A 56,752-nucleotide genomic window follows, 5' to 3' on the forward strand; every position below is an offset into this window, starting at 1 on the left:
CATTGCACGCCATTGCGCTCTATTTTGGCGTCCGACAGCGTTCGATGCGTGGTGTAGGCGCAACAACCGGATCGCGCTGCCGGCCACGCCCGAGACCGTGGCCGATTATCTCGACGCGCGGGCCGGGAAGGGGAGCCGGCCGGCCTCGCTATCCCGCTACAAGGCGTCGATCGCCAAGATCCACCAGCTGCTCGAGCTCAAGGATCCGACGCCGGCGCCGCTGGTGAAGCTGCGGCTCCAGACGGTGCGCCGCGAGAAGGGGGCTGCGCAGAAGCAGGCGCGGCCGCTGCGGTTCAAGGGCCCGGTGCGCGACGTCGAGCGCGACAAGGCGCGGGGGCTCAACATCCGCGCGCTGCTCGAGAGTTGTGGCGAGGATCTGCCGGGGCTGCGTGATCGGGCGCTGCTATCGGCCGCTTATGACACCGGGCTGCGCGCCTCCGAACTGGTGGCGGTCGCCATTGAGCATATTGAGGAGGCGATCGATCCCGAAGCGCGGCTGCTGCAGATTCTGCGTCATAAGGGCGATCAAGACGGGGAGGGGGCGACCGCCTACCTCAGCCCGCGCACCGTCGCGGCGATCGCGGCGTGGACCGAAGCGGCGGGGATCACGACAGGGCCGCTGTTCCGGCGGGTGCAGGTGCGGCGCTACAAGGCGCGGGCAGCCGTGCGCGGTCGGCCGATCGACAGCATCTCGGGCCGGGAGACGTGGGATCTGCGCAAGACGCTGTCCAAGCCGGCGGTGAAGGCGCGCGTCGAATATGACATCGGCACCGTGGCGCTGCACCCGGGCTCGATCGGACCAATCTTTCGGTCGATCATCGGCCGCGCGTTCGACCGTGGCGCGCTGCCCGATTTGACGGCGGACGATCTGGCGCGGTTGCTGAAGGGGATCAGTGCGCACTCGACGCGGATCGGGCTCAATCAGGACCTGTTCGCCAGCGGGGAGGATTTGGCCGGCATCATGGACGCGCTGCGGTGGAAGTCGCCGCGGATGCCGCTCGCTTATAATCGCAATCTCGCGGCAGAGCAGGGGGCGGCGGGGCGCCTTATGGCGAAGATTGGCTAGTCATGACGGCCTAAATAGGTCTTTGGATGATGCCGTGCGACCACACGACGGCGGCAGGTAGATCGAGGGATTTGCGCAGCGGCAAGAACCGGAGAAGGGAGGCTGAGCCCCCGGGGTCTTGAGCTACAACGTTAAGCCTAAGAAACGGGCAGGGGCCTGGTAGCGCGTAGTGTATGAGCGAAGCCACCATCGCTCAAACTCATCAGCACAGTCCAATTTCGAAGAGGAAACAAGAAAGTGGTTCCGGAAACGGTATGGATCTTATCCTGTGTAAACGCTCGCGCTAAATGGCGGCGTTCTGATCGCGCTATTTGTCAGTTGCCGGGTCCGATGACGAGGCAATCGCGCGCGGCCTGAACGATGTCAGCGGTGACCTCCTCGACGCGGTTGAGGGTCATGATCCGCCGCATCTGCGCGAACAGGCGCTCCATGAGCCGGAAGTTGCCGCGCGTGATGCGGATCACGGCTGCCTGCGCTTCGATCGCGTCGAGTTGGGCCGGGTCGAAGCTGATCCCGAAATCGCCGGCGTGGGTCGCGAGCAGCAGCCGCATTTCGGTCTCGGTAAGCGGTTTGAACTCGTGGACGAAGCCGATCCGCGAGTAGAGCTGGGCATAGCGGGCGAGGCACTTCTCCAAGCCCGGCATACCCATCAGGATCAGCCCGAAGCCGTGGCGATCGGCCATGTCGCGGAGATGTTCGAGCGACTTTATGGTCAGGCGGTCGGCCTCGTCGACGATGACGAGGGGGCAGGCGATGCGGGCGGCGTCATGGGTGATTTCGTCCTGCGAGCCGCCCGCGACCGTCAGCCGGGCATAGCCCAGCTTAATGAGGTTGAGGCCCAACACCGCGTCGATCGTCTTGGGCGTGTTGCTGACCGACACGGTGTAGAAGACGGCGCGGCAGCGAGCGACCTTTTCGCCAAGGAGCGCGGCAATGGGACGGAGCGCGGCATATTCCCCCAGGTCGGGGAAGCTGGAAAACTCGCGCGCCGATCGCGTCTTTCCGACGCCCGGCCGGCCATGACACACGCCGATATAGCGGTAGTGCGCGCAGGCTTCGGCAAACTCGACGAACCGGGCATGTTCGCGGGTCGCCAGGAACGGCTGCTCGACCAGGAACTCAATCGTCAGCGGCGTAGAGCCGGAGCCCTCGGTAGGTGGTGGGCCGGGAAGCCGTATCCTCTTGGTCGCCATCGAAGGTCTCCGTGGGGGCAGGCACCTGCTTGTCGCGCTCCTTCGCGCCGCGCCGGGCGCGCTGGATCGCGCGCAACGACGGGTGCCCAGCGTGCTCGGAGCTGAGCGCACGGCATACGAACCGGCCCTGGTGGTAGACGTGGATCTCGGTCAGGTCGCGGGGGTCATAGACCGCCTCGACCTGCTCGCCGACGAAGGCCGCGAGCGTGGGTTCGACATAGCGCCTGCCCATCAGACGGATGCCGTCGCGCAGCACTTTACGGGGCTTGGGCACGTGCACGAGCAGCATGTCGAGCTGTTCAAGGCTGTCGGGCATTGCGGGCAGGAACCCGCCCTTCTGCCAGCGCGTGATCGGCGGTTCGCCGGTGCTGCCATGCGGGCGACGATGATAGACGCCGCACACGAACGCCTCGAAGCGGGCGCGCAGCTCGTCGAGCGTGAGCACTGGCGCCGACAGCGGCTTGCCCGCGATCAGGTGGCCGGGCAGGTCGGGCAGGAACATGTCGTTGATGGTGCGGAACAGCCGCTCGATCTTGCCGCGCCCGCGAGGACGCCCCGGCAGCGAATGGATGAGGCGGATTTTGAGGGCGATGCACGCCTGCTCGATATGCTCGGAGATGAAATCCGAGCCGTTGTCGACGTAAAGCTGTTCGGGAATGCCGCTGACGATCCATTCGGGATTGGGCTTGCGCCAGATCGCCTGCCGCAAGGCGAGCGCCGTGTTGAGGGCACTGGGGGCATCGAGGCTGAGGAAGTAACCGGCGATGGCTCGGCTGTGATCGTCAACGATGACGGTCAGCCAAGGACGCACCGGGGTTCCGGCATCATCGAGCACGAGAATGTCGAGAACGGTATGATCGGCCTGCCACATCTCGTTCGAGGTCGCGGCTTCGCGCCGATGCACTAGCTCGTGCTGGTCGCGGTAGACGGCCGGATCGGAGGCTGCGGCGATCTGGCTTGCCGGTATCGCCCTGACGACACGCGCGACGGCCGCATAGCTGGGGGTTCGGTGTCCATGCGCGATGGCGAGTTCCTGCACCTTTCGGTGAATGGCGGCGACCGGGGGTCGCGGGCGCTTGGTGGCGAGAGTGCGGGTCAGTTCGACCAGATGTTCCGGCAGGTGCAGCCTGCCCCGATCGTTGCGCGGCAGACGCGCGAGACCGGCAAGTCCTTCGGCACGGTAGCGCCCGAGCCAGCGCTGCAACGTCCGCTCGCTCAGCGTGCCGGTGCGGGCGAGGTCCGCGAGCGGGATGCCATCGGCGAGGTGCGGTTCAAGGACGCGGTAGCGCTCGATCGCCAGCGGCGGGACAAGCGCCGGATGCGTCACCGCCGACGGTCCGTGTCGCAGGTAAGGAAAACGGAGATTTGCCTGCCCATCGCCATGCGAGTCCGCTCGCGTTGCCAAACCGGCCTGTTCGACGTAAATCTACCCGGTAAAGAAAACTAGGGCAACATAGACCTGCCGATGACGACTTTCTTCCCAAACCGCGCCCGATCGGGGCGCCACCGGCCCTACGCATGAAAATCGGTTACGCCCGCGTATCGACCGCCGAGCAGAACCTGGACCTCCAGCGTGATGCGCTGAAGGCTGCCGGCTGCGAGAAGGTCATCACCGACAAGGCCTCCGGGGCGACTGCCGCTCGCCCTGGATTGGAAAAGGTGAAGGAGCTGCTTCGCGCCGGCGACACACTGGTGGTCTGGCGCCTCGACAGGCTCGGCCGCTCGCTCCGTGATCTGATCGGATGGATGACCTACCTCGACGAGGAAAAGGTCGGGCTGCTGAGCCTGCACGAGGCGATCGACACGACCACCACGTCGGGCAAGCTTACCTTCCACCTGTTCGGGGCATTGGCGGAGTTCGAGCGCAACCTGATCCGCGAGCGGACCCAGGCCGGTCTCACCGCAGCCCGCGCTCGCGGCAAGAAGGGTGGCCGGCCGGCCGCACTCGGCAAGGACAAGCGCGACCTGCCCGTCAGGCTCTACCACGAGAACACGATGCCGATCGCCAAGATTTGTTCGATGCTCGGCATCTCCAAGCCAAAACTCTACGCCTATGTGCGATCGGCCGAGACCAAGCCGGTAGCCGCGTAGCGACGCTCGCCGACAAATAGCGCGATCAGAATGCCGCCACTTAGCGCGAGCGTTTACACCGTTCGCGGTCCCGATCGGCCCAGCGTCCCCCGGAACCGTTCGTTATCGGGAAGGCATCTAAGCGGTCTGCACCATCCTTCATCTAAAGTTCTCCAAGCGCTTCTGAGGATTTTCGGGCGCACCAAAAGCACTTGCTCCTCCAGTGGCTGGAGCATGTAACCGCAATTTGCTCTCCTGCGGACGGGGGGCTGGAGGTGGCTTTTTGACGGCCCGTGTTGAAGCAATCGGTATGTCTCGACGCTCATTAGTGGCGCGGCTGGTGGCCTGTGGAACCGGCTTGGTGCTCGGTTCTCCAACGCTCGCGCGACAGACTTCCCGGTCTGCGGGCTCGTGGAACTTCGGTGCGGCTCACCTCGAATGGGAGCCGCTGGAAGTCGGCACGGGTGATACCCTCCTTGTTTCGGCACAAGTGCGCGGAGTGCCGGTGCGGGCGGTGCTCGACAGTGGCAGCGGCGCGTCGATCATGAGCACGGCGCTCGCGGCGAAGCTCGGCTTGAACGATGGTGAGCGGCGCATGATTAGCGGGCTGAGCGCCAAGGCCCCGGTGCTGCTGGTCCGCGACATCGACGTACAGCTCGCCCGCGAAACCCGTCGCTTACCCTTTGCCGTCGTTGGTGATCTGAGTTCAGTGTCGGCGGCCTTCGGACGACCGATCGATATCCTCCTCGGTGCCGATATGTTCACGGGTAGCTGCATCGCGCTCGATTTCGCGAAAAGGCGTATGGCGGTCGTCAAGTCAGGCACGTTTCTCGCCGGTCCCGACTGGCGCGCTGTCGCGCTCGGGCGCGGTGCCAAGCAGGAGCTGTTCATTCGAGCTTCCGTCTCGGGTTTGCCTCCCGTGCCCTTGATGATCGATCTTGGCAGCTCGGCCGCGCTGATGCTCTCGTCGGCCTATGCCCGCGATCAAGGGCTGTTGAACGGGAAGCTCGTCTCGACCGCGGCGATCGGCGGCGTCGATGGTGTGCGTATCAACGATGCTTTCACGATCCAGAACATCAACATCGAAGGGCTTGGCGTCTCGAACGTCCCCACACTCGGGATGAGAGCTTGGCTCTCCACCAGCACGGTTGGCAATGTCGGCCTACCGCTGATCGCTCAATTCGACGTGGTGTTCGACGTGACCGCCGGATTCGTGTGGCTCCGGCCACTCGGTCCTCGTCGTCGCCTGCCGATGCTGAAGGACCGTAGCGGCCTTGGCCTCGCAGCCTCACCAACGGCGCTCACCGTTGTTCATGTGGCGGCGAACAGTCCCGCGGAAAAGGCTGGCTGGGCGGTCGGCGACCGGATCGTGGCGGTGAACGGCCATTCGATCGATGCGAACTATACGCGTGGGGAGCTCTGGCAAGTGCGCTCCCGGCCTGCTGGCACCCTCGTAAAGCTGACGATGGCCTCGGGTGATGTGCGCGAGCTCAGGCTGGCCGATTATTATTGATCGGCTTGAGGGTGGCCTTTGCCGATCGCCTTCATGATCCGACAATCGGCCATGCGCGCCTTGGTGCAGCTCTGGCTGAGCATTGCCAACTCATCCCGCAACACCGCGAGTTGCGCCAGTCTCTCCTCCACATCCTTGAGGTGCTGAGCAGCGATAGCTGAGGCGGCACCACAATCCTGGTCCGGGTTCTGCGCCAGCCCCATCAACGAACGGATCTCGTCGACGGAGAAGCCAAGCCGGCGACCGTTGCGGATGAAGTGCAAACGCTCAATGTCACTGGCATCGTAGGTTCTGCGACCCGACGCCGTGCGAGGGGCGGATCGGAGCAACCCGATCGACTCATAAAAGCGGATCGTCGTCACCTTCGTCGAGGTCTCGCTGGCGAGCTGCCCAATCATCACCGGCTTCATCATGCCATCCTTGCTTATGCGAACGTGTCGCACATTTCGCTTGCTTCTACAGCGACTGGAGGTGGTAAGGAAGGCCGCATGAATGCTTCTACCGAAAGCTGCGGGTGCCACGGGGAGCCCGCGCGCGCGCAAACCGATCCGGCCTATCGCCGTGCGCTGCTGACCGTCGTGGTGCTCAACCTCGGCTTCGGAGTCGCCGAGCTGTTCGGCGGGTTCATCGCCGATAGCCAAGCGCTGAAAGCGGATTCCCTCGATTTTCTCGGGGACGGGTCGATCAGCCTTATCGGTCTTCTCGCGCTTGCCTGGTCCGCACGGGCGAGGGCAAAGGTCGCGCTGACGCAGGGGTTGTTTCTCGGTGCGCTTGGCGTGGGCGTAATCGGTTTCGCGATTTGGCGCGCCCTGAACGCAACCGCGCCCGATGCCGAACTGATGGGCACAATCGGCGTTGTCGCGCTCGCGATCAATGTCGTGTCCGCCTTGGTGCTTGCGCGTTTCCGGGAAGGGGACGCCAATGTTCGCGCGATCTGGCTGTTCAGCCGCAACGACGCGCTCGCCAACGTGGCGGTGATCGCCGCGGCCGGTCTGGTGGCGTGGACAGGAAGCGCCTGGCCGGACCTCGCCGTCGCCGGCCTCATCGCCCTCCTGTTCCTCCACTCCGCTTATGAAATCGTCACTGGCGCTCGGCGCGAATTGGGAGAGCGGTAGTGCGTCTGCTCGCGTTGATCCGGGCAATGCTCTCGTTGCGGCTGCTCTCCGCGCTCGCGGCGCTGCTGATCCCTGCTGCGGCAATCGCCGAACCCGGCGACGTGCAAACCGCATGGCGGCTGCTCGACTATATGGCCGTCGATTATGGCGGCGCGGTCGCCAACGGTCGGATCAAGAGCACGTCGGAATATGCCGAGATGACGGAGTTCGCCGCGTCGGTCTCGACACGGCTTCAGGGCCTGCCGGCGAAGCCGGAGCGTCAAGCCCTCATCCAGCGGGCTGCCAACCTCCAGGCGGTGATCGCGGAAAAGGGACCGACTGAACAGGTGGCAACATTGGCGCACGGGCTCGCGGCCGATCTGTTGCGCGCCTACCCGGTGCCGCTCGCGCCCGATAAGGCTCCGAACCTCGTCTCCAGCGATGCACTGTTCCGACAATCCTGCGCGTCCTGCCACGGGATGACGGGCAACGGCCGTGGCCCTGACGCCGCCAAGCTCGCTACGCCCCCGATTGCTTTCACCGATGCCGAGCGCGCGCGCCAGCGCAGCGTGTTCGCGCTCTATCAGGTGGTGACGCAAGGCATCGACGGGACCGCGATGCAGAGCTTTGCCGATCTGCCCAACGATCAGCGCTGGGCGTTAGCATTCCGAGCCGGGAGCTTCGCCTTCACGGATGCGCAGGCGCGCGAAGGCGAGCGGCTTTGGAAATCCGACCCGACCCTTCGCCGGCGCATTCCGGACCTGAAAACCCTGGTCGCGCTCACCCCGGCCGCGCTCGGCGCGGCGATCGGCGACGCCAAGGCTGACCCAGTGCTCGCGTTCCTGCGTCGTCATCCCGAACAGGTGATACAACAGGCTCCCGGCTCGCTCGCGGTCGCCCGCGCCAAACTCGCCGAAAGCGTGGCGGCTGCGCGGCGCGGCGATGCGCGCATGGCGAAAGAGCTGGCGCTGTCGGCCTATCTCGATGGGTTCGAGCCGATCGAGCCAACACTCACCGCGCGCGACGCGACGCTGATGGGTCGAATCGAGGGCGCGATGGGGGAGTTCCGCGCCTCGATCGACCGGGGCGCGTCGCCCGATGATCTCGCGGAGAAGGTCGCAGTACTGGGCGGCCTTTTCGACGATGCGGAAGCGGCGCTCGCGCCTGATGCCGCCACCGAAGCGTCCACGTTCCTGGGCGCGTTCACGATCCTGCTGCGTGAAGGGCTCGAAGCCCTGCTCATCGTTGTCGCCATGATCGCGTTCCTGCGTAAAGCCGAGCGCGGCGAGGCGCTGCGGTACGTGCATGGCGGCTGGGTCAGCGCGATCATCGCGGGCGGGATCACCTGGGCGGTCGCCACCTATGCGATCGGGATCAGCGGTGCGAGCCGGGAGCTGACGGAAGGGTTTGGCTCGCTGTTCGCCGCGGTCGTGCTGCTCTCGGTCGGGATTTGGATGCACGGCAAGGCGCAGGCCGATCAGTGGCAGCGCTATATTCGCGAGAAGATGTCGCGGGCGCTCTCGGGCGGGTCGGGCTGGTTCCTGTTCGGGCTGGCGTTCGTCGTAGTTTATCGCGAGGTCTTCGAGACGATCCTGTTCTATGCCGCGCTTTCGGCGCAAGGTGACAACGGGATGCTTCTCGCGGGGGCCGGGTCGGCGATTGGACTGCTCAGCCTGATCGCTTGGGCCATGCTTCGCTACAGTCGCAAGCTGCCGATCGCGCAGTTCTTCCGCTATAGCTCCTGGCTCATGGCGGTCCTGACCGTCGTGCTGGCGGGTAAAGGCGTCGCCGCGCTCCAGGAAGCCGGCCTTATCAACATCGCACCGCTCGCGGACGTGCCACGGCTGTCGATGCTCGGCGTGTTTCCCACTTGGCAATCGGTGCTGGCGCAACTCCTGATGGCGGTCGCCATTGCGGTCGGGTTCGCCTGGAACGGGCGCGACCGATCCCGCTCGGGTTCCGGCTCAGTGACCCTTGGTTCGAATTAGTGCAATGACATGAAAACCCTTCCGTGATAGAGGCAAGCTAGTGCGAGCCTTTTTGCCTTTCCTGACATGCCTGATGCTGGTCCTGACCAGCTTCTCCGGCATGGCCCATGCCGCCGATCTGGCGGGGGGAAGCATCGCGGGCGTTGAGTTCACGGTCCATACCGCCGGTGACATCGATCAGGTGCCATCGGACTCGGACAAGAATGTCCCGCATCATCACAATTATTGTCACGGACACGACGTCGGCGCGCCTGCGCGCACGACGATGGAATATACCCCCGTCCTCACAGTGCCCAAGCCGACAATCTCCGCCTCTGCGTCGCTCGACGGCCGCACCGGCATGGTCCATTTGAGGCCCCCCCAAGCCTGACGTCCGATTTGGGCGTGCGTTGGCGCGCCCCTGTCGATCATCGTCAGGAGTCCTATTTTCATGAATCGTATCCTCGCGGCCATGCTGGCCGCAGCGTCTTGCGCCACGATGGCGCAGGCGCAGGTCGGACCGTCCGCGCCTGTTGCGCAGGATGCGCCGGTCTACACGCTTGACCAAGCGGTCAGTGCAGCGGGCGGTTCGGCCCCTGCTGCGGAAGCGGCGACAGCTGGAATCGACGCGGCCCGTGCAGGTCGCACAGTCGCCGGCTTGCGGCCCAATCCGGTGGTTCAAGGCCAAGTCGAGAATGTCATCGGCTCCGGGCCGTATCGGGGGGTCCGCAGCGCGGAAACCACGGTCGGCTTTGCGATCCCGATCGAGCTAGGCGGCAAGCGCGGCGCCCGCGTCGCGGTCGCCAATGCGCAATTGTCCCGGGCCGAGATCCAGGCCGCGATCATCGCGGCGGATGTCCGGCTTCAGGTAACGCAGCTCTATGTCGAAGCGGTCGCGGCCGATCGCCGGGTAATGACAGCCCGCGATCAGGCCCGGATCGCCAGCGATGCGCTGCGGGCCGCGAGCGTTCGCGTGCAGGCAGGGCGGGCATCGCCACTCGAGCAACAGCGCGCGGATGTCGCGCGTATCAATGCCGACGCCAATGTGGAGCGGCAGCTTCGCTTGGCCGAGGCGGCCCGCGCCAATCTGGCGCGTCGGATCGGACGGCCGATCGACGGCCTGCTCGATGACACGCTGCTCGATCGCCTTCCCGATGTGAACGTCTATGGGCCGTTGGCACCGGTCAACACGACCGGCACACTCGCGCTGGCGGCAGCCAACGCGGATTTCTCCATTGCCGAAGCCGGCGTGCGGCTCGCGCGCGCCAATCGCGTGCCTGACCTGAACGTCGGGCCGTCGATCCGCCGCCTGGAAGCGACCAACGACATGGCGGCGGTGTTCAGCGTGTCGATCCCGATCCCGGTGTTCAACAATGGTCGCGCCGCGATTGCGCAGGCGACCGCGCAGCGGACCCAGGCGGATGCGCAGCGCCGCGTGACCGCGCTCGACATCGAACAGGCGATCACGGACGCGCAGGCGCAGGCGGCCAATGCCGCAACGACGGCTCGTGCGGCGTCGGGGCCGGCGCTGGCGGCTGCACAGGAGGCCGCCCGCATCGCGCGGATCGGCTATCGCGAGGGCAAGTTCGGCCAGCTCGAATTGCTCGATGCTGAACGCACGCTCGCCGAAACGCGGGTCGCCGCGATCGACGCGCTTGCCAATTACCAGAATGCCCGCGCGCAAGTGGAGCGACTGACCGCTCGTGCGCCCAATGGGGGGAATCAGTGATGAAGAGCTTTTATCTCGCGGGCGCGGCGTCGCTCGCCCTGCTCTTGGCTGCCTGCGGCGGCAAGGATGGCGGAAACGAGGCAACTGCCGAAGGCGCAGCTGCCAATGAGACGGCAGCGGGCACGGAAAAGGGCGGTGCTGAAGGCGGTCATGCCGGTGAAGGCGTCGTCACATTGGGTGCCGACCAGATCGCCACAGCGGGCGTCCAGGTCGGACGGCCGATCATCGGCGGGGCCGGGACGATCGAGCTGCCCGCGATCATCGAGGGCGACCCACAGGGAACGCAGGTCGTCTCGGCCGCAATTGCGGGACGCGTGGTCGCGCTCACCCGTAACCTCGGCCAATCGGTCGGACGCGGCCAGACCATTGCGGTCATCGAAAGCCGCGAGGCGGCGCAGATCAAGGGCGAGGTCGAGGCGGCGCGGGCGCGGCTTCAGCTCGCTAATTCGAACCTCGCGCGCGAACAGCGGCTGTTCGCGCAGAGAGTCTCCCCTGAACAGGATCTGATCGCCGCCCGCACAGCGGCGACGGAGGCGCGGATCGCCCTGACGCAGGCGCAGAGCATGGTTTCGGCGGCGGGTGTCGGCGGCGGCGGGCTCAACCGGCTCGGCATTGCCGCGCCGATCTCGGGCCAGATCATTGCGCGCCCCGTGACGCTGGGACAAACGGTCGCGGCGGATGCCGAACTCTATCGCATCGCCAACCTGAGCCAGGTGTCGATCGCGCTTAATCTCAAGCCCGAGGATGCGGGCCGGGTGCGTCCCGGCAATACGGTGCTGGTGAAGGCGGCAGGCCGTCAGGCGACCGCCCGCGTGACCTTCGTGTCGCCGGCGCTTGATCCGCAGACGCGGCTCGTGCCTGCGCTCGCCACCCTCGACAATCGCGGTGGCGAATGGCGGGTCGGCGAGCCTGTGACGGCAGCCGTGCAGCTCACGGGCAGCGGCGGGAGCGGGGCGGTCCGCGTGCCGACGACGGCGGTCCAGAGTTTCGAGGGCAAGTCGGTCGTGTTCGTGCGCACGCCCACCGGCTTCAAGGCGACCCCGGTCCAGCTCGGCGATGCGTCGGGCGACACGGTGATCGTCCGGTCGGGCCTGACCGGCAACGAACAGATCGCCACCACCGGAAGTTTCACGCTCAAGGCCGAGATCGGCAAGGGCGAAGCGAGCCACGAGGATTAAGCCATGATCGCCCGTATCGTAACCTGGGCGGTCGAGAAGCGCTGGCTAGTCCTGCTCCTCACCGTCATCGTCGCCGCCATCGGCGCCTTTTCCCTCTACCGGCTACCGATCGACGCGGTGCCGGACATCACCAACAATCAGGTCCAGATCAACGTCCGCGCGCCTGCCCTCTCGCCCGAGCTGGTCGAGAAGCAGGTGTCGTTTCCAATCGAAACCGCGCTCGCCGGCACCCCCGGCCTGGAATATACGCGCTCGTTGAGCCGCAACGGCTTCGCGCAGATCACGGCGGTCTTTTCGGACGCGACGGACATCTATTTCGCCCGCCAGCAGGTGGGCGAGCGTCTGCGGGGCGTGCAAGAGAATCTGCCCGACGGCGTGAACCCTGAAATGGGTCCGATCGCGACAGGCCTGGGCGAGGTGTACATGTACACCGTTCGTCTCGATCATCGCGAGGACGACAAGCACAAGCCCGGTGAACCGGGCCAACAGCCCGATGGCAGCTACATCACGCCAGAGGGCGAGCGACTGACGACCGAAGAGGACAAGGCGACCTACCTGCGCACCGCGCAGGACTGGATCGTGACGCCGCTTCTGAAGACCACACCGGGCCTCGCCGGTGTCGACTCGATTGGCGGTTACGCCAAGCAGTTCCTCGTCGTGCCCGACGTGCAGAAGCTGGCCTCGCTCGGCATCACGCTGACGGACCTGGGAAATGCGCTGGAGCGCAATAACACCAGCGTCGGCGGTGGCTTCGTCAATCGCAATGGCGAAGGTCTGGCTGTTCGCTCGGATGCGCTCGTTCGCAATGCCAGCGAGTTGGCCAGGACCGTGATCGCGACACGTAACGGCGTGCCGATCACGGTCGAACAAGTTGCGACTGTGAAGACGGGTCAGGCGATCCGCATGGGTTCGGCATCGGAGAACGGTACCGAAGTCGTCGTCGGCACGGCGATCATGCGGATCGGCGAGAACAGCCGCATCGTGTCGACCGCGGTCGCTGAGAAACTGAAGACGATCAACGCTTCGCTGCCTCCTGACGTCGTAATTCAGCCGGTGCTGAACCGCACCGAGCTGGTCAATTCGACGATCAAGACGGTCGCGAAAAACCTGTCCGAAGGCGCGGTGCTGGTCATCGTCGTGCTCTTCCTGCTGCTCGGCAACTTCCGTGCGGCCCTGATCGCGGCGTTGGTCATCCCGATCACCATGATGCTGACAGGCTTTGGTATGCTGCGCGCTGGGGTCTCGGCCAATCTGATGAGCCTTGGGGCTTTGGACTTCGGTCTGATCGTCGACGGCGCCGTCATCATTGTCGAAAACGCGCTGCGCCGGCTTGCCGAGCAACAGCATCATGAAGGCCGATTGCTCAGCGTCAAGGAACGGCTCGCGACCGTGGCAGCCGCTGCGCGTGAGATGATCCGTCCCTCTGTGTACGGGCAGGCAATCATCATCCTCGTCTACGTACCGCTGCTCACGCTGACCGGCGTGGAGGGTAAAACGTTCGGACCGATGGCGCTGACCGTCATCATCGCGCTCGCCTTCGCCTTCATCCTCTCTCTCACCTTCGTGCCGGCGATGATTGCGATCTGGCTGTCGAAGAAGGTCGAGGAGAAGGACGGCCGCATCATCACGTGGCTGAAGAAGCGCTACGAACCCGGTCTCGACCGGGCCATGAAGCGCCCGACGCTGACGATCGGTGCGGGTGTGGGAAGCCTTGTGGTGGCGGCGCTTGCTTTCACTACGCTCGGCTCGGTGTTCCTGCCGCAGCTCGACGAAGGCGATTTGCTGATCCAGTCGCTCCGCATTCCGGCAACGTCGGTCCAGCAGAGCCAGGCGATGCAGGTGCCGATCGAGCGGATGATGTCGAAGCAGCCGGAGGTGCAATTCGTCTATTCCAAGACGGGCACCGCCGAGCTGGCGGCCGACCCGATGCCGCCGAACGCGACCGACATGTTCGTCATCCTGAAGCCGCGCAAGGATTGGCCGGATCCTGAGCTTCCCAAGGAGGAGCTGGTCAGCCGGATCGAGGGTAATCTCGCGAAGATTCCGGGAAATGCCTACGAGATCACCCAGCCCATCCAGATGCGCTTCAACGAGCTGATCGCCGGCGTGCGCGGCGACATCGCGGTGAAGGTGTTCGGGGACGACTTCAACCAGATGAACCGGACGGCCGAGCAAATCGCGGCGGTGCTGCGCAGAACGCAAGGCGCAGCGGACGTGAAGGTGGAGCAGACGACCGGTCTTCCCATGCTCGACATTCGCGTCAACCGCGACGCGATGGCGCGGTTGGGCGTTACGGCTCAGGATGTGCAGGACACCGTGACTGCGACGATCGGCGGGCGAACATCGGGCCAGATCTTCGAGGGCGACCGTCGCTTCCCCGTGGTGATCCGCCTGTCGGAGGCGCAGCGTGCCGACATCGGCCTGCTCCAACAGGTGCAGGTGCCGGTGGCAGGCGGCGGCTATGTACCGCTGTCCAGCGTCGCCGAGATCAAGGTGGTCGATGGTCCGAACCAGATCAGCCGCGAGAACGGCAAGCGGCGCGTGGTGGTGCAAGCCAACGTGCGTGGCCGCGACGTCGGATCCGTCGTGGCGGATGCGCAGGCGGCGATCGGCAGCCAACTCCGGCTGCCTGCCGGCACCTATCTCGAATGGGGCGGCCAGTTCGAGAACCTCCAATCGGCAAGCGAACGGCTGAAGCTGGTCATTCCGGCTTGCTTCATTTTGATCCTGCTGCTCCTCTACGGGGCGTTGGGATCGGTCCGCGACGCCGCGATCGTGTTCACCGGCGTGCCTTTCGCGCTGGTGGGCGGCGTCCTGTTGCTGTTCCTGCGGGGCATGGACTTCTCGATCTCGGCGGCAGTGGGCTTCATCGCCCTCTCGGGCATCGCGGTCCTCAACGGCCTCGTCATGGTCAGCTCGATCCAAGATCTGATCCGATCAGGGATGAGCCGCGAGGAAGCCGCGCATGTTGGCGCGATGCAGCGTCTGCGACCCGTCATCATGACCGCGCTAGTCGCCAGCCTCGGCTTCGTGCCGATGGCGCTGGGCGAAGGCGCCGGCGCAGAGGTTCAAAAGCCTTTGGCGACGGTCGTCATCGGCGGTCTGATCTCGGCGACGCTTCTTACGCTGTTCGTGCTGCCGACACTCTATGCCCGGTTCGGGCAGAAAGTGATCGAGAAACCCGAGCACTACAATGAGGAGCATGAAGGGGACGACCACGGTCAGACCTTCGTGAACAACTTGGCCTGATGGATGGGCGGGGCGATCCGCGATCGCCCCGCCCATCTCTGGGAGATGGGGATATGCCTCGCACCATAACCAGCTCGATGCTTCACGGCGGGCCACTGCGCATCTGGTCGGCACTCACCGATCCGGATCATCGCCGGGCGTGGAGTCCGCTCGTATTTCTCGATGATCCGTCCCGGCTCGGCGACACAGAATGCACCTTTGCGATCCAGGGCATCACCCGGCCAATTCGGACGCCAGCACGGATTGATCGATTCGATAAACCGCACGCCTTCGCTTGGTCCTGCGGCATCCCCTATCTGTTCACGCTCGAAGAGCGGTACGAGCTGGCGGGGGACGATGGCGGCACCAGGCTAACGCATAGCTGCACGCTGCGCGGGGCGCTCTCCCTGCCGTTCGCGGCGATGATGTTGCGCCGCCTGCGATCCCTGATGGTCGAATCTGACGATCGCCTCGCAACCTATCTCCGCTGGCGGGTAGGTCAGCCTGCCCGGGCTATCAATCGTCAGCGCGTCCCCTTCCGCTGCAGGAGGAAGGCGCGATGATGATGCACTGTAAGCGGGTGCTGCCCGCCGTCATCCTCGTTGTCGGGCTCGCGGCGTGCTCGGAAAGAAAGCCGCCAGCCCCGCCAACGGAGCAGCAGATCCATTCGTCCGACAGCGCCGTGGCGACCGGGGAAATGGGGCGGCATAGATATCGCTGTTCCGACGGGGAACCGCTGTTCGTCGATTACAAGGACAACGGCCTGCAGATCGATTTGCGGCGCTCCAACGGGGGACCGCCGATGATGCTGACCGCGCCAGCGCAGGGCCTGCAATATGTCGGCGAAACAGCCACCGCGACCTTCAAGGGGTCGCAGCTCACCATCGTGGAAGGCGATGGCCGTACCCGGATCTGCGAGCAGGAAGGCACGCGATGAACTGCCCTGCCTTCGAACGCCACAGGGCGCTTCGTCGGAAGAGACCGATGTCTGACACGTCGATTTCAAATGTGACAACCTTGTGCGGCCTGAATCGGGCCGGTCTGGCGATCGCGCGCCTCGGCGTCGTTCTCGTCTCCGGGGCGGTTATAGGGGCGTGTAATCCAGCGCCGACCCAGCCTACCGAGCCGGCGCATGAAAAGCATCTGACGTCGAAACTAATCGCGCAGCGCATCATGTACTGCGACGACGGCACACGCGCCGATGTCGACTTCATCGATGACGGCTTGAAAATGGCCGTCACCTGGCTGCCGAAGGGCAGGACCGAGATCCTGCGCGCGCAGCGAACCGGTGACGAGTTTCGCGGCGACCATTCGCGGGCTGTCGTGGCGGGCGGATCGATCGCGTTCACGCGACGCGGGAAGATCCGCGTCTGCCACCGAACCCCGGAGGAGTCCTAGGAAATGCAGGCACTGCTCTATACGCTTGCGCCTGTGCTGGCGGTCGTGCTCGGCGCGATTGTCGCGAGCCGCACCAAGTTGAAACCTGGCCTCGTGGCGGGCCTACAGCATCTCGCTGCCGGCGTCGTGTTCGCGGCGGCAGCGACCGAAATCCTGCCGCAGGTCAAGCATGAGGCATCGCCCAGCGCGACGTTGATCGGCGGGGCGGCGGGCGTCGCGACCATGCTGGGGCTCAAGGCTCTTGAGGCCCGCTTCAAGGGGCCGATGGCGCTACTCGCCGCGATCGGCATCGACATTCTGGTCGACGGCCTGGTGCTCGGCCTCGCTTTCGTGGCGGGCGAGAAGGCAGGTCTCCTGCTGACGATCGCGCTCACTCTGGAAGTGTTATTTCTGGGACTGACGCTGACCGACGAGCTGGCGGAAACCTATCGCTCGCGCTTGCGCATCATCGTGATCGTCTCGGCATTGGCCCTGCTGCTGCCGATCGGCGCGCTCGCTGCCGTGCCGGTCGCCGCGCTGTCGCCGGTGATGATCGCCGGCTTCCTCAGCTTCGGGCTGATGGCGCTGCTCTACCTCGTCACGGAGGAGTTGCTGGTCGAGGCGCACGAGAAACCCGACACCCCGCTCATCAGCTCGATGTTTTTCGTCGGCTTCCTGGCCCTGCTGACACTTGAGGAGATGATGGGATGATCCCGGGCAACGACAACAATGGCGGGCAGGAGCGCCGCACACTGTGGATCGTCCTGCTGCTGAACGCGGCGATCGCTGCGGGCTTCTTCGTTTCCGGCTTCTTCGCGGACTCGAGCGCGCTGATCGCCAACGGCGTCGACAACCTGTCCGATACGGCTGTGTATGCGCTGAGCCTTGTGGCGCTCACCCGGGGCCAGACATGGAAGACACGCGCCGCGGTCGCTTCGGGCGTCATGCTGCTGATCTTCGCGGGCGGCATCTTGATCGATGTCGGACGGCGCTACGTGCAGGGCAGCGAGCCCATCGGACCTACCATGATGGTCATGTCCGCGATCGCCGGCGTCGTGAATTACCTCTGCCTGCGGCTGCTCCAGCGCCTCAAGGATCCGGACGTCAATCTCCGGGCCGCAACCACCTTCAGCTTCAACGACTTCATTTCCAACGGCGGCATCCTGATCGCCGGCGTGCTGGTGCTGTGGTTGGGTACCAATTGGCCGGACCTGCTGGTCGGCTTCGCCACCGCCATCATCGCCATCAAGGGCGGTGTCGAAATCCTGCGCGACGCGCGCGCCGAAACCAAGAAAAGCGAAAGGAGGTCGTCATGAACGACAAGCTCGAACTCGACATTCCAGTGTTGTTGCCGGACCTTCCTGACGCGGCCGATGCCTGCCTGGACCGTCTCGTATCAACCCTGTCAAAGCGCGAAGGTGTCGAGCGGGCGCATGTGATCTGTCTCGACGGCAACACGCCAGCGGCGCTGTGCATCCATTTCGATGCCGCCAAGCTGCCGCTGCCACGGTTGCGCGAAATGGTGCGCGCCGCAGGTGCCGAAATCACCGAGCGCTACGGCCATGCGATCTGGCAGGTGACGGGGATCAACCACGAACGTCGGGCGCGCACGGTCAGCGATGCGCTGTGCGCCTTGCCCGGCGTGGTCCAGGCAAGCGCCAGCACCAGCGGGTCTGTCCGGGTCGAATATGATCGCCGCGAAACCACCGAAGAGGAGGTGCGCGCTGCGCTTCGCAAGCTGAAGGTGAGGGTGGGCAAGCGGGTCGCTGCCGATGAACATGCCGGCCACGACCACGGCCCCGGGGGCCACGGCGCGGGCGAAGAGAAGCACGGCCCCGGCGATGGCCACGACCATAGCCACGCCGAATTTCTCGGCCCCAATACCGAGCTGATCTTCGCGCTCGCCTGTGGCGCGCTGCTGGGGATCGGCTACGCGATCGAGAGGCTGGTCGCTGGCGCGCCCGAATGGCTGCCGACCGCCTGCTATATCGCAGCCTATTTCTTCGGCGGATTCTTCACGCTGCGCGAGGCGATCGACAACCTCCGGATGAAGAAGTTCGAGATCGACACGCTGATGTTGGTCGCTGCGGCCGGCGCCGCTGCGCTGGGCGCATGGGCCGAAGGTGCGCTGCTGCTGTTCCTGTTCAGCCTCGGCCATGCGCTTGAGCATTATGCAATGGGCCGCGCCAAGAAGGCGATCGAGGCGCTGGCGAAGCTCGCGCCCGAAACCGCGACCGTGCGACGCGGCGGGCAGACCAGCGAAATCCCGGTCGAGCAGATGGTCGTCGGGGACATTGCCATCGTCCGCCCGAACGAGCGCCTGCCTGCCGACGGCTTCGTCATCAAGGGCACCAGCGCGATCAACCAGGCCCCGGTCACGGGTGAAAGCATCCCGGTCGACAAGGTGCCGGTCGCAGATGCCGCAGCGGCACGCGCCAAGCCCGATGCAGTCGACGCGGAAAGCCGGGTTTTTGCTGGTACGATCAACGGCGGCGGCGCGATCGAGATCGAGGTGACACGCCGTTCCAATGAAAGCGCGCTTGCCAAGGTCGTGAAGATGGTGAGCGAAGCGGAGACGCAGAAGTCGCCGACGCAGCGCTTCACCGACCGGTTCGAACGGATCTTCGTGCCCGCCGTCCTGGTCCTGTCAGTGCTCCTGCTGTTCGCATGGGTGGTCGTCGACGAGCCGTTCCGCGACAGCTTCTATCGCGCGATGGCGGTGCTGGTGGCGGCAAGCCCGTGCGCGCTCGCGATCGCAACGCCGAGCGCGGTCCTGTCGGGCGTTGCCCGTGCAGCGCGGGGCGGCGTGCTCGTGAAGGGCGGTGCACCGCTCGAAAACCTCGGGTCGCTCAAAGCGATCGCTTTCGACAAGACGGGCACGCTGACCGAAGGTCGTCCGCGCATCACTGATGTCGTGCCCGTCGATGGCGCCGATGAAGGCGAGTTGCTGGCGCTGGCTGTCGCCGTCGAAGCGTTGAGCGACCATCCCCTGGCCCAAGCGATCGTCAAGGACGGCCGCGAACGTCTGAACGATCGTGCCGTGCCGACTGCCGGCGACCTCAAGAGCCTGACCGGTCGGGGCGTCACCGCGAGCGTGGATGGCGAGACGGTGTGGATCGGCAAGGCCGAGATGTTCGGAAGTGAGGGCATTCCGGCGCTGGGGCAGGGCGCGCAGGACGCAATCGCGAAGCTGCGCGAGAACGGCCGCACGACAATGGTGGTCCGCAAGGGGGACCGCGACCTGGGCGCGATCGGCCTGATGGACACGCCTCGCGAAGCTGCCAAGACCGCGTTGCGTCGGCTGCACGAGATGGGCGTGTCGCGGATGATAATGATCTCCGGCGATCACCAGAAAGTCGCCGAAGCGATCGCCGACGAAGTCGGGATCGACGAAGCGTGGGGCGACCTCATGCCCGAAGACAAGGTTGCCGCGATCAAGAAGCTCGCCGGCGAAGACAAGGTCGCGATGGTGGGCGACGGCGTGAACGATGCGCCGGCGATGGCAAGCGCCACGGTCGGCATCGCGATGGGCGCGGCGGGGTCGGACGTTGCGCTGGAGACAGCCGACGTGGCGCTGATGGCCGACGATCTGGCGCACCTGCCATTCGCAGTCGGTCTTAGCCGCCATACCCGTGGAATCATCCGGCAGAACGTCTTCGTCAGCCTGGGTGTGGTCGCCTTCCTGGTGCCTGCTACCATCCTCGGCCTCGGCATTGGGCCAGCGGTGGCGGTTCATGAGGGATCGACGCTGCTCGTCGTCATCAATGCGCTCAGGCTGCTCGCCTACCGCGATCCGGCAGGGAAGGCGGCATGAAGTGGCTGATCGCCTTCGACCTCGACGGCACGCTTGCCGAGAGCAAGCGGCCGTTATCGGAGGATATGGCCGCAATCCTCGCCCGATTGCTCGCCATCACGGATGTGGCGGTGATCTCGGGCGGGGACTGGCCGCAGTTCGAAAAGCAGATCGCCTCGCGCCTTCCTGCCGGCGTCGCGCTCGACCGTCTCTGGTTGATGCCGACCACAGGCACGAAACTCTATCGGTTCATCAATGGCGCTTGGCGCGCGGTCTATGCCGAACTGTTCGACGACGCGGAGAAGGCGAAGATCCGCACGGCCTTCGATCAGGCGCTGACCGATGCCGGTCTCGCCGACGAACGTATCTGGGGCGAACGGATCGAGGACCGGGGCAGCCAGATCACCTTTTCGGGCCTGGGGCAGGCAGCGCCGCTGAAGGAAAAGGAAGCGTGGGATCCTGACCGAAAGAAGAGGACCGCGTTGCAGGCCACGTTGCGCGCGAAGCTGCCGGAGCTCTCGATCAATCTCGGTGGCACGACATCGATCGACGTGACCAGAGCAGGGATCGACAAGGGCTATGGCCTGAAGCGCCTGAGTGCCGAGAGCGGTGTCCCGCTCGACGGGATGCTGTTCATTGGGGATGCGATATTCCCCGGTGGGAATGACTATCCCGCTGCTGAAATCGGCCTCGACACAGTGAGGGTGCGCGACGTCGCGGAAACCACCGCCGTCGTGACCGCCATCATCGCGTGTCTGCACCGATAGGATCAAGATACATGGTCGGCTCCATCGCGGAATGCCGCATTGTCAAAGCTCTGGCTTCTGTCGCTTAGGGCAGCGCTTCCTAAAACGAAAAGAAGGCAATGTGCGCGTCTCCGCGAACAAAGCCTCCAGCGATCAATCTAAGAGATTCCGCCGCGCTTCTCAATCGTAGGGGGCGTTTGCGGGAGGGGGCGGAATCCTACGCTAAGGATTTGGGCCAGCGATATTCCCCGGTTAGATTGATGTGTTCCTATCCCAACGGCGAGACGTGGGCGAGTAGATCAGGCGCGATATGGGTACCGCTGGCGGCCCGGGTATTGACGACCTCGCCGAGCTTCATGGTGTTCCAGAATATGATGATGGCGGCGAGCAGGTTCATTCCGGCGATGCGATAGTGCTGGCCTTCGCCGGATCGATCCCGGATTTCACCTCGGCGGTGGAAGCTGATGGCGCGCTTTAGGGCGTGGTGGGCCTCACCCTTGTTGAGGCCGATCTGAGCCTGGCGCTGGAGGCCGGCATCAAGAATCCAGTCGATCATGAACAGGGTTCGCTCGATGCGGCCCACCTCTCGCAATGCGAGGGCCAGCTCATTCTGGCGCGGGTAAGAGGCGAGCTTGCGAAGAATCTGGCTGGGGGCGACGATCCCCGCTGCGATCGTCGCCATGATGCGCAGGATGTCGGGCCAGTTGCGCTCGATGAGCGGTTCATTGATCTTACCTCCGACCAGCGCTCGCACATTGGCCGGCGTCGCGTTGGGCGTGAAGGCATAGAGTCTTTTCTGAGGGAGATCGCGGATACGGGGGGCGAACCTGTAGCCGAGCAAGGCGTCACCTCAAGGTTTGTTCGCCAGACAACGATTTCTCGGACATAAGCGGAACATGGGCTACGCTACACGCTTCAACCGCGCCATTGGCTCGTTGAGTGGGTGGAATTCACCTGCTGGAAGTCGCCTGGCCTGCTCCCAGAGGTAATCGCCGGTCAGACTGATGTGCGCCCAGCCCATCGGAGAAAGGTGCGCAAGCAGTGCCGCATCGAACGTCGTGCCGACAGCGTTGAGGTGCTGGGCGGCCCGGTCGAGATAGACCGTGTTCCAGTAGGAAATCGCCGCAATCAGCAGGTTCAGCCCAGATGCGCGAAATTCCTGATTTTCCAGCGAGCGATCGGTGAACCGACCCTGCCGGTTGGTATAGATGGCGGCGGCAAGCGTGTGCCTCGCCTCGCCTTTGTTGAGACCGGCCTGACAGGCACGTCGCAGTTCCGGTTGTTCAAGCCAATCGAGCGTGAACAAAGTGCGCTCGATACGGCCCAGTTCAGCCAATGCAAAATCCAGCCTGTTCTGGCGTTTGTAGGCGGCAAGTTTTCGCAAGATTACTGACGGCGCCACCGTGCCATCCTTGATTGAGGCGACAATCCTGACGATGTCATCCCAATCGGCCTCGATCGCTGCCGTTTTGATGGTGCGGCCCATCAGATTTTCGATGCCCTTGTATGTCGATGGCGCAGCGATCGAACCCAGCTTGCGGTCGCCAATATCGCGCAGCCGTGGCGCGAAGCGGAACCCGAGTAGGTGGCAGAGTGCGAAAACATGATCGGTGGCGCCGCCAGTATCGGTATAGTGCTCATGCAACGGAAGGTTGCCGGCGCCCAGGACAAGCCCGTCGAGCACGTAAGGCGCTTCACCTGCCGTCGCGGACATGATCCGTGATCCGAATGATGCGAAGTGATCGGAAAGGTGAGAATAGATTTTCACGCCAGGTTCGGCGCCATATTTGGCATTGACGTCCGCCGCCCCTGAACGGCTCCGCCCCGACCGGAAGAACTGGCCATCGGACGACGAACTGGTGCCAGCGCCCCAATGCCGCGCGAAGGGTAATTCGTGATGGGCTGAGATGATCATGGCCAGCGCGGCCTGATAGTTCTCGGGTGAAAGATACCAGTTGTGGGTCCATGCGAGTTGGGCATAGCTGACGCCTTCGCTGGCATTGGCCATCCGCTCCAGCCCGAGGTTGGTGCCATCAGCCAGAATTGCGGCGAGTACCGTGCTGGGGTTGTCGTGCTCCTTGCCTGAGCGCAGGTCACGGAATGCGTTCAAAAAACCAGTGCGTTCGGCGACTTCAAGCAGCAGCTCGGTGATGCGCACGCGGGGAAGCAGGGTATCGAGCTTGCGATCGAGGGCTTCAGCTTCCGGTGGGGTGACAGGCGGCATTTGCTGAAGCTTGAGCCGGTCTCGTTCGAGCGACACTCCCTCAAGCTTGTTTGTTTTCAACTGCTTGGCAAATCGGCGCAGCCGCCAGTCAAGATTTCGTGCCCGGTCAGCGAGGTAGGATGCAGCATTTGAATCGAACGGAAGCACATCCGCCACTTTGGCGGCGTCGCGCCGACCCAGCAAATAGGCATCGAAGCGCTGATAGTTGCGGGTTCCCTCGATCCATACATCACCGGCGCGCAAACGATCACGCAAGGTTGCCATGATCGCAATTTCATAACGTCGGCGGTCGATACGGCCGCTTTCGGTGATGAGACGCTTCCACTGCCGATTGGGGAATGGCAGTGGAACGCCATCGGGAAGGTCGCGCGACTTTCGTGTGTTCGCATCGCGAATGACATCGATGGCTTTGATCAGTGCCGTCCCTGTTCCAGACGCCTTGAAGGTGAAGGCGTCCAGAAATGCCGGGCTGAAACGCCGTAGCGTGGCGTAACGCTCGGTTGCCGTTACCAGTGCGTCCTCGCCGGCAAGATCAGCAAGGGCATCTACTTGGGCCTTTGCCGCAACAAGCCGGTGCCAGCCCACCGCTTCGTCAATCAATTCGAGCGGATCGCCGCCATTCTGGACAGCCTCATCAAGTGCTGTAATCGTGGCGCCAAACAGCCGCATGAGTTGCCCCACCGACTGAATACTATCTTGGTAGCGACGCTCGCGCCCACGCCGCGCGCGCGTGAACATGCCGCCGATAAGTCGGTCAAACATTTGGATCGCGGCATCGGCAAGTCTGGCCTCAAGGTCGATCACTGCGGCCGTCAACGTCGCCCGCCTGCGATTGACGCTGTAATCCGAAAGCAGGAATGCCGGTGCCACGCCGCCCTCGCGGACAAATTGGGCAAAGCGGAATTCCGGAATGGCGCCCCCAACTACCGGGTGGATACCTATGCCGCGAACATAGCGCAGGCGCTCAAGCAAGCCATTGATATTGGCCGCAGTCGGGGCTTCTTCGAAATTACGCAACCACGCCAGCGGTGTCATGCCGAAATCCGGGTTGTTGATTACGAGTTCGTCTAGCCGTGTCAGTTCAGCAGAGCTGAGGCCTTCGACGATTGCGGCTGCGGCAGCTTTGCGTGCGCGTGCCCGGCCAGCAAGACCGGCGCGTTCCAGTGTGTCGCCTGACGGAAGAATGAACCGCTCACCCTTCAGGCCAACCATGAGGGCGCGAACAATCGGTTCACCTCTGTCTGTATACTCGGCGGCTTGCGCGGCAAGATTCAGGGCAAGTGCCAGGTCGCCGCGTCGAAACGGGCGTATGCCAAGATAACGCGCCACGAGATCGGCATGATCGGTACGGGTTTGCGCGCGCTGACCATATGCAGAGAAGGAGGAAGGATCGACGAATAACTGTGCCGCGAGGTACTGAAGAATGACGTCGGGAAGCCCGATCTCGGGTTGCAGACCAAAGCCGGGATGTCGCATCAAAGCGATTTGTGCAGCCAGACCGAGGCGATTTGCTGGACCATAGCGGCGCCCAACCAATTCAACATCTTCCGCAGAAAGGGTATAATGCCCAATGATCGCGGTTTCTTGGACAGGAGGATCGAACAGGCGCCGGCGCTCGTCTCCGGTCAGAAGTCGGCGTCGTGCCATTTTGCTCTCCCGCTGAGGCGAATAACAAAATTGACACCAAAGCGGCTTGCACTGGAGGGAGGCCATTCGTTGCCGGTTGATCCCCGAGCAATCACCCGGCGCAGCAAGACAGTTTGGCGACATCCTTATCAAACGTTTGGGCCGCCAGTTTGAGGCCTTCCACAGTGGTCAGGTAAGGAAATATCGTTGCACCCAATTCCAGGGTGGTCATGCCGTGTTTGATCGCCAGCACCAGTGTCTGGATCGAATCCGCGCCTTCGGGTGCCATGATCTGGCCGCCCAGCAAACGGTCGTTCGCCTTGTCGGCAATCAGTTTGATGAGACCCCGCGTATCGCGTGCTGCCAGTGCCCTTGGCACAGCATCGAGCGGGAGCAGCGAAACCTTGATGTCCAGGCCTTGCGCCCGTGCTGTCGTTTCAGTGAGGCCGGCGCTGGCGACTTGCGGGTCGGTGAAGACGACGGATGGCATGGAGGAATTGTCGTAGCGGTATTGGTTGCCCGTCACCGCGTTGCGCGCGGCCAGTTTTGCGCCATAGGCGGCCATGTAGACGAACTGGTCCCGTCCCGTTACATCGCCCGCCGCGTAAATGCCTGGAACCGACGTTTCGAGGTGGTCATCGACGACGATTCCACCATTACGGGCAAGCACTATGCCGCGCTCCTCCAGCCCAAGCCCGTCGCTATTGGGTCGGCGTCCGGTGGCGATGAGCACCTGTTCCGCCGCGACGGTGTCACAATGCCCCTCGCAGGTCAATTCGACCCCGCTCTGTGTTTGGGCGATACGCTGATAGCCGACACCTGCGCAAACCCGCACGCCCTCGGCTTCCAAATAGTTTTTCAGCGCGGCACTCACTTCCGGGTCCATTTCGGGGAGCAGGCGGCTTCGGCAGCAGATGGTGACATCAACGCCCAGACGCGAAAACATCTGTCCCAGTTCTACCCCGATCACCCCGCCACCGATCACCAGCAGCGATTTGGGCAAGCGATCCAGCGCCAGCGCCGATGTGCTGGTTAGGTAGGGCACGCTGTCCATCCCCGGAATCGGCGGCACGGCGGCGTGCGCACCCATCGCCAATATGACCTTGCCGACCTTCATGGGCGCATCGCCGACAATCAGCGCACCATCGGCAAAGCGTGCCTTGCCCTCGATATAGCTCACACCGTCATAGGCGGGCAGCAGATCGACATATTTTTTTTGGCGCAGCGTCGTGACAAGATCGTCCTTCGACGCCGCCAATACGGACCAGTCATCCATCTGGACAGCGCCCCCAAGGCCGGGAAAGCGCGCGGCGGCAAGCCCACCATGCACCGCTTCGGCGGCGCGGATCAGCGTCTTGGAAGGAACGCAGCCAACATTGACACAGGTGCCGCCAATCGTGCCGTGACCGACGAGCGCCACTTTCGCGCCCAGATCGGCAGCGGCGATCGCGGCGGAGAACCCGGCAGAACCCGCGCCGATGACGGCCACGTCAAATCCTTCCTGCCCGGGGCGGTTGCAACAGTCGTTCATTGCTTATCGCTTTCTTGAGGCGCTGGCGGCGCCCCGCTCAGTTTTGAATAGCGCGCGCCGGATAACCCGCGTTGGTTGATGCAGCGGCAATCGCAGCAGCATTGGTGCGGCGCGGGTTATAGGTTGCGCGCGCGGTCTTGGCTGCGAAATCGACCGTGACCGCCGTTACCCCGGCGACGCCTTCCATCGCCTTCTTCACGGTGATCGGGCAGGTGGCGCAGGTCATGTTCTCTATGGCAAAGGTGGTTTGCTTCTGAGCGGTTGCGGTAGCCGCGGGGCGATCTTGCGCCGTGCCACTAACTGCATAGGCGACCCCGCCGCCAGCCATAGCCAGCACGGCCATAGCGATACATACTGTCTTTTTCATGGGTATTTCCTTTCAATAGAACCAGGGTGCCCACCAGTCGATGGTGAGCGCCAGGATGGCGACGGCAAGGCCCAGCCACAGCACCGCCTTGGTGGTCCAAGCCGATTGTGGACGAGCGCAGTAGGAACCGTCTTCACAGGGCGGTTTCGGCTTGAAATAGACATGCCAGAAGCCGTAGCCGAGCAGCGCGAGCGTTACGCCTGCGACATAGGGCTTGTAAGGTTCGAGCGCCGTCAGGTTGGCGATCCACGCGCCGGAAATTCCGAGCATAACCAACAGTAGCGGGACGACGCAGCAAGCCGAGGCGAGCCCCGCGCCGATCAATGCGCCCGCCGCAACCCAGTTTGCCTGCTTCGGCTCGTGGTTTTCGGTGAGGGCTGGCTGTCCCGCTTCCGGCGTTGAGACCATGGCTTGAATCCCTTGTTCCAACTGAGTGATTCGCAGTGTAGGCTCTGTAGCCACTACAGACTCAAGAGGTATTTTCATGGAGCAACAGGTCGGCATCTTGCGTGCCCAGCTTGCCCGGAAAACAGGCTGCAATCTCGAAACCATCCGCTATTACGAGAAGGTGGGATTGCTGCCGGGGCCGCCTCGCAGTTCCAACGGCTACCGCGTCTATTCGCCGGAACTGGTGCAAAGGTTGCAGTTCATCCTGCGCGCGCGCGACCTTGGCTATGCAATGGATGAGATACGGTCATTGTTGTCGCTCACCGATACCGGTGCACAAACCTGCGCGGAGGTTATGGCGAGAACCGAACTCCACCTTGAAGATGTCCGCCGCCGCATTGCAGATTTGCAGAAGATAGAGGTGACGCTGGCGACCACGTTAGCCAGATGCACTGGAGATGACGTTGCCGAATGTCCCATCCTGGAAGCACTCCAGTTTTTACCCCATCAAGGCAATTGACGCCATCTTTGAGGGATTTGATTTTGTGATGTCAGCTTGGAGTATAGCCTAACCGGACGTCAGGGCGCTACCGCGGTTTCTGTCAGATTAGGGTACTAAACGGAATTTGTTGACGAATGTCGTTGCGTATCATAGATTTCAACCTGACATTTTGATGGAGAGAGTGCGCAGTGAAGGGGCAACGGATCGGCTATGTCCGGGTCAGCACGTTCGATCAGAATGTGGATCGCCAATTGGAAGGTCAGTCGCTCGATCGGACCTTCACCGACAAGGCATCGGGCAAGGACGTCAACCGCCCCCAGCTTGAGGCTCTGCTCACTTTCGCCCGCGAAGGCGATACCGTCGTCGTCCACAGCATGGATCGGTTGGCCCGCAATCTGGATGACCTGCGCAAGCTGGTCCAGGGCCTCACCAAGCGAGGTATCCGGATCGAGTTTGAGAAGGAAAGCCTGTCCTTCTCGGGGGAGGACTCCCCGATGGCCAATCTGATGCTCTCGGTCATGGGTGCGTTTGCTGAGTTCGAGCGCGCCCTGATCCGCGAACGGCAACGCGAAGGCATTGCGATCGCTCGGCAGCGCGGCGCCTATCGGGGGCGGAAACGGTCGCTCTCGGATGAGATGATTGCCGATCTGCACCGCCGCGTTGCCGCCGGTGAACGCAAGGCGACCATCGCGCGCGACATGGGCATCAGCCGCGAAACCCTCTACCAGTACCTTCGCGCCGCTGCCTGACACCAATGTTCACATTATGTCCGGAAAATCGTTGTTCAGCGTACAAAGCTTGAGGTGACGCCATCCATTCGCGCAAATCCCGTGCGCCCCGCCCCGAAAAGGAGCGATAGCCGTAGATTCGGCGAAGGTCCGCCAGATGCTCGTGCCGGGTCTCCTCGCGCGCGGCATAGAGGAGTAGATCGTCGCTGGTCAGGCCGAGCTGGGCCGCGATGAAATCCGATACCTGCGCCGGGATCAACTCGCCAGGAGCGAGCACCCGGCCCGGGTAGCGCAGGACGCACAGTTGCAGCGCGAAGCCAAAACGATTGTGGGCGCGCCGGCGCTGGCGGATATGCCCGAGATCCTCATCGCTGAGGGTATAGTGCCGCAGCAGCTCACCTTGATCGACCGGCAAGTGAAGCAGCGCCTCGCGCTGTCGATCGGTCAGGGTCACGCGACGCGGCATACATGCTCCTTATTCTTTCCGAGCTACGGTTTGAGATAGCTTGATTGAGATGCTGGTTAAGATACACAATAGCCCAATCTTATGTGCTCATGTTCGTCACCGCCTCAAACCTTCGTTTGTGATCCATGCTGATCGGCTACGCCCGCGTGTCCAAAGCCGACGGCTCGCAGTCGCTCGACCTGCAGCACGATGCCCTTCGCGCTGCCGGTGTCGAGCCAGGCAATATCTATGATGATCGTGCATCCGGTAGCCGTGATGATCGCCCCGGTCTTGCCGCCTGCCTGAAATCGTTGCGCGACGGCGATGTCCTCATCGTTTGGAAGCTCGACCGGCTCGGCCGAACGCTCACCCACCTGGTCAGCACGGTGCAGAATCTGTCGGATCGCGGTATCGGTCTGCGGGTGCTCACCGGCAAGGGCGCGCAGATCGACACCACGACGCCATCGGGCCGGATGGTGTTCGGCATTTTTGCCACACTGGCGGAGTTTGAGCGGGATATGATCCGCGAGCGCACCATGGCTGGCCTGGCCGCTGCCCGCGCGCGGGGACGCAAGGGTGGCCGCAAGTTCGCCCTCTCCAAGGCCCAGGTGCGGCTCGCTCAGGCTGCTATGGCCCAACGCGACACGTCCGTTTCCGACCTCTGCAAGGAACTCGGGATCGAGCGCGTCACTCTCTACCGCTATGTCGGTCCCAACGGGGAACTCCGGGATTACGGTCAGCGCGTGCTTGCTGCCAAAACGCGATGATGATGACGGGAGCCCCGATCAAACTTACCCAAGCGGACGCCGCAGACGTTGCAGACCTGTACAACCGTTGCAGCGACTATTTCCTGTTGCAGGACGGGGCCGCGCCCACGCTGGACGATGCTCGCGAGCTTTTCTCCGATGTGCCGCCCGAAAAGAGCGCCCACAATCAAGCTGTCCTGGGATGGAAGGGGCCTGGCGGCCTATATGCAATCGCGGCCATCCTCCGCGATTATCCGCGTGATGGCACATGGTATCTCGGCTTCATGATCGTAGATGCCGCACAGCGTGGTCGTGGCGTCGGACGCTCAATTTACTCGACGGTCGAAAGCTGGGCCGCTGCGAGAGGTGCCACAGAGATTCGGTTGGCCGTGCTGGAAGCGAATGAAGCGGCAGAGCGATTTTGGCGTTCTCTCGGCTTCATTGAGTATCGGCGCGTTGGGCCAGACACCTTCAAAATGCGTAGCCATCGCCGGATAGAACTGAGCCGTCGCCTTTCTGGCGCGACCGTAGAAGGCAGCAACAAGTAAGATCTCGCGCCGGCTATCTGGGCGAGCTTGGCGTAGGATTCCGCCCCCTCCCGCAAACGCCCCCTTTCAGGGAAGGGGGCTTGAGATCGCCTTGATGGCCTTCAATCCCGTTCCAAAACGAGCGATCGCGTCCCTGTTTCTCTCCAGCTCGCCATAGGGCAGATAGGCGAAGTCGAGATCGGCAATACGGCTGAAAGCCGGGCGACGGAGTTGCGCGCGAACGTCCTGCTCGCGCGCATTCGGTGCGACCAGGAATAGCCCGGCGGCAGCGTGCAGATCGCTCCCCGACAGCGCCAGATCGAGCATGCGCACGATCCCCGAGTAGATCGAGGTCGAATGTTCAACCTCGAACGCGGCGGCGACGCCGTCGCCACCCTTCGCCAGCCACAACACGTCGATGAGGCGGATCGAGTCCGCTCCGGGAGAGGTCGCAATGGCGTCTGGAAGGCGCTCGAGGCATCCCTGTCCAAGCGGGCAGCCAGCGTGAAGTCGACCGCGGTCATTGGCGGCGATCCACACATCGTAACCGAGGGCATGGCCGAGGTCGCGCAGCCAGGCCTGGATTTCGGCGTGCGTGCGATCGGTTTCGCCCTGCGCGGCGGCTGTCTTGTCGAGCCGGCTTGCCTCCGCTCTGGCATGTTCCAATCTGCCGAGCCAGTCGTCGGCCGCCGTTGCGTCATCCTCCAGCGGTGGCGCGGGATAGCGGCCCGAGCCAATGTCGAACAACAGTCCGCCGATCGCGCCGAGATCGTTGGAGAGCAACTCGCGGTAACGGTCGTTGAGGTCGAGGATGCCGGCGCGCATGGCGAGAAAATGATCCCATGACCCGAGCTTCACCTTGGCGCCGGTGACGGCATTGTAGCCCTTGACGATCGCGGTATTGAAGGGCGGCACCAGCGTCGGGTGAAGGAAATAGAGCAGGTTGGCCGCCGCCGGCCCCAGCCCCTTGATCTTGAGCGCGTCTATGCTGCGGATGTGGCTGATGATCTCCTCGGCGGTATCGCAGCACGAGCAATTGTCGAGCAGGCGACCGAACGCCCGCTGATTGTCCGGGCTTTCGTAAATGTCGGGAATGCGCAGCTTGGGCTTCCACAGCCAGGCATGGTCGGCGCCCTTGAAGATCTGCCGCTGTTCGGCGATCGAGTGGACAACCGTTTCCAGTGACGAGCCGCGATAGGCGACGCCGAACCGCCCACTTTCGATTTCCACGACCACCTGCTGCAGCCCCCGACGGATGGAGCGGAAGTTTTTCAGGCGTTCGTCCCACAGAAACCAGGAGCGATAGGTGGCGCCCGGATCGTCTCGCCAACGACGGACAAGCTCGCTCAAGAGATCATGATGTGTCGTGGGTAACAAGGTCATACTGGCTCGGTCATCCTGAACTGGCTCCTTGCCGCTCAGGCTATCGCGGGCAAGGGCGGCTTGCACGTTCAATGTGCGATCCGCGAAGCTTGCTCAAACTGCCTGTGATCGCGCAGGGAAACGCGGCTGGCGTTGGGCGTTGCCGATCGCATCCGTAGACCGGGCGCACGGCCAGGCAGACGGCCGGCAGGGGCGTCGCCGCCCCGGAGCGGCGACGCAACCAGCTTCTTTTGGTCGAACTTAGCGGATCATTGCTTTGTGATCGCGGTGACCTCGCCATCGCTGCCCTTGAGCGAGAGGTCGAAATCGACCTTGTCGCCGACCTTGACCGCATCGGTGATCGCGGGCGCCGCCTTGAACGCCATCGTCATCGCCGGCCACTTGGCTTCGGGGATCGGGCCGTGGTTGAGCGTGATCGTGCCCGCCGTCTTGTCGATCGCGGTGACGGTGCCATGGCCCTTGGCCTTGATTGCGGCGTTCGCGTCAGGCGCCATCGACATGTTGCCCATGTCGCCGCTCATGGTCGCGGCAGGCGCCGCCTGGTTGGTTTCGGTTGTAACCGGGGTCTCGCCCTTCTTGCCGCACGCGGCGGTCAGGACGGCAAGGCCGAGGGCGAGGGTCAGTCGTGCATGTCTCATAATCGTCTCCTTCATGATGAAGCGGGTTGATGGATGGGGTCGGTCTTCGGCCGGCGCAGCAGCAGATAGGCGGCGGGCAGGACGAACATCGACAGCAGCGGCGCGCTCAGCATGCCGCCGATCATCGGCGCCGCGATCCGGCTCATCACCTCCGAGCCCGCGCCCGATCCCAGCAGGATCGGCAGCAGGCCGGCGAGGATCACCGCGACCGTCATCGCCTTGGGCCGGACGCGCAGCAGCGCGCCTTCGCGCACCGCGGCCTTCACCTCGGCGGCGTCCGGATTAGCCGTGCGCTCGGCCAGCGCATTCTTGAGATAGATCAGCATCACCACCCCGAACTCGGCGGAGACGCCGGCGAGCGCGATGAACCCGACCCCGGTGGCAACCGACTGGTTGAACCCCAGCAGATAGAGCGTCCAGATGCCGCCGGTCAGCGCGAACGGCAGCGTGCCCATGATCAGCGCCGCCTCGTCGAAGCGGCCGAAGATGAGGTAGAGCAGCACGAAGATGATCAGCAGCGTCGCGGGCACGACCAGCTTCAAGCGGTCGACCGCGCGCTCGAGATATTCGAACTGGCCAGAGTAAGCGATGCTGACCCCAGGCGAGAGCCTGACCTGTTTCGCCACCGCACGCTGCAGATCGCCGACCACCGAGGCAAGATCGCGCCCGCGCACATCGACGTAGACCCAGGTCGAAGGCCGGGCATTCTCGGTCTTGAGCATCGGCGGTCCCTCGGCGATCGAGACGTTTGCCACGGTGCCCAAGGTGATCTGCTGGCCCGCGGGCGTCAGGATCGGTAGCGCCCGCAGCCTTTCGAGGCTGTCGCGCAATTCGCGCGGATAGCGCACGCTGATCGGATAGCGGGCGAGGCCCTCGACCGTCTCGCCGATCGTCTCGCCGCCGATCGCGCCGGAGACGATGGCCTGGACGTCGGCGATGTTGAGCCCGAACCGCGCGGCGGCGGCGCGGTCTATGTCGACATCGACATAGCGTCCGCCGGTCAGCCGCTCGGCGAGCGCCGAGCTGACGCCGGGCACGCTCCTGGCCACGGTCTCGACATCATGCGCGATGCGGTCGAGCTCGGCGAGGTCACTGCCCGACACCTTGACCCCGATCGGGCTCTTGATGCCCGTCGCGAGCATGTCGATGCGGTTGCGGATCGGCGGCACCCAGATATTGGCGAGACCCGGAAGCTTCACCCGGCGATCGAGCTCGTCGACAAGGCGTTCGGGCGTCATGCCCGACCGCCACTGGTCGCGGGGCTTGAATTGGATCGTCGTCTCGAACATTTCGAGCGGCGCGGGATCGGTCGCGGTCTCGGCGCGGCCGGCCTTGCCGAACACGCTTTCGACTTCGGGCACGGTCTTGATCAGGCGGTCGGTCTGCTGGAGCAGCTCACTCGCCTTGGCGGCCGAGAGGCCCGGCAGCGCCGAGGGCATGTAGAGCAGGTCGCCCTCGTCGAGATTGGGCATGAACTCGCCGCCGAGCCGGCTGAGCGGCCAGGCCGTGGTGGCGAACACCAGAGCCGCGATCAGCAGCACGGTCTTGGGCCGCTTCATCGTCCAGTCGATCGCAGGCCGGTAGAGATCGGTCAGCCAGCGATTGACCGGATTGGCCTGCTCGGCCGGAATGCGGCCCCGGATCAGCCAGCCCATCAGGATCGGCACCAGGGTCACCGACAGGATCGCGGCCGCGCCCATCGCATAGGTCTTGGTGAAGGCGAGCGGCGCGAACAGCCGGCCTTCCTGCGCCTCCAGGGTGAAGACCGGAATGAACGACAGCGTGATGATCAGCAGGCTGAAGAACAGCGCCGGCCCGACCTCGGCCGCCGCCTCGGTGACGACGATCCAGCGCATCTCGCCATCGAGATGTCTGTCCGGGTGATCCTGCTCCCAGCGTTCGATCCTCTTGTGGGCGTTCTCGATCATGACGACCGCCGCATCCACCATCGCGCCGATGGCGATGGCGATGCCGCCCAGCGACATGATGTTGGCGTTCACCCCCTGGAACCGCATTACGACGAACGCGGCCAGCACACCGAGCGGCAAGGTCAGGATCGCGACCAGCGCCGAGCGGACGTGCCAGAGGAACAGGGCGCAGACCAATGCGACGACGATGAACTCCTCGACCAGCTTGCGGGTGAGGTTCTCGACCGCGCGATCGATCAGCTGCGAGCGGTCATAGACCGTGACCACCTCGACGCCCGGCGGCAGGCTTTTCCTGAGATCGGCGAGCTTGTCCTTGACCGCCGCGATGGTCTCACGGGCGTTCTTGCCTGACCGAAGAATAACGACGCCGCCGGCGACCTCGCCTTCGCCGTTCAGTTCGGCGATGCCGCGCCGCATCTCGGGGCCGACCTGGATCGTGGCGACATCGCCGAGCCGGACGGGCACGCCGCCCGCCGCAGTCTTGAGCGGGATTGCCCGGAAATCGTCGAGCGTTTTCAGATAGCCCGAGGCGCGGACCATATATTCGGCCTCGGCCATTTCCAGCACCGAGCCGCCGGCTTCCTGATTGGCTTGGCTGATCGCCTGCACTGCCTGGGCGTGGGTTACGCCGTAGGCCGCGAGCTTCACCGGATCGAGCAGCACCTGGTACTGCTTGACCATGCCGCCGATGCTGGCGACTTCGGCCACGCCGGTCACGGTCTTCAGCTCGTAGCGCAGGAACCAGTCCTGCAACCCGCGAAGCTGCGAGAGATCGTGCCGGCCGGTGCGGTCGACCAGCGCATATTCATAGACCCAGCCGACCCCGGTCGCGTCCGGCCCGAGCGCGCTGCGGGCGCTGGCCGGCAACCGACCCTGGACCTGGTTGAGATATTCGAGCACGCGGCTGCGCGCCCAGTAGAGATCGGTGCCGTCCTCGAAGATCACATAGACGAAGCTGTCGCCGAAGAAGCTATAGCCGCGCACCGTCTTGGCGCCGGGCACCGACAGCATGGTGGTGGTGAGCGGATAGGTGATCTGGTTCTCGACGATCTGCGGCGCCTGACCCGGATAGGAAGTGCGGATCACGACCTGCACGTCGGAAAGATCGGGCAGCGCGTCGATCGGGGTCGAGCGCACCGCCCACAGGCCCGCGCCGACCAGCGCGAGCATGCCGAGCACGACGAAGAAGCGGTTCCTCACCGACCAGCGGATGAGATGGGCGATCACTGGCCCGCCACCTTCGCCATATGCCGCAGCGTCGGTCCCGCCGGGGGCCGGTCGAACCCGAACCGGACCCGGTCACCCGCCTTGAAGCCGCGCGCGATGCCCGGATTGGCGAGCGCGAAGGTCATCGTCATCGCCGGCCAGTCGAGCGCGGGAACGGGCTCGTGGCTGAGCGTCACCGAATTGGCCGTGATCCGCTCGATCTTGCCCGTCGTCTCGTACAGCGTGGCTTTCGACGCCGGCGCGGCGATGGTCGCCGATGCCGCACCGCCGCCGATCGGCCGCGCCTCGATTCCCGACAGGCTCGCCTCGGAATCGATCAGGAACTGCCCCGAGACGACGACGTTCTCGCCGGGCGACAGGCCGGCAAGGATCTCGGTCTCGCCGCCTGCCTCGCGGCCGATGCGGACCTCGGCGGGATGATAGCGCCCGTCGCCTGCGGCCAGCATGACGAGCGTGCGCCTGCCCGTGCGGATCACCGCTTCGCTCGGCACCAGCAGCGCCGGCTTGGCATCGCCGCCAAGCGCGACGCTGGCGAACATGCCCGGCCGCAACCGGCCGTCCCGGTTGGGCAGCTCGATCCGCACGGTGAGCGTGCGGCTGTCGGCCTGCGTGGTCGGCAGGATCGCGATCACCCGGCCGGCGAAGCGCTCGCCGGGGAAGCCCGCCAGCGTGGTGCTGGCATTCTGGCCGACCCGGACATCGCCCGCGCGCGCTTCGGGCACCGCGGCATTGAGCCAGACGGTGCCGAGCCCGCTTACCTGGGCGAGCGTCTGGCCCATGGCGAGCGTCACGCCGGCACGGGCGTCGAGCGTCTGGATCGTGCCCGAGATCGGCGTCGTGATCGTCACCACGCCGTTCGGGCGTCCGCTCCGCTCGACGCTGGCGATGAGGCCGTCGGACATGCCCATCAGCCGCAGTCGCTGGCGCGCGGCCGCGGTGAGGTCGGGCTTGCCGAGCCGCCTGACGCTCAGATATTCGGTCTGCGCGCCGCCCCATTCGGGCAGGAGCAGGTCCGCGATCGGCGCGCCGGCGCGGACCACGTCCCCGGGCGCTCGCGCATAGACGCGGCTCACGAACCCGCCCGAACGCGCCTGGATGACGGCGACGTCGCGCTGGTTGAAGTCGATCGTGCCGGTGACCTCGAGGGCCGAGGCAAGGCTGCCCATCTTCGCCGCGACGACCCGCAATCCCAGGCTCTGCCGCGCGGCGGGATCGACGGCGACCGTGGGGGCCGCGCCGGCGCTTCCTCCGTCCGCGTATCGCGGCACGAGCTGCATATCCATGAAGGGCGACTTGCCGGGCTTGTCGAACTTCTGGTTGGGGAACATCGGATCGTACCAGTAAAGGACTTTGCCTGCCCCGGCGGGCGTGGTCGCCTCCGATTGCGGTGCCTGGCGATGGCCAGCCCAATAGCCTGTGCCGCCGGCCAGCAGCGCGACAGCCAGGATCGATGCGCCCCAGCGCAGCGCGGATTTATCGAGCGTCATGGCCGCTCCTCCCCATAGGTGATAGTGATGCGGACCGCGTCGCGCGCGACGTCGGCTTCGCGGTTGAGCGCCTCGACCTCGGCCTCCGCGAGCCCGAGCGTCGTGAGCAGCGCGGCGCCAAGGTCGAGCTTGCCGGCGCCATAGCTGTCGCGGTCGAGCTCGGCGCGGTGCCTGGCGAGTGGCACCAGCGTCTCGCGGGCATTGCGCAACCGGGAGAGATGCATGGCATGGTCTGCGAGATCGGCGTCGAGCTGCGCCACCAGCTCGCGGCGGATCGCCTCGCGGTCGAACCGACCCCCTTGCGCAAGGCTCTCGCTTGCAGCGATCCTGGGGTTCTGGCGCTTGCCGGCGAACAGCGGCAGGTCGATCGACACGCCGACCGAGGCCATGTCGCCGTACATGGGATCGCGCCGGCCATAGGTGACGCCGACCTTCCAGTCGGGGCGCTTGTCGGCGCGCGCGAGACGCACGTCCGCTTCGGCGACTGCGATCCGCGCGTCCTGCGCGCGCAGGGCGGGAAGCGCATCGATCCCGGCCCGCAGCCGGATCGGATCGACATCGAGCATCGGCGGGTCGCCCGTCGCCTGCGGGTCGGGGTCGCCGGTATAGCGCGCGAGCCGGGCCCGCGCCTGCGCCACCACCGCAGCCATCTCGGCGCGGCGATCGGCGATGGCGGCGCGGAGCTGGTCGGGCTCGAGCGCCTGGCTCGGGCGCGCGCTGCCCGACGCCAGGCGTGCGGTCACGGTCTTCTGCAGGTCGTCGAGGCTGGCATCGAGCAGGTCGAGCTGCCGGAGCCGGCGTTCTCCATAATAGAGATCGACCCAGGCGAGGGCGGTCTCGAGCCGCACGTTGCGGCCTTCGACCAGCTCGCCCGCCTCGGCGATACCGATATCGGCCGCGGCGCGCGCGGCGCGTGCATGGCGCTTGGCGAGATTGGGGAAGGTCTGGCTGAACCCGATCGTCGCCATAGTGAAATCGTCGCGCGTGAAGCTGCCGGCATTGGGGCCGCTCACCGGGAAGTTCTGCAGGCCCAGGTCGAGCGTCGGATCGGGCAGGCGATCGGCCGCGACCGCCGAAGAGCGGGCGCCGGCTGTCGCCGCCGCGCGCGCCTTGAGGCTTGGCGCGTTGGCGGCAGCGAGCCTCACTGCCTGCTCGTAGGTGAGCGGGCCGGCCGACACCGGCACGGCCCAGGCGCTCGCAAGCGTCGCACCGATAGAGAGCAACAGGCGTCGCACAGCGCGCCTCGGCATCATGATCATGGATATCATCCCCTCATGACAGAGGCGGCGCGCCAAGATGTGACGCGCCGCTCCGGAGCGGGTTTAGCCCTTGTCCGACCTGACTGCGCCGCGCATGCAGTCGGCGGCGCTTGCCTGCATCATCGCGCAATCGCAGCTGGCCATGTCCCGGCTGTCGGGCACCCATATGCGGACACGCGCAGGGCCAGTCGCCCGCGGACCATATTGCGGCGCCGACCGCCATTCCCAATGGCCTTGCGGCGTGCGGCTCGCGTCGGTTGCAAGCGCAGGCGCGGCGAGACTGAGGGCCGCCACAAGGGCGGCCGGAAGCAGTTTGATCATCACGAAAACCTTTGACTGAAAAGAAGGAAACCGGGCGCGCACGCATCGATCGATGCGCGCAGCCCGTGCTCGTTCAATCAGGCAAGGCTGGTGGGAGGATCCGGCTCGGGCGCAACCGCCTTGCCGGTCAATATCGTGTCGGTCGTCCAGAAGCTGGGCGCGTCGTAGAGACGCGCAGGCGCAACGCCGCCTGCCAGGTCCGCTGCGACCAGCGGGATCACGCACCCCATCGCGGCGATGCAATCGAGCGTCAGGCCCTTGCAGGGCTTTTCGCTGGGCGCAGGCTGCTGCTTGGCCATCATCGCCATGCAGTCCGCATCCATGCCCTTGGCCAGCGGCGCGCCTGCCGCCTGCGGCACGCTGTGCGCGGCCGCCATCTGGGCTCCGAAGAGACCGGACAGCGCTCCGATGACGAGCAGGAGGGCGAGCAGGCGTTTCACGGGCCTCGATATCTAGCGGGTTTCGCGGGCGCAGCCAACCAAAGTCTCGCGCCGCGCGGATTTTGAAGTGCTGACGGCTGATTCCGTCAACTCCGCGTCAATAAAGATCCGGCCCGGGGAAGAAGATCGGCTGCGGCCTCTACGTATATCGAGGCTGGACCCGGGACCGTAGTCCCAAGCCTGAAGAGACGCTCTTCCCCTCGGCAAAGTCCGGGCGGTGGCTTACCATCCAAGGAGGTGAATATGGTCAGAAAAACTCTCATGGTCGCGCTTGCCGGCATTTCGATGCTTGCTGCCGTCCCCGCTATGGCCCAGGGCATCGGGCACAGCCTGTTCATGCGCGGCTCGATCGTCGACACGGGCAGCAACGGCACGGTCGTCTGCATCGGCAAGGCCGATGGCGCCGAGGTCGGCCAGAAGCTCGAGGTCTATCGCGTCGTGACCCATCCGGGTCCGTCCAAGGGCGTGGCGCCGACCTATCACCGCCAGCTCGTCGGCCATGTGACAATCGACCATATCTTTGACGATCACTTCGCGCACGTGTCCGTCGCCGACGGCACGCCTGCCAAGCACGACATCGTCGAGCTTCGCAAGAACTGACAAGCCGGTGGCCCGGCGGCACGGGCTGCCCTGATGCGACGCGTCGGGGCAGCGGGCCGCCGGCGACGAGGAGACCGTTCGGGGTCAAAGCGAAACCGCTTGACCCTGGACCATGGTCCAACCGGCATGATCGAGCGGATGACATGGGCAATTTCAAGATCGGCGAACTGGCCGCGGCCGCAGGCGTGGGCCGCGATACGATCCGCTATTATGAGCGGATGGGCCTGCTGCGCGAGCCCGCGCGCACGGCAGCGGGCTACAGGCTCTACGACGCGACGGACCTCGAGCGCGTCAATTTCATCCGCTCGGCGCAGGAGCTTGGTTTCACACTCGAACAGGCCCGGCAGCTGCTGGCGCTCAGGGCGTCGGACACCGCGCATGCCCAGGCCGTGCTCGATATCACGCTTGCCAAGATCGCGGACGCCGAAGCCCGGCTCGAGCGCCTGTCGGATATCCGCGACATGCTGCGGATGCTCGCCGACGAATGCCCGGGCGAAGTGCCGGTCTCCGATTGCCCGATCCTCGCCTTCCTGACGGCGCGGCGGAAAGACCAGCAGCATAACAAGAAACATCAGGCAGCGCAGGACGAACGATCACCACGAGCGAAAGGGGTTTTGTCATGAAGAAAATGCGTTTGATCGCCGTCCTCACGCCGGCGCTGCTTCTAGGCGCCTGTGTGACCACGCGGCCGACCTCGGCGCAGGTCGAGAGTTGCCGGGCGATGGAGGGCAATATGGGTCTCCAGACGCCGCATGATCATGGCGAGATGAAGGGGCAGGGGCGCAACCCGATGAACCTCTCGCACGACCGGTGTCTCCGGATTCTGCGCAGCGCGCAATGAGCCGGTCCGGACGCCAGGGATGGCGCCCGGACACAGTTTTCAAGCCAAGGAGCAAAGCCATGATCGACCATGCGAAGAAAGCCCTTCCACTTGTCGGCGGAAGCCTGTTGCTGGCGCTCGCGCTTTCGGGCTGCGACCGCCAGGCCGACCAGACGGTGCCGCCCGCGGCGAACAGCGTCGCCGCCACCCCGGTCCTGACCGACAGCGGCAACGCTGCAGACGCGGCGCCGATGGACGCGATGAGCAACCAGGCCGAGATGGAGCGGCATCACCGTCAGGCGATGGACCATGACGCGATGCGCGCCGGGGCCGGCAACCAGACCGCGCCGGCACCCGATCCCGCGCCGGGCAATGCGGCGATGCCGATGAAGGATATGTAGGCTCGCACACTAAGGGGATGAGGATGTCCAGGCGGATCAGCCTTCGACGCTTGAGCCTCGGCTGCGCAATCGCTCTCAGCCTGTCCGCGAGCGCGGGCGCGCAGGAGGGCGAGGATCATGCCGCGCATCATGGCGCAGGCATGCCGGCCGGCGGGGGCATGTCCGCACCGGCAGAGCCGGGGTCGTCGGACATGGCGAAGATGATGAACCCCATGATGGATCGCATGATCAATGGGGAAGGGGAGAATGAGCACGGCCACGAATCGCGCCGGACCGGCTTCATCTCGCAGCTGCTCGCCTTTCCCGCGCTTGACGAAGCGGCAAGGCAGCGGGTCGCTGCGCAGGCCGGCGAACGGGTAAGCACGGGTCTGGCGATGATCAACGCCGCCTCGGCCGACGGCGCGCGTGCGACCACGGTCTCGGCCCGGCTCGATGCGGCGCGGCGCCTGCGCGAGGGAACCGACCTGTTCCGCTCCGGCACCGCCGCGCAGGGCGCGATCGGGGGCTTGCAGCCGCCCCGGGAGGTCGGGCTTGCCTGGCTGCGCGATCAGCTCGACATCGACCAGGCCGCGCCCGGCCATGCCGATCACTGGTTCGGCATCTCGCCCTCGCACCTCCTTCTCATGCTGTTCCTGGGGCTGGTGAGCGCCACGCTTATCGCGCTGCAGATCTTCCGCCTGCGGCGGATCGGGGCGATCGCCGGCGGTGTCGCCACCGCCAAGGTTCCAGCAAAGCCGGAGCCGAAGGCTGCCCCTCCCGCTACCAGGGTTGCGCCCGCGCCTGCACCCGTTGCCGACAGCGCCGGGCTCGCGCCGAGCAATGCGGCCGCACCCGCTGGGGCGTCGCTGCGCAAGCCCAAAAGCTGGGCGGGGCAGCTGCGCGTGGTCCAGATCGTGCGAGAGACGCCGAGCGTGCTGACCTTCCGGCTCGCGGACCCGACCGCCGACCGGCTGCCGTTCGACTTCCTGCCGGGCCAGTTCCTGCAGGTCGAGGTAGAGCCCGAAGCGGGCAAGACCGCGCGCCGTTCCTACACGATCGCCTCTTCGCCGACCCAGCGGGCCTATGTCGAACTGACGGTCAAGCGCGAGGAGCAGGGCGTGGTCTCGCGATACCTGCACGACAAGGTCGTCGCCGACGATCTGCTGAAGGTCAGCGGACCGTTCGGCGCCTTCACCTTCACGGGAACGGATGCCCAGAGCATCGTGCTGATCGCGGGCGGGGTCGGCATCACCCCGATGATGTCGGTGCTGCGCTATCTCACCGACACCGCGTGGAAGGGTGATATCTTCTTCTTCTACGGCGCACGGTCGACCGAGGAATTCGTGTTCCGCGACGAGCTCGAGCGGCTCGAACGCCGTTTTCCCAACCTCCATGTCGTCGCCGCGATGCAGCGCGCGCCCGGCACCGTCTGGATGGGCCCCGAAGGGCCGATCACGCGCGAGATGATCCTGGCCGCGGTGCCGGAGATCGCGAGCCGGCGCATCCATATGTGCGGCCCGCCGGCGATGATGGGCGCGATGCGCGGCGTGCTGGCGGAACTCGGCGTCCCCGAAGCGCAGCTGCACACCGAGGCGTTCGGTCCGGCCTCGCTGCCGGCCGACCACGAGGATCTCGAGGTCAAGCCCGCGCCCCCGCCAGCGGATAAGCCGGCCCCGAGCGCCGAGGTGGCGCCGAGCACGGTGACCTTCTCCGTGTCGGGGGTGTCGGCGGCCTTGCCCGCGGACGAGACCGTGCTGGAGGCGGCCGAGGGCGCGGGCGTCGAGATCCCCTATGCATGCCGTGCGGGCACATGCGGCGCCTGCGTGGTCAAGCTGCTGCAGGGCGAAGTGACGATGGAGGTCGAATCCGGCCTTGCGCCCGCCGACAAGGCGCAAGGCTATGTGCTCGCGTGCCAGGCGAAGGGGACGGGCACGCCGCTCGTGGTCGAAGCCTGATGCGCGAACGCAGCGACATTGCCGTGGGCCTGCTGGTCGCGTTCCTGCTGCTGTTCCCGTTCGGCTATCTCGTGCATGTGTCGCCCCGCTTTCCGGGTAGCCTGGCCGGCGGGATCATCGGGATCGCAGCGCTCGTGCTGATGCTGCTGACGCTTCCTTATGTCGCGGCCAAGCACATCGCCTGGGTCGACAAGGCGCTCTCCCGGGTCGTCAGCAAGCCAACCCTGCTCGCCATCCACATCTATGCCGGCGTGCTGGCGCCGATCCTGGGTCTGGTCCACGCCGCGCACAAGCTCGAAAGCCCGGTCGGCCTGCTTCTGACCGTCCTCCTGCTGATGACGGTCATCACCGGCTTCATCGGCCGCTACCTGCTTGCCCAGCTTGGTCGGGCGCTGCGCGGACGCAGGTCAGAACTGGCCTCGCTTCGCGCCGCCTTCCTCGAGGAGCCGGCGGCGCCGACGCAGGCCGATACCGCAGCCCCGCCGCTGTCGGGCTGGAAGCGCTATCTGTTCGTCGCCGGGGATGCGTCCGCGGGCCAGCGCCCCCAGGACAAGGCGGGGATCGCCGCAGCGCTGGCCGATACCGAATTCGCGATCCGTGCCGAAGAGGCAACCAACACCCTGTTCGCGCGGTGGCGGTTCCTGCACATCCTGCTGGGCTGTCTCATCTTCGCGCTGCTCGCGCTCCACGTCGGCGCGGCGATCTATTACGGGCTGCGCTGGCTATGAGCTGGCAGCGTCTTTCCTACGCCGTCTTCATCGCAGCCCTGCTGGTGATGGTCGCCGCGGTCGCGATCCGGATGCGATCGGACGCGCCGAGGGATGCCGGCCTGGTGGCGCAGCTCGTCTCGCCCGGCCCGCTCTCGAGCGCGCACCAGTCCTTTGCCGGCCAATGCACGGCCTGCCACACGCCGGGCAAGGGCGTCGAAACCCGGACCTGTCTCACCTGCCATGCGGGCACCGATTTCGGGACGAAGCAGTCGACGCAGTTCCACGCGAAAGCGACGCAGTGCACCTCCTGCCACGTCGAACATGAGGGAGAGCGCGGCATCATCCGCATGGATCACGCCGCGTTGCTCGACATGGCGAAGTGGCGGCAGCCTTTGGCGGGCATGTCGACAAACACTCGAAGCCTGACCCCCGAGACCGCGCTCAATTGCGCGAGCTGCCATGCGTTCCGCGATCCGCACCAGGGCCTGTTCGGCACCGACTGCGCGAGCTGCCACAAGACCGACAGCTGGAAGATCGCCAATTACCGCCATCCATCGGTCAATTCGACGCAGTGCGCCGAGTGCCACAAGGCGCCGCCGAGTCACTTCATGGAGCATTTCAGCATGGTCTCGCAGCGCGCAGCCGGATCGAAGGCGCGCGTCGACCAATGCTATGCCTGTCACGCCACCGACAGCTTCAACAATATCCGCAAGCGAGGCTGGTATGATCACCATTGAGGCCGACTGGCTGAGCGCCTTCTTCCGGCTCGCGGTGATCGGCCTGGAACTGGCGGGCACGCTGACCATCCTGGTCGGCGCGGGGCTCGCAACCTTTCTGTTTGCGCGGCGGGCGAGGGCGGGCGACCGAACCGAGGCCTATAGCGCGTTCCGCTCGGCGCTCGGCCGCAGCATCCTGCTCGGCCTGGAATTTCTGGTCGCCGGCGACATCGTCAAGTCGCTGGTGATCAACCCAACGCTCGACGATCTCATCGTTCTGGCCGGGCTGGTGCTGGTGCGGACCTTCCTGAGCATCTCGCTCGGGGTCGAGATCAACGGCCACTGGCCCTGGGAGGAAACCCGGATGGCGCGGGAGAAGGCGCGTGCGGCGTCGGATGGGTCGCCTGCGACGGCTGAGGCCGCCGGATGCGGCACAGCGCTCAAGGGATAGCAGATGGGAGGTGCATGATGATCGAGAGACGCGAATTGCTGATGGCCGGCGCCGGCCTTGCCGCCGCCGGAACGCTGGCTGTGCCGGCGGCGGCGCAGCAGCATCGAATGGAAGGGATGGCGATGTCGATGACGGACTGCATCGACGATTGCGTGGCTTCGCACCGCATGTGCCTGGAAACCGCCGCTTGGCTGACGAAGCAAGGCGGCGCGTCAGCTACGGCGTCGCTGATCGCCATGCTGAACGACTGTGCGGAACTGTGCCAGGCGACCGCCAACTCGATGCTGCGGGAATCTGCCCTGCACCGCATCGTCTGCCGCGCCTGCGCCGACGCTTGCGAGCGCTGCGCCGAGGAATGCGGACGCCATAGCGCGGACCAGCGGATCGCGCGTTGCTCGGCCACCTGCAAGAAATGCGCGGCGAGCTGCCGAACGATGGCGGACATGTCGAGCTGAGCGGCGCGCTTCGCACGTGCCCCACATAGTCACGTTCAGGCCAGAGCCCCCGGTCACAGCTTGTGTGTCCGACAACTACGCCAGGACAGCGATCATGGCACGTGGCACAAAGTCCGAGTATCCGGCAACGGCGGAAATCATCGCACCCGCCATCGCCGGAGCCTTCCGTGCCGCCACCCGATAGTCGGGTAATGCCGAGCACCATCTTTACGATTGCGTGAACGCTCCACGGTCGATCTGTATTGGAGAAGTCAGTGTCAACCGCCGAATTTGTCAACCGGCTACCCGAATTGCTCCGCCCCAATCCAGCAAGGGTAGTGATCAGACCCTATATGCCGTCGACGGAAACCTATAAATATGCGGTACCGGATCAGCCACGTGCGCAGCGCATCGCCGACCGCGTCCTGGCGCTCGACCCAGCATCGCTCCACGATGAGTTGCAACGCATTCTTGATGATTTCTCGGGAAGGCATCGTGAGGTTCCGTCCCTGTTTTTGCGGCGGTTCCACGAGGTTGATGGCATCATCGTCTGTGATTGCGAGGTCACCCATGAACAGGCGCTCTTGATCGGTCCCCATTTTTGCAACGAATATTCCTATGAGGCAGCAGCGCTTTTCAATCCGAGCATCGTCCTGCATCCTGATCAGTCTGCTGTACCTGAAAACTCTCTCCGATTCATTCTTTCCCTGCGAGGCGTGGGCGAGGGGCATATCTCCTCCGTCACCTTTCGCACCGGGTTTTGCGCCGCGGACGGAACCATAGCAATCAATCCTCCGAGCCCCATGCCGCTCGTACTGGAGACTGAAAACATCTCCGGCGAGGACGGGCCGGACGCGGGCATTCGGATCAAGTGCGATGGCAGCCACGATCTCTCGGAGATCGTGATCTTTCCGACAACCCCCAGCCAGCGTGGTGGCATCGAAGACCTTCGCTTGGTCCGCTTCCTGGACGACGATGGCCGAGCCACCTATTTCGGTACATATACGGCATTTAGCGGCCAGTCCGTCCGGCAGGAGTTGTTGTCCACGCCGGACTTCCGGACATTCGAACTCAGACCGCTGCGTGGGGATGCCACCGGTAGCAAGGGCATGGCGCTTTTCCCCCGACGCATTGCCGGGCACTTTGCCATGCTTGGGCGCGAGGATAACGAAAATATCTGGTTCCTGACGTCCGCGGACATTCACGACTGGAGTGGCGGAGCGAAAGCCATCGAACCTCGCTGGCCTTGGGAGTTTGTCCAGATCGGTAATTGCGGATCGCCGATCGAGATCGACGAAGGCTGGCTGGTCGTAACTCATGGAGTCGGCGCCGTTCGGAACTATTGCATCGGGGCGTGCCTGCTGGACCGTGACGATCCCTCGAAGCTGCTGGCGCGGACGAAGCTACCGCTTTTGCGGTCGGACATGGATGAGCGCGAAGGTTATGTGCCAAACGTAGCCTACAGCTGCGGCGCGATGGTACATAATCGGGTGCTGGTACTGCCTTATGCCATTGCTGACAGCTTCACCACTTTTGCCACTATTCCTCTCGAGCGTCTGCTGGCCGCCATGGATTAGTCACTGTTGCCGACCTGTCCTGCTCTCGAGTCCGAACCATAGTTACACATCGGCACAACAACGATGCCAGTGCGATAATTTATGGCCATCTCAGAGACGGACTTCGCACATTACGTATACAGCAAGGCGGAAGGTGACACCATTTCACGGGCAAGCTCCGGAAGGGGCGACAATCGACCGGGCATATGCTCGATCGAACGGGAAACCCAGACTTGAAGGAATGGATACTTGCGCAAGAAGACGGCAATGATCGCTTCGCTCGCAGCTCTCGGCTTCCTCGCCGTCAGTGCCGGACCGGTGCTGGCGGACGGGATGCCGCCGGGCATGCCCGATCTTGAGGAGACCCTCAAGGCCAGGCCGGCGCCTGCCCAGCCCGATCCTGCCCACATGCAGGGCATGGCTCACGGTAAGGAGCAGATGCACGGCCAGATGATGCAGGGCCATCGAATGGCGATGCGGGATTCGCAGGACCAGGACGGCGCCTCCGGCATGTCACACAGGTCGGACGGTGGTTGCTGACCCTGCCATCATTCCATCAGACGACAAGGTTGACGGACAAGATCATGGCCGCTTTCAACCGAAGCCTTGGTCCGCCGTTCCCACGGCGGGCCAATCGCTTTTCTGGCCGGTCTCAGGACGAGAAAACCAGGCCGGGTCACATTTTTGATCGATCCCGGATCATCATTTTACGCGCCTGCTCCAGCAGGCACACGGCCGATCGGATTTCGATTCGTAACTTACGTATACAGACAGCGTCTCGCTAGCAGCATTGAAGCTTCGGAATTGCCGGGATCGGAACGTCGATCGGGCAACAGGAAGAACACTCGGAGACCCTCAATGCGACAGACGACATTTCTCGCGGCGCCCGTCAGCCTCTTCGCGACGCTAACCTTCGCCGCCGGCACCGCTCTCGCCCAGTCGACGCCCGCGCCCGCGCAGGCTGCGCCGGCCCATGCCCACCAGCAGGGCATGGATCATGGCGGGCAGCAGATGCACGATCAGATGATGAAGGATCATCAGGCCGGCGCGCAGAAGCAGCAGGGGCAACCGGCCCAGCAGGATCAACAGGGCATGTCGGGGATGGCCGGCATGTCCGGCGGCTCGCCTGCATCGAACGGCTCGGGCATGGCCGGTAAGGCGAAGAGTGGCTGCTGCAAGATGCCGATGAAGAAGGCCAAGCCGGCGGCGAAGAAGAAGACCGCCAAGCCCATGGCCGACAAGCCGATGAGCGACATGTGAGGTTTCCAGCCCCGAGAACAGACCCCAGGGGCTGAGGGCCCGCCGTTCCCCCGCGGCGGGCCAGTTCTTTGACGATGCCCAGCGTCGCCCCGTGCTCCCAGCTTTCAAAACCGGGTCCGAGCGTCTGACTTGACAGAGGAAACAGCGATGCGAAAACATCTTGGCGTCGGTGCTGCTGTTGGCTTTCTGCTCTTTGGCAGCACGCCGCTCCTCGCACAGGGTATCGGCCATAGCTTGTTCATGCGCGGCAAGATCGTCCGTATGGATGCGGGCGGCACAGTGGCCTGCCTGGGTAAGGCCGATGGCGCGCACATCGGGCAGATACTCGAAGTCTATCACGCAACGCCGCGCCACCGCCGTCTTGTCGGTCATGTCGAAGTCGACCAGATTTTCGACGACCATTATGCTCATTTCCGCGTGAGGGACGGGACGCTTCAGAAAGGCGATTGGGTGAGCCTAAAGCGCGTCCGGGCGTAACGCCAGAATTGGAATGCCAAGCGCCGCCCTCGCCAAAAGAAGACTCGGCCGAGTAACGCCTGTCTCGGCATAATTCCGATCAGGCGTGCGCGAATACGTTCAGGAGTCGATGAATAGTCATCGGCTCTGTTGGCGTGTCTGACCCTCAAGCCCGCGACCCCGATACCAGACTACCTTCTGCGGAACTTACTTATAGGCCACCCGGGCAAAGAGATTACTCCGTCAGGCCATCGATAGAGATGGAGTCAGGTTATGTTCGAGAAGGCGATCGGGACCATTAACGCGGCGGCCTCCTTCCGACACCGCTATGATAATTTCATCGGAGGCCGCTGGAGCGCTCCTGCGGGCGGCGAGTATTTCGCCGACACGAGCCCGATCAATGGCGCCCAGATCGCAGAGTTCGCGCTGTCGACGCCGGAAGATGTCGAGCGCGCGCTCGATGCGGCGCACGCCGCCAAGGATCAATGGGCAAGGATCGCGCCCGCCGAACGCGCCAGGATTCTCAATCGCGTCGCCGACCGGCTCGAAGACAATCTGGAGTTGCTGGCACTTGCCGAGACGATCGACAATGGCAAGCCGATCCGCGAGACGCGCGCTGCCGACGTGCCGCTCGCGATCGACCATTTCCGCTACTTCGCCGGCTGCATCCGGGCGGAGGAAGGCGGCATCTCGACGATCGATGCGGACACCATCGCCTATCATTTCCGCGAGCCGCTCGGCGTCGTCGGCCAGATCATCCCGTGGAACTTCCCGCTGCTGATGGCGGCGTGGAAGATCGCCCCGGCGCTGGCGGCGGGCAACTGCACCGTCATCAAACCCGCATCCCAGACGCCGCTCACCTTGCTGATGTTCGCCGAGCTCACCGCCGACATCCTGCCGCCCGGCGTGCTCAATGTCGTTACCGGCCCGGGACGGACCGTTGGCCAGGCGATCGCCGCCAATCCGCGCATCGCCAAGGTCTCGTTCACCGGCGAGACCGTCACCGGCAAGCAGATCATGCACGCCGCGGCGGACCATCTGATCCCCCAGACGATGGAGCTTGGCGGCAAGTCGCCCAACATCTTCATGGCGGACGTGCTCGACGAGGACGATGCCTTCTTCGACAAGGCGCTCGAAGGCTTTACTTTGTTCGCCTTCAACAAGGGCGAGGTCTGTACCTGCCCGTCGCGCGCCCTGATCCATGAGTCGATCTTCGACCGCTTCATCGAGCGCGCCGTGGCGCGCGTCGCCGCGATCCGCCAGGGCGATCCGCTCGACCCGTCGGTCCAGGTCGGCGCGCAGGCGTCGGAGGACCAGCTCCACAAGATCCTGGGCTATATCGATATCGGCAAGGCCGAGGGCGCGCAGTGTCTGGTCGGTGGCGCCAGGGCGCTGCCGGGCGGTGCGCTCGACCAGGGCTATTTCGTGCAGCCGACCGTGTTCGTGGGTCAGAACCACATGCGCATCTTCCAGGAGGAGATCTTCGGTCCCGTCCTGTCGGTCACCACGTTCAAGACGGTCGAGGAGGCGATCGCACTTGCCAATGACACCGCCTACGGTCTTGGCGCGGGCGTCTGGACCCGGAGCGGCAACACCGCCTACCGGCTCGGCCGCGCGATCGAGGCCGGGCGGGTCTGGACCAACTGCTATCATCAGTACCCCGCCCATGCCGCCTTCGGCGGATACAAGGCATCGGGCTTCGGGCGTGAAAACCACCGGATGATGCTCGATCATTATCAGCAGACCAAGAATCTGCTCGTCTCCTATGACGAGCACGCGCTCGGCCTATTCTGACCCCCCGCTTAAAAGGAGAAACGGACATGGCGAAAACCATGAAGGCGGCGGTCGTCCGCGAATTTGGCAAGCCCCTGGTCATCGAGGACGCGCCGATCCCGACGGTCGGCCCCGGGCAGGTCCTGGTCAAGATTGCGGCAACCGGCGTGTGCCATACCGACCTGCACGCGGCAGAAGGGGACTGGCCGGTCAAGCCCAACCCGCCCTTCATTCCTGGCCATGAGGGCGTCGGGCATGTCGCCGCCGTTGGTGCCGGCGTCACCCATGTGAAGGAAGGCGACCGGGTCGGTGTGCCCTGGCTCTACACCGCCTGCGGGCACTGCGTGCATTGCCTGGGTGGCTGGGAGACGCTTTGCCACGAACAGCAGAACACCGGCTATTCGGTCAATGGCAGCTTTGCCGAATATGTCCTCGCCGATCCCAACTATGTTGGTCACCTTCCCGACAATGTCGACTTCCTCGACATTGCGCCGATCCTCTGCGCGGGCGTCACCGTCTACAAGGGATTGAAGGCCACCGAGGCCCGACCCGGCGAGTGGGTGGTCGTCTCCGGCATTGGCGGGCTCGGCCACATGGCGGTGCAATATGCCCGAGCCATGGGTCTCAATGTGGCCGCGGTCGACATCGACGATAGCAAGCTCGACCTCGCTACACGCCTTGGCGCCACACTGACGGTCAACGCGCGCAACGAGGACCCTTCGGCAGCGCTCAAGAAAGCCATTGGCGGCGCGCACGGGGCGCTGGTGACCGCCGTTTCGCCCAAGGCGTTCCAGCAGGCGCTCGGCATGGTCCGGCGCGGCGGCACGGTCGCGCTCAACGGCCTGCCGCCGGGCGACTTCCCGTTGTCGATCTTCGACACCGTGCTGAACGGCATTACCGTGCGCGGCTCGATCGTCGGCACGCGGCTCGATCTGCTCGAGGCACTGGCGTTCGCCGGCGAGGGCAAGGTCAAGGCCACGGTCCATGCAGACAAGCTGGAGAACATCAACGACGTCTTCTCCCGCATGCATCATGGCGACATCGAGGGCCGGATCGTCCTCGACCTCGCCTGAAGCCGACTTCGCGAAAGTACAGTTCATGTCTCCCTTACATATCCGGCCGATCGCGCGGCGCCGTTTCGTCCAGGGGCTGGCGATCGGCGGCGCGGTCGCCGGTTTCGCCCCGGCGCTTCTCGCGCGATCCGCACCAACCTTGCCCGCTGAGCTGAGCGGGACCGAGTTCGACCTCGAGATCGCCGAGCTGCCGGTCAACTTCACCGGCAAACGCCGTATCGCGACCGCCGTGAACGGCAGCGTGCCCGCGCCGGTCCTGCGCCTGCGCGAAGGCGACACGGTCACGCTGCGCGTACGCAACGGCCTCAAGGAGATGTCGAGCATCCATTGGCACGGCATCATCGTGCCGGCGGAGATGGACGGCGTGCCCGGCATCAGCTTTGCCGGCATCGCGCCGGGCGAGACCTTCACCTATCGCTTCGAGGTCCGCCAGAGCGGAACCTACTGGTATCACGCTCACACGCTCGCCGAGCAGACGGGACTCTATGGAGCGATCATCGTGGAGCCAAAACAGGTGCCGACGGCGCGGGCGCCCGATCGCGACTATTGCATCGTGCTCAGCGACTGGTCGGACGAGCCGCCGCTGCAGATCTTCCTCAATCTCAAGAAGCAGAGCAGCTACTATAATTTTGCGCAGCCGACCGCCGGCGATTTCCTCAAGGATGTCGGCACCATGGGCTTGGGCAAGGCGCTCGAGCGGCGGCGGATGTGGAACAGCTCGCGGATGAACCCGACCGACTACAGCGATGTCTCTGCCGCGACCTACACCTATCTGATGAACGGCGCGCCGCCCGCCGGCAACTGGACCGGTATCGCCGCGCCCGGCGAGCGCGTGCGCCTGCGCTTCGTCGGCGCGGGGACGGCGACGTTCTTCGACGTGCGGATCCCCGGGGTCGAGCTGACGGTCGTATCGACCGACGGGCAGCCGGTCGAGCCGGTCACGGTCGAGGAATTCCGGATCGGCCCGGGCGAGACCTACGACGTCGAGTTCACCATGCCCGAGGGCGGCGCCCGCACCATCTTCGCGCAGGCGATCGATCGGAGCGGCTATGCGCGTGGCACGATCGCACCGGCCCCGGGCATGGCGGCAGCCGTGCCGCCGCTCGATGCCCGGACCTGGCTCGAGCCGGTCGACATGATGGGCGCGATGGCGACGATGGGCGCAATGGGAGGCGACGCGCATGCCGGGCACGGCATGACCGAGATGCCGGCCAGGGCACGGCACGCCCGCACCGAATATGGCGCCAATACCGATATGCGCGTCGACTATCCGCGCACCAATCTCGACGATCCCGGCGCCGGGCTGCGCGGGCGCGGCTGGCGCGTGCTGACGCTGGCCGATCTGCGCACGCCGGGCGGCGATCCCGACCCGCGCGAGCCCGAGCGCGACATCGAGCTGCATCTGACGGGCAATATGGAACGGTTCATCTGGTCGCTCGACGGCATCAAGCTCAACGATTCCAGGCCGCTTCATTTCAAGCCAAACGAGCGGCTGCGCGTCACCTTCGTCAACGACACGATGATGGCGCATCCGATGCATCTGCACGGCATGTGGAGCGATGTCGAAGGCCCGGACGGCGCCTTCCAGGTCCGCAAGCATACGGTCGTGGTCCAGCCCGCCCAGCGGGTGAGCTTCCGCGTCACCGCCGACGCCATGGGCCGATGGGCCTTCCACTGCCATCTGCTCTATCACATGGCGGCCGGCATGTTCCGGGAGGTGGTGGTCGCATGATCCGGATTTTCCCCTCGCGCGGCATCGCTCTTGGCGCTGCCCTCTTCCTGGCGCCGGCGATCACGGCTCCCGCCCTCGCGCAGGATGCCTCGCCCCCGTCGCCCGCCGCCACCCCTGCCCAAACGACCACTCCCGCTCAGCACACCCCTTCCGCGCAAGGCTCTCAGGACCATGCGGGCATGGACATGCCGGGCATGGATATGACCGACACGAAGGCGTCCGGTAACGGCGCCACGATGGACATGGGCTCGATGCAGGGCGGCCAGGCCCCGCCGGACGCGCGCAACTCGGACGATTATGCCGACGGCTACCGCAACTCGACGCTGCCGGGCTATGAGATGGCCGACAAGCTCTCAATCCCCAAGATACTTGTCGATGAGCTTGAGTTCACCAGCGGCAACGAGGGTCAGGGCGTGGGCTGGACCGTGCTCGTCACCAAGGGTCAGGACAATGACAAGCTCTGGCTGCGCAGCCAGGGGCTCAAGAACTCCCGCGACCAACGTCTCGATCCGGAGAGCAGCGTCGAGGCGCTGTGGTGGCACAGCAAGAACCCGTTCTGGGGCACGCTGCTCGGGGTCAGGCAGGATCTCGGCAAGGGTGCGACCACCTGGCTGGCCGCCGGCGTCGAGGGACTGGCGCCCTATTGGTTCGACGTCCAGCTCACCGGCTATGTAGGAACCGATGGGCGTCTCGCGGCGCGCGCCAAGGCGTCCTATGAGGTCTTGTTCACCAATCGGTTGATCCTTACGCCGCAGGTGGAGACCAATATCTATTCGAAGCGGTCGAGCGATCGGCAGCTCGGCAGCGGCTTCAGCAATGTCGAGCTGAGCGGACGGTTGCGCTACGAGGTGTCGCGCAAGTTCGCGCCCTATATCGGCTTCGTCTGGGAGCGCGCATTTGACGGCACGGCCGATTTCCGTCGCCTGCGCGGGGAAGGGCCTTCCGAACACAGGCTGGTGATCGGCTTGCGCGCCTGGTGGTGATCCGCGGATGGCCACTCGAGGGGTCGACCGCGAACGCGCCGCGTGACAAGGCTGGATCGCAAGCCAACGGTCGCTGGCCGGCCTCCTTTTTCGTCTTGTTGCTCGCGGCGGCTGCGGCGTCGGCGGGACAGACGGCCATTCTCGCCTTCCTTCCGGCACTGGTCGACCCGGCTCGTGGCGCGCTATCGTCAAGCGCTCATGATTTTCATGTCGCGAGCCTGACCGCGGTCCATCCCCTGGCAGCCTTGCTGGCGGCGCCGCTCTGGGGCTGGATCGCGGACCGGGTCGACTATCGGGCGATGTTGCGCGCAGCGCTGGTCATCCTCGCCCTGGTGACCGCGCCGATCGGCCTCGTCGGGCTGCCTGAGCTTTATGCATTGCGCCTGGTGGCGGGGATGGCGTCGGCCGCCATCATACCGTTGGGCTTGCTCTGCGCGAGCTTTGCCGCAAACGAGCGCGCGGACCAGGCGCGGCGCTTCACCTGGCTGACCGCCTTCTTGTTTCTGGGCGATCTCGCCGGTCCGCTGGTGGCGGAGGTCTCGGCCGCGATCCTGCCCCGCGCTCCCCTCATGATCCTCGCTTTCGGCATCGGTGCCGTCGGGGCGGCGCTTTGCGCCGTGCGTCTGCCGCGCTGGTGTGCACCTTGCATCGATGGCGGAGACCTGCCCGCGCCGACGCTCGGCGCGACGCTGATCCTGCTTTTCGTCACGATCGTCGCGGGCGGCGGGCTGGCGGCGATGCATGTCAATCTCCTGGTGACGCGGAGCGTCATTTCGCTGAGCCGCGAAGAGATCGCCTGGATGCTCAGTCTCTGCGGATTGGGCATGCTGGCAGCACAGATCTTCCATGCGAGGCTCGATTGGCTGGTGACCATGCCGAGGCGGCTTGCGGGGCTGACGCTCGGCCTGCTGGCTGCGGCGCTCTTCCTGTTCCCTGTCGCCGCGAGCATGGCCGAACTCAGTGGGATCATCGTTGCTGCCGGCTGGAGCTCGGCAACCCTTCGATTGGTCACCAGCTTCTGGATCAGCGGTGCGGCAGCCCCTTCGGGTCTGAAGCTCGGTCTCCAGCATTCCGCCGCCAGCATCGGGCAGGCGCTCGCGCCGCTGGCGATCGCCGTCGTCGCTCCCGGGGCGCAGCACTTAGTCTTGTGGGGGATTGGTGGTCTGTCGCTGGCGCTGCTTGTGTCCTTGCCGCTCGCCTGGAGGCCGCGCGCCATCGTGAAATCTTCAGCGTGATGAGGGGTAGGGGGCATCAATGCGTATAGATTATTAGGAACCCTATCGCATGCTTCCGGGAGCCGTTCATGAAGACCCGTCTTTCTGCCGCCTTGCTGTTCCTCGCCCTGCCCGGCGCAGCGCTTGCGGCGAATGATGTCGTCGTCCACCGGGACCCGGGTTGTGGATGCTGTGAGAAGTGGGCCCAGGCGCTTCGCGCGAAGCTGGGCCGCACGGTCGTCATGCGCGACGATGCGTCGCGCGGGGCGCTTCAGCGGAGGGCCGGCATGCCGGGCACGCTGGCATCCTGCCACAGCGCGATGGTTGATGGCTATCTGATCGAGGGCCATGTCCCGGTCGCCGATATCAAGCGCCTGCTGGCAACCCGTCCCGTAGGCGTCAGAGGCATTGCGGTGGCGGGGATGCCGATCGGCTCGGAGGGCATGGAAGTGGCAGGCGCCGCCCGCCAACCCTATGCGGTGGTGTCGTTCGGCAGTTCGGGCCAGAAGGTCTTCGCGCGGCATTGATCACGCACGCCTCGGCTCTCGCTGGTGATTTCCTGTTTGAATGACTGGGACTTGCTCGCCCCCACCTGTATAGTCATTTGATGCATGCTCCCGCTCGCCCCCATAGCCGCGCATCCGCTCCCCGGACGAAAGCTGCTTCTGTGGGCGAACCCGCGGTCGACGCTGCCGGTGCGGAGAAGCAACCTCGCTATGTGGCGATCAAAGACAGCATTTTCGAGGACATCCGGGAAGGTCGCCTGAAGCCCGGCGACCAGACGCCGTCAGAGGCCGAGCTCGTCGAGACGTTCAAAGTCTCGCGCATGACCGCAAACCGGGCGTTGCGGGAACTGCAATCGGCCGGTGTCGTGGTACGGCGGGCGGGGCGGGGCAGCTTTGTCGCCGAGCCCCGGCCGATCGGGCAGCTGATCGAGATCCGCAACATCGCGGAGGAGGTGCGCGGCAGGGGCCACGCCTATCGCGCGCGCGTCATTTATAATATCGAGATACGGGCTGATGCGGAAAGGGCAGCTCTGCTGGAAGTCGGCTTGGGCACGCGCCTCTTCCATTCGCTTATCGTCCATCACGAGACCGAATTCCCAATTCAGGTCGAGGAGCGCTTTGTGCTGGCATCTGCTGCGCCACGCTACGGAGAGAGGGATTTCAGCGCCTCGACGCCGAATGAATATCTGACACGTGTTGCCCCGCTCGAGCGAGTAGAGCACCGGGTGTGCGCGGCGATGCCGGATACAGCCATGCGAACAATGCTGGGCCTCGCTGAAGGAGAACCAGTGCTAATGATGACGCGCAGAACCTGGAGTCGCGGACGTCTCGTATCGCACGCTTGGCTCACGCACCCGGGCAATCGGTTCGAGCTATCGGCGGCTTTTTCTGTTGGGACCTAGCGATCAGCCCGCGCCCAACTTGACGGCCGATTTGCGCCTGCGCCGCAACCATCGCACGTCGGCGCGACTGAAGCTCTTAAACAGCAGGTAGAAGCCCGTCCCCGACAGCCACAAAGTACCGAACGCAACGAAGACGATCAGCGGGTGATTGAAGCTGGTGCGGTTCACATAGTCCATATTGTGGAGCATCCAGAAGAAATCCCAGGTGCGCCATGTGTCGCCGCGCATGACCAGGAATCGGCCGGTGTCGGCGGAGATGTAGGCGCTGCTGTTCTCTGCGTCCGCGAAATCCAGTCGCCACATGGTGCCTTCGTGCTCGCGCGCTTCCACATTCGGTTCGGCGAGCAACGTTGCCTTGCGGATCGGTGCTTCATTCACCATCGTCGCGACGTCGCGCGCGACCTGCTCGTCGACCCGAACCGGGGCGCCGCTCGTCGCGTCGATTAGCCGCGTGCCCGTGGTGGATCGAAGCTCGTAGACGGGGCGTGTGGCAAGGGACCGCAAGGCGATG

At 64.8% G+C, this 56,752-nt stretch carries 54 protein-coding genes and 3 pseudogenes (1 of these 57 cut by a window edge); 40 read left to right on the plus strand and 17 right to left on the minus strand.

Going from position 1 to position 56,752, the window contains the following annotated elements; genetic code table 11:
* The first annotated feature begins 1 nt into the window (after position 1).
* A complete protein-coding gene (locus ACFFJC_RS17015; protein WP_379488690.1) occupies positions 2–1,066 on the plus strand; it encodes a site-specific integrase in 1,065 nt (354 codons plus the stop codon).
* A 314-nt stretch (positions 1,067–1,380) separates the two neighbouring features.
* Here the strand turns inward: ACFFJC_RS17015 and ACFFJC_RS17020 are convergent, their stop codons facing one another.
* The 3 genes and pseudogenes from ACFFJC_RS17020 to ACFFJC_RS21310 form a co-directional block, all read right to left on the minus strand.
* Positions 1,381–2,259 carry an AAA family ATPase gene (locus ACFFJC_RS17020; protein ID WP_379488691.1) on the minus strand — a complete coding sequence of 293 codons (879 nt, stop codon included), beginning with the start codon at positions 2,257–2,259 and terminating at the stop codon, positions 1,381–1,383.
* A complete protein-coding gene (locus ACFFJC_RS17025) occupies positions 2,186–3,298 on the minus strand; it encodes a TnsB C-terminal domain-containing protein (RefSeq protein ID WP_241527248.1) in 1,113 nt (370 codons plus the stop codon). Before ACFFJC_RS17025 ends, ACFFJC_RS17020 begins: the two co-directional genes overlap by 74 nt.
* Positions 3,299–3,436: 138 nt before the next feature.
* Positions 3,437–3,586 (minus strand): annotated as a pseudogene (locus ACFFJC_RS21310) (Mu transposase C-terminal domain-containing protein); the annotation flags it as partial.
* Between the two features lie 191 nt (positions 3,587–3,777).
* On the opposite strand from ACFFJC_RS21310, the gene ACFFJC_RS17030 reads away from it, so the two are divergent.
* Complete coding sequence (locus ACFFJC_RS17030; RefSeq protein ID WP_009824027.1) at positions 3,778–4,350, plus strand: recombinase family protein; 573 nt, start codon at positions 3,778–3,780, stop codon at positions 4,348–4,350.
* Positions 4,351–4,639: 289 nt separating this feature from the next.
* Positions 4,640–5,842, plus strand: coding sequence for an aspartyl protease family protein (locus ACFFJC_RS17035; RefSeq protein ID WP_013039112.1), 1,203 nt, complete (start codon positions 4,640–4,642; stop codon positions 5,840–5,842).
* Here ACFFJC_RS17035 and ACFFJC_RS17040 read toward each other — a convergent pair.
* Entirely contained in the window at positions 5,836–6,255 is a 420-nt protein-coding gene (locus ACFFJC_RS17040) for a MerR family transcriptional regulator (RefSeq protein WP_007406847.1), read from the minus strand. The genes ACFFJC_RS17035 and ACFFJC_RS17040 overlap by 7 nt on opposite strands.
* Positions 6,256–6,330: 75 nt before the next feature.
* On the opposite strand from ACFFJC_RS17040, the gene ACFFJC_RS17045 reads away from it, so the two are divergent.
* The 13 genes from ACFFJC_RS17045 (at position 6,331) to ACFFJC_RS17105 (ending at position 20,975) form a co-directional block, all read left to right on the plus strand.
* Positions 6,331–6,957: a cation efflux transmembrane domain-containing protein gene (locus ACFFJC_RS17045; RefSeq protein WP_004212870.1), complete on the plus strand. Its 627-nt coding sequence runs from the start codon at positions 6,331–6,333 to the stop codon at positions 6,955–6,957.
* Positions 6,957–8,924, plus strand: coding sequence for a cytochrome c/FTR1 family iron permease (locus ACFFJC_RS17050; protein ID WP_004212871.1), 1,968 nt, complete (start codon positions 6,957–6,959; stop codon positions 8,922–8,924). The genes ACFFJC_RS17045 and ACFFJC_RS17050 overlap by 1 nt, the downstream gene beginning before the upstream one ends.
* A gap of 73 nt (positions 8,925–8,997) precedes the next feature.
* Entirely contained in the window at positions 8,998–9,294 is a 297-nt protein-coding gene (locus tag ACFFJC_RS17055) for a hypothetical protein (protein WP_007406840.1), read from the plus strand.
* Between the two features lie 60 nt (positions 9,295–9,354).
* Positions 9,355–10,632, plus strand: coding sequence for a TolC family protein (locus tag ACFFJC_RS17060; RefSeq protein WP_013039111.1), 1,278 nt, complete (start codon positions 9,355–9,357; stop codon positions 10,630–10,632).
* The gene (locus ACFFJC_RS17065; RefSeq protein ID WP_004212877.1) at positions 10,632–11,810 is read left to right on the plus strand and encodes an efflux RND transporter periplasmic adaptor subunit; all 1,179 of its coding nucleotides are present in this window, start codon (positions 10,632–10,634) and stop codon (positions 11,808–11,810) included. Before ACFFJC_RS17060 ends, ACFFJC_RS17065 begins: the two co-directional genes overlap by 1 nt.
* A gap of 3 nt (positions 11,811–11,813) precedes the next feature.
* Positions 11,814–15,059: an efflux RND transporter permease subunit gene (locus ACFFJC_RS17070; protein WP_004212878.1), complete on the plus strand. Its 3,246-nt coding sequence runs from the start codon at positions 11,814–11,816 to the stop codon at positions 15,057–15,059.
* 53 nt (positions 15,060–15,112) lie between these two features.
* A complete protein-coding gene (locus ACFFJC_RS17075; protein WP_013849881.1) occupies positions 15,113–15,601 on the plus strand; it encodes an SRPBCC domain-containing protein in 489 nt (162 codons plus the stop codon).
* Positions 15,598–15,975 (plus strand): hypothetical protein, encoded by a 378-nt coding sequence (locus ACFFJC_RS17080; protein ID WP_009824022.1) that lies wholly within the window; start codon positions 15,598–15,600, stop codon positions 15,973–15,975. The genes ACFFJC_RS17075 and ACFFJC_RS17080 overlap by 4 nt, the downstream gene beginning before the upstream one ends.
* A 47-nt stretch (positions 15,976–16,022) precedes the next feature.
* Complete coding sequence (locus tag ACFFJC_RS17085) at positions 16,023–16,436, plus strand: hypothetical protein (protein ID WP_004212881.1); 414 nt, start codon at positions 16,023–16,025, stop codon at positions 16,434–16,436.
* A gap of 3 nt (positions 16,437–16,439) precedes the next feature.
* The gene (locus ACFFJC_RS17090; RefSeq protein WP_004212882.1) at positions 16,440–17,126 is read left to right on the plus strand and encodes a ZIP family metal transporter; all 687 of its coding nucleotides are present in this window, start codon (positions 16,440–16,442) and stop codon (positions 17,124–17,126) included.
* On the plus strand, positions 17,123–17,731 hold the full coding sequence (locus ACFFJC_RS17095) for a cation efflux transmembrane domain-containing protein (protein ID WP_004212885.1): 609 nt from the start codon (positions 17,123–17,125) through the stop codon (positions 17,729–17,731). The genes ACFFJC_RS17090 and ACFFJC_RS17095 overlap by 4 nt, the downstream gene beginning before the upstream one ends.
* Positions 17,728–20,229, plus strand: coding sequence for a heavy metal translocating P-type ATPase (locus ACFFJC_RS17100; RefSeq protein WP_004212886.1), 2,502 nt, complete (start codon positions 17,728–17,730; stop codon positions 20,227–20,229). The genes ACFFJC_RS17095 and ACFFJC_RS17100 overlap by 4 nt, the downstream gene beginning before the upstream one ends.
* A complete protein-coding gene (locus tag ACFFJC_RS17105) occupies positions 20,226–20,975 on the plus strand; it encodes an HAD-IIB family hydrolase (protein WP_004212890.1) in 750 nt (249 codons plus the stop codon). The genes ACFFJC_RS17100 and ACFFJC_RS17105 overlap by 4 nt, the downstream gene beginning before the upstream one ends.
* Positions 20,976–21,222: 247 nt before the next feature.
* Here the strand turns inward: ACFFJC_RS17105 and ACFFJC_RS17110 are convergent.
* The 5 genes and pseudogenes from ACFFJC_RS17110 to ACFFJC_RS17130 all read right to left on the minus strand — a co-directional run.
* A pseudogene (locus ACFFJC_RS17110) lies at positions 21,223–21,798 on the minus strand (Tn3 family transposase); the annotation flags it as partial.
* Positions 21,799–21,855: 57 nt separating this feature from the next.
* Positions 21,856–24,825, minus strand: coding sequence for a Tn3 family transposase (locus ACFFJC_RS17115; RefSeq protein WP_014072601.1), 2,970 nt, complete (start codon positions 24,823–24,825; stop codon positions 21,856–21,858).
* A gap of 91 nt (positions 24,826–24,916) precedes the next feature.
* On the minus strand, positions 24,917–26,293 hold the full coding sequence (gene merA, locus ACFFJC_RS17120) for a mercury(II) reductase (RefSeq protein WP_021222959.1): 1,377 nt from the start codon (positions 26,291–26,293) through the stop codon (positions 24,917–24,919).
* A gap of 79 nt (positions 26,294–26,372) precedes the next feature.
* Complete coding sequence (locus tag ACFFJC_RS17125) at positions 26,373–26,702, minus strand: heavy-metal-associated domain-containing protein (RefSeq protein ID WP_004213249.1); 330 nt, start codon at positions 26,700–26,702, stop codon at positions 26,373–26,375.
* A 12-nt stretch (positions 26,703–26,714) separates the two neighbouring features.
* Complete coding sequence (locus ACFFJC_RS17130) at positions 26,715–27,110, minus strand: mercuric transporter MerT family protein (protein WP_014072602.1); 396 nt, start codon at positions 27,108–27,110, stop codon at positions 26,715–26,717.
* A gap of 76 nt (positions 27,111–27,186) precedes the next feature.
* Between ACFFJC_RS17130 and ACFFJC_RS17135 the strand changes: the two genes are divergently transcribed.
* Together ACFFJC_RS17135 and ACFFJC_RS17140 are read left to right on the plus strand one after the other, a co-directional pair.
* Positions 27,187–27,609 (plus strand): MerR family transcriptional regulator, encoded by a 423-nt coding sequence (locus ACFFJC_RS17135; RefSeq protein WP_014072603.1) that lies wholly within the window; start codon positions 27,187–27,189, stop codon positions 27,607–27,609.
* A 170-nt stretch (positions 27,610–27,779) separates the two neighbouring features.
* The gene (locus tag ACFFJC_RS17140; protein ID WP_004213255.1) at positions 27,780–28,340 is read left to right on the plus strand and encodes a recombinase family protein; all 561 of its coding nucleotides are present in this window, start codon (positions 27,780–27,782) and stop codon (positions 28,338–28,340) included.
* Between the two features lie 61 nt (positions 28,341–28,401).
* Here the strand turns inward: ACFFJC_RS17140 and ACFFJC_RS17145 are convergent.
* Positions 28,402–28,785, minus strand: a pseudogene (locus ACFFJC_RS17145) (DUF4158 domain-containing protein); the annotation flags it as partial.
* 125 nt (positions 28,786–28,910) lie between these two features.
* Here ACFFJC_RS17145 and ACFFJC_RS17150 point away from each other — a divergent pair.
* Complete coding sequence (locus tag ACFFJC_RS17150; protein WP_008832583.1) at positions 28,911–29,531, plus strand: recombinase family protein; 621 nt, start codon at positions 28,911–28,913, stop codon at positions 29,529–29,531.
* Positions 29,528–30,058: a GNAT family N-acetyltransferase gene (locus tag ACFFJC_RS17155; protein ID WP_007686150.1), complete on the plus strand. Its 531-nt coding sequence runs from the start codon at positions 29,528–29,530 to the stop codon at positions 30,056–30,058. The genes ACFFJC_RS17150 and ACFFJC_RS17155 overlap by 4 nt, the downstream gene beginning before the upstream one ends.
* Before the next feature lie 66 nt (positions 30,059–30,124).
* Here the strand turns inward: ACFFJC_RS17155 and ACFFJC_RS17160 are convergent, their stop codons facing one another.
* From ACFFJC_RS17160 to ACFFJC_RS17185, 6 genes are all read right to left on the minus strand, one after another.
* Positions 30,125–31,387, minus strand: a complete 1,263-nt coding sequence (locus ACFFJC_RS17160; protein ID WP_439959212.1) for a type II restriction enzyme NmeDI-related protein — start codon at positions 31,385–31,387, stop codon at positions 30,125–30,127.
* A gap of 281 nt (positions 31,388–31,668) precedes the next feature.
* Complete coding sequence (locus tag ACFFJC_RS17165; RefSeq protein ID WP_037462736.1) at positions 31,669–32,073, minus strand: copper-binding protein; 405 nt, start codon at positions 32,071–32,073, stop codon at positions 31,669–31,671.
* Positions 32,070–35,213, minus strand: coding sequence for an efflux RND transporter permease subunit (locus ACFFJC_RS17170; protein WP_379488692.1), 3,144 nt, complete (start codon positions 35,211–35,213; stop codon positions 32,070–32,072). The genes ACFFJC_RS17165 and ACFFJC_RS17170 overlap by 4 nt, the downstream gene beginning before the upstream one ends.
* Entirely contained in the window at positions 35,210–36,700 is a 1,491-nt protein-coding gene (locus ACFFJC_RS17175) for an efflux RND transporter periplasmic adaptor subunit (protein ID WP_007406384.1), read from the minus strand. Before ACFFJC_RS17175 ends, ACFFJC_RS17170 begins: the two co-directional genes overlap by 4 nt.
* Complete coding sequence (locus ACFFJC_RS17180) at positions 36,697–37,959, minus strand: TolC family protein (protein ID WP_013039107.1); 1,263 nt, start codon at positions 37,957–37,959, stop codon at positions 36,697–36,699. The genes ACFFJC_RS17175 and ACFFJC_RS17180 overlap by 4 nt, the downstream gene beginning before the upstream one ends.
* 398 nt (positions 37,960–38,357) lie before the next feature.
* Positions 38,358–38,720, minus strand: coding sequence for a hypothetical protein (locus ACFFJC_RS17185; RefSeq protein WP_007406428.1), 363 nt, complete (start codon positions 38,718–38,720; stop codon positions 38,358–38,360).
* Between the two features lie 261 nt (positions 38,721–38,981).
* On the opposite strand from ACFFJC_RS17185, the gene ACFFJC_RS17190 reads away from it, so the two are divergent.
* The 20 genes from ACFFJC_RS17190 to hutC all read left to right on the plus strand — a co-directional run bounded on the left by ACFFJC_RS17190 (position 38,982) and on the right by hutC (position 56,241).
* Entirely contained in the window at positions 38,982–39,320 is a 339-nt protein-coding gene (locus ACFFJC_RS17190; RefSeq protein ID WP_021243088.1) for a hypothetical protein, read from the plus strand.
* Between the two features lie 143 nt (positions 39,321–39,463).
* Positions 39,464–39,943, plus strand: a complete 480-nt coding sequence (locus ACFFJC_RS17195; protein WP_007406417.1) for a heavy metal-responsive transcriptional regulator — start codon at positions 39,464–39,466, stop codon at positions 39,941–39,943.
* The gene (locus ACFFJC_RS17200; RefSeq protein WP_007406426.1) at positions 39,940–40,161 is read left to right on the plus strand and encodes a hypothetical protein; all 222 of its coding nucleotides are present in this window, start codon (positions 39,940–39,942) and stop codon (positions 40,159–40,161) included. The genes ACFFJC_RS17195 and ACFFJC_RS17200 overlap by 4 nt, the downstream gene beginning before the upstream one ends.
* A 59-nt stretch (positions 40,162–40,220) precedes the next feature.
* Positions 40,221–40,541, plus strand: a complete 321-nt coding sequence (locus ACFFJC_RS17205) for a hypothetical protein (RefSeq protein ID WP_007406382.1) — start codon at positions 40,221–40,223, stop codon at positions 40,539–40,541.
* Between the two features lie 23 nt (positions 40,542–40,564).
* On the plus strand, positions 40,565–42,475 hold the full coding sequence (locus ACFFJC_RS17210; protein ID WP_030089529.1) for a 2Fe-2S iron-sulfur cluster-binding protein: 1,911 nt from the start codon (positions 40,565–40,567) through the stop codon (positions 42,473–42,475).
* On the plus strand, positions 42,475–43,203 hold the full coding sequence (locus tag ACFFJC_RS17215) for a hypothetical protein (RefSeq protein ID WP_007406424.1): 729 nt from the start codon (positions 42,475–42,477) through the stop codon (positions 43,201–43,203). Before ACFFJC_RS17210 ends, ACFFJC_RS17215 begins: the two co-directional genes overlap by 1 nt.
* Positions 43,200–43,922, plus strand: coding sequence for a hypothetical protein (locus ACFFJC_RS17220; protein WP_007406380.1), 723 nt, complete (start codon positions 43,200–43,202; stop codon positions 43,920–43,922). Before ACFFJC_RS17215 ends, ACFFJC_RS17220 begins: the two co-directional genes overlap by 4 nt.
* On the plus strand, positions 43,909–44,352 hold the full coding sequence (locus ACFFJC_RS17225) for a DUF1622 domain-containing protein (RefSeq protein ID WP_007406411.1): 444 nt from the start codon (positions 43,909–43,911) through the stop codon (positions 44,350–44,352). The genes ACFFJC_RS17220 and ACFFJC_RS17225 overlap by 14 nt, the downstream gene beginning before the upstream one ends.
* A gap of 14 nt (positions 44,353–44,366) precedes the next feature.
* Positions 44,367–44,807 (plus strand): four-helix bundle copper-binding protein, encoded by a 441-nt coding sequence (locus ACFFJC_RS17230; protein WP_015449267.1) that lies wholly within the window; start codon positions 44,367–44,369, stop codon positions 44,805–44,807.
* Between the two features lie 254 nt (positions 44,808–45,061).
* A complete protein-coding gene (locus ACFFJC_RS17235) occupies positions 45,062–46,363 on the plus strand; it encodes a glycoside hydrolase family 130 protein (protein ID WP_446686267.1) in 1,302 nt (433 codons plus the stop codon).
* Between the two features lie 228 nt (positions 46,364–46,591).
* Positions 46,592–46,882, plus strand: coding sequence for a hypothetical protein (locus ACFFJC_RS17240; RefSeq protein ID WP_007406388.1), 291 nt, complete (start codon positions 46,592–46,594; stop codon positions 46,880–46,882).
* 318 nt (positions 46,883–47,200) lie between these two features.
* The gene (locus ACFFJC_RS17245) at positions 47,201–47,602 is read left to right on the plus strand and encodes a hypothetical protein (protein WP_015449265.1); all 402 of its coding nucleotides are present in this window, start codon (positions 47,201–47,203) and stop codon (positions 47,600–47,602) included.
* A 147-nt stretch (positions 47,603–47,749) separates the two neighbouring features.
* Entirely contained in the window at positions 47,750–48,079 is a 330-nt protein-coding gene (locus tag ACFFJC_RS17250) for a hypothetical protein (RefSeq protein ID WP_004212674.1), read from the plus strand.
* Positions 48,080–48,331: 252 nt separating this feature from the next.
* The gene (locus ACFFJC_RS17255) at positions 48,332–49,852 is read left to right on the plus strand and encodes an aldehyde dehydrogenase family protein (RefSeq protein WP_015449264.1); all 1,521 of its coding nucleotides are present in this window, start codon (positions 48,332–48,334) and stop codon (positions 49,850–49,852) included.
* A gap of 26 nt (positions 49,853–49,878) precedes the next feature.
* Positions 49,879–50,904 (plus strand): alcohol dehydrogenase AdhP, encoded by a 1,026-nt coding sequence (adhP, locus tag ACFFJC_RS17260; protein ID WP_004212676.1) that lies wholly within the window; start codon positions 49,879–49,881, stop codon positions 50,902–50,904.
* 25 nt (positions 50,905–50,929) lie between these two features.
* Entirely contained in the window at positions 50,930–52,636 is a 1,707-nt protein-coding gene (locus ACFFJC_RS17265; RefSeq protein WP_015449263.1) for a copper resistance system multicopper oxidase, read from the plus strand.
* Positions 52,633–53,619, plus strand: a complete 987-nt coding sequence (locus ACFFJC_RS17270) for a copper resistance protein B (RefSeq protein ID WP_379488693.1) — start codon at positions 52,633–52,635, stop codon at positions 53,617–53,619. The genes ACFFJC_RS17265 and ACFFJC_RS17270 overlap by 4 nt, the downstream gene beginning before the upstream one ends.
* Entirely contained in the window at positions 53,613–54,854 is a 1,242-nt protein-coding gene (locus ACFFJC_RS17275; RefSeq protein WP_015449261.1) for an MFS transporter, read from the plus strand. Before ACFFJC_RS17270 ends, ACFFJC_RS17275 begins: the two co-directional genes overlap by 7 nt.
* A gap of 68 nt (positions 54,855–54,922) precedes the next feature.
* Positions 54,923–55,360 carry a DUF411 domain-containing protein gene (locus tag ACFFJC_RS17280; RefSeq protein ID WP_004213035.1) on the plus strand — a complete coding sequence of 146 codons (438 nt, stop codon included), beginning with the start codon at positions 54,923–54,925 and terminating at the stop codon, positions 55,358–55,360.
* 191 nt (positions 55,361–55,551) lie between these two features.
* Positions 55,552–56,241 (plus strand): histidine utilization transcriptional repressor HutC, encoded by a 690-nt coding sequence (gene hutC, locus ACFFJC_RS17285; protein WP_230588639.1) that lies wholly within the window; start codon positions 55,552–55,554, stop codon positions 56,239–56,241.
* A gap of 3 nt (positions 56,242–56,244) precedes the next feature.
* On the opposite strand, the gene ACFFJC_RS17290 is transcribed toward hutC, so the two are convergent.
* Positions 56,245–56,752 carry the 3' portion of a PepSY domain-containing protein gene (locus tag ACFFJC_RS17290; RefSeq protein ID WP_004213137.1) on the minus strand. Its footprint extends 227 nt past the window's final position, so the window shows 508 of its 735 coding nt (coding positions 228–735); its start codon lies off the right edge, out of view — the gene reads right to left on this strand; the stop codon is at positions 56,245–56,247.

The organism is Novosphingobium soli, assembly GCF_042432915.1.
Lineage (GTDB): Bacteria > Pseudomonadota > Alphaproteobacteria > Sphingomonadales > Sphingomonadaceae > Novosphingobium > Novosphingobium soli.

Bases quoted from the DNA above. Each gene is read 5' to 3' on its own strand.
- ACFFJC_RS17020 (WP_379488691.1), bottom strand. From the start codon at position 2,259: ATGGCGACCAAGAGGATACGGCTTCCCGGCCCACCACCTACCGAGGGC.
- ACFFJC_RS17030 (WP_009824027.1), top strand. From the start codon at position 3,778: ATGAAAATCGGTTACGCCCGCGTATCGACCGCCGAGCAGAACCTGGAC.
- ACFFJC_RS17035 (WP_013039112.1), top strand. From the start codon at position 4,640: ATGTCTCGACGCTCATTAGTGGCGCGGCTGGTGGCCTGTGGAACCGGC.
- ACFFJC_RS17040 (WP_007406847.1), bottom strand. From the start codon at position 6,255: ATGATGAAGCCGGTGATGATTGGGCAGCTCGCCAGCGAGACCTCGACG.
- ACFFJC_RS17045 (WP_004212870.1), top strand. From the start codon at position 6,331: ATGAATGCTTCTACCGAAAGCTGCGGGTGCCACGGGGAGCCCGCGCGC.
- ACFFJC_RS17055 (WP_007406840.1), top strand. From the start codon at position 8,998: ATGCTGGTCCTGACCAGCTTCTCCGGCATGGCCCATGCCGCCGATCTG.
- ACFFJC_RS17060 (WP_013039111.1), top strand. From the start codon at position 9,355: ATGAATCGTATCCTCGCGGCCATGCTGGCCGCAGCGTCTTGCGCCACG.
- ACFFJC_RS17065 (WP_004212877.1), top strand. From the start codon at position 10,632: ATGAAGAGCTTTTATCTCGCGGGCGCGGCGTCGCTCGCCCTGCTCTTG.
- ACFFJC_RS17070 (WP_004212878.1), top strand. From the start codon at position 11,814: ATGATCGCCCGTATCGTAACCTGGGCGGTCGAGAAGCGCTGGCTAGTC.
- ACFFJC_RS17075 (WP_013849881.1), top strand. From the start codon at position 15,113: ATGCCTCGCACCATAACCAGCTCGATGCTTCACGGCGGGCCACTGCGC.
- ACFFJC_RS17080 (WP_009824022.1), top strand. From the start codon at position 15,598: ATGATGATGCACTGTAAGCGGGTGCTGCCCGCCGTCATCCTCGTTGTC.
- ACFFJC_RS17085 (WP_004212881.1), top strand. From the start codon at position 16,023: ATGTCTGACACGTCGATTTCAAATGTGACAACCTTGTGCGGCCTGAAT.
- ACFFJC_RS17090 (WP_004212882.1), top strand. From the start codon at position 16,440: ATGCAGGCACTGCTCTATACGCTTGCGCCTGTGCTGGCGGTCGTGCTC.
- ACFFJC_RS17095 (WP_004212885.1), top strand. From the start codon at position 17,123: ATGATCCCGGGCAACGACAACAATGGCGGGCAGGAGCGCCGCACACTG.
- ACFFJC_RS17100 (WP_004212886.1), top strand. From the start codon at position 17,728: ATGAACGACAAGCTCGAACTCGACATTCCAGTGTTGTTGCCGGACCTT.
- ACFFJC_RS17105 (WP_004212890.1), top strand. From the start codon at position 20,226: ATGAAGTGGCTGATCGCCTTCGACCTCGACGGCACGCTTGCCGAGAGC.
- ACFFJC_RS17115 (WP_014072601.1), bottom strand. From the start codon at position 24,825: ATGGCACGACGCCGACTTCTGACCGGAGACGAGCGCCGGCGCCTGTTC.
- ACFFJC_RS17125 (WP_004213249.1), bottom strand. From the start codon at position 26,702: ATGAAAAAGACAGTATGTATCGCTATGGCCGTGCTGGCTATGGCTGGC.
- ACFFJC_RS17130 (WP_014072602.1), bottom strand. From the start codon at position 27,110: ATGGTCTCAACGCCGGAAGCGGGACAGCCAGCCCTCACCGAAAACCAC.
- ACFFJC_RS17135 (WP_014072603.1), top strand. From the start codon at position 27,187: ATGGAGCAACAGGTCGGCATCTTGCGTGCCCAGCTTGCCCGGAAAACA.
- ACFFJC_RS17150 (WP_008832583.1), top strand. From the start codon at position 28,911: ATGCTGATCGGCTACGCCCGCGTGTCCAAAGCCGACGGCTCGCAGTCG.
- ACFFJC_RS17155 (WP_007686150.1), top strand. From the start codon at position 29,528: ATGATGATGACGGGAGCCCCGATCAAACTTACCCAAGCGGACGCCGCA.
- ACFFJC_RS17165 (WP_037462736.1), bottom strand. From the start codon at position 32,073: ATGAAGGAGACGATTATGAGACATGCACGACTGACCCTCGCCCTCGGC.
- ACFFJC_RS17175 (WP_007406384.1), bottom strand. From the start codon at position 36,700: ATGACGCTCGATAAATCCGCGCTGCGCTGGGGCGCATCGATCCTGGCT.
- ACFFJC_RS17180 (WP_013039107.1), bottom strand. From the start codon at position 37,959: ATGATCATGATGCCGAGGCGCGCTGTGCGACGCCTGTTGCTCTCTATC.
- ACFFJC_RS17190 (WP_021243088.1), top strand. From the start codon at position 38,982: ATGGTCGCGCTTGCCGGCATTTCGATGCTTGCTGCCGTCCCCGCTATG.
- ACFFJC_RS17195 (WP_007406417.1), top strand. From the start codon at position 39,464: ATGGGCAATTTCAAGATCGGCGAACTGGCCGCGGCCGCAGGCGTGGGC.
- ACFFJC_RS17200 (WP_007406426.1), top strand. From the start codon at position 39,940: ATGAAGAAAATGCGTTTGATCGCCGTCCTCACGCCGGCGCTGCTTCTA.
- ACFFJC_RS17205 (WP_007406382.1), top strand. From the start codon at position 40,221: ATGATCGACCATGCGAAGAAAGCCCTTCCACTTGTCGGCGGAAGCCTG.
- ACFFJC_RS17210 (WP_030089529.1), top strand. From the start codon at position 40,565: ATGTCCAGGCGGATCAGCCTTCGACGCTTGAGCCTCGGCTGCGCAATC.
- ACFFJC_RS17215 (WP_007406424.1), top strand. From the start codon at position 42,475: ATGCGCGAACGCAGCGACATTGCCGTGGGCCTGCTGGTCGCGTTCCTG.
- ACFFJC_RS17220 (WP_007406380.1), top strand. From the start codon at position 43,200: ATGAGCTGGCAGCGTCTTTCCTACGCCGTCTTCATCGCAGCCCTGCTG.
- ACFFJC_RS17225 (WP_007406411.1), top strand. From the start codon at position 43,909: ATGATCACCATTGAGGCCGACTGGCTGAGCGCCTTCTTCCGGCTCGCG.
- ACFFJC_RS17230 (WP_015449267.1), top strand. From the start codon at position 44,367: ATGATGATCGAGAGACGCGAATTGCTGATGGCCGGCGCCGGCCTTGCC.
- ACFFJC_RS17245 (WP_015449265.1), top strand. From the start codon at position 47,201: ATGCGACAGACGACATTTCTCGCGGCGCCCGTCAGCCTCTTCGCGACG.
- ACFFJC_RS17250 (WP_004212674.1), top strand. From the start codon at position 47,750: ATGCGAAAACATCTTGGCGTCGGTGCTGCTGTTGGCTTTCTGCTCTTT.
- ACFFJC_RS17255 (WP_015449264.1), top strand. From the start codon at position 48,332: ATGTTCGAGAAGGCGATCGGGACCATTAACGCGGCGGCCTCCTTCCGA.
- adhP (WP_004212676.1), top strand. From the start codon at position 49,879: ATGGCGAAAACCATGAAGGCGGCGGTCGTCCGCGAATTTGGCAAGCCC.
- ACFFJC_RS17265 (WP_015449263.1), top strand. From the start codon at position 50,930: ATGTCTCCCTTACATATCCGGCCGATCGCGCGGCGCCGTTTCGTCCAG.
- ACFFJC_RS17270 (WP_379488693.1), top strand. From the start codon at position 52,633: ATGATCCGGATTTTCCCCTCGCGCGGCATCGCTCTTGGCGCTGCCCTC.
- ACFFJC_RS17280 (WP_004213035.1), top strand. From the start codon at position 54,923: ATGAAGACCCGTCTTTCTGCCGCCTTGCTGTTCCTCGCCCTGCCCGGC.